This is a genomic window from Carboxydocella sporoproducens DSM 16521 (genome assembly GCF_900167165.1).
In the GTDB taxonomy this organism is placed as follows: domain Bacteria; phylum Bacillota.
Window position 1 is genome coordinate 1 of record NZ_FUXM01000007.1, and the last position, 56,080, is coordinate 56,080.

Consider the following 56,080-nt stretch of genomic DNA (forward strand, 5'->3'; position numbering starts at 1 on the left):
TGACCTGAAGTTATTGGCCCTGTCCGTACGGTGACCCCGTTTAGCCGGTGTCGGACAAACCGGTAGGCGTCCTAACAGGACGCGGGAGGCGGAGTTATACTCCCACCGGGAGGTCAGCATAAACCGGTGCAGTACTCCCGTCCGGGTGGAACTCCCGGGCCGAGGTCCCCTGTCGCCCTGCCCCGCGGGGGTAAATCAAGTATTCGGAAAGGAGGCGAAATCCTGGTCTGGGGGCCAACTTGGCTGGAGATAAAAACAGTCAAGTTTTTTGAACCAGGTTGGGCAAATGAAGTGGCAGGAAATTCAGGTGACTGTCCACCGGGATGGAGTGGAAGCGGTAGCCAATATTCTACATGAGACTGGAGCCAATGGAGTAATCATCGAAGACCCGCAGTTGAAATGGCAATACATTGAGGAGAAACGCTGGGATTATTATGAATTTCCCGAGGAAGAGGCGGGTGATCCCGATCTGGTGGTGGTCAAGGCTTACCTGCCCGAAGGAACAAAGCTGGCCGCCCAGGTGGAAGATGTGAAGCGGGCGGTCAATGACCTGAAACATTATCATTTGCCCGGACTCTATTGTGAACTGGCCTTTTCCCTGGTTGATGACCAGGACTGGGCGACCTCCTGGAAAAAATATTTTAAAACGGAAAAAATAGGAGAGAAGATAGTGATCAAACCCACCTGGGAGGATTATCAGGCTCAGGATGGGGAGATCGTGGTAGAACTGGATCCGGGGATGGCCTTTGGCACCGGAACCCATCCCACTACTGCCATGTGTATCCGGGCCCTGGAAAAACTTTTCCCCGGTCCCAGAGTTGTCTATGATGTGGGCACCGGTTCTGGCGTGCTGGCCATCGTGGCCGCTAAACTGGGGGCAGAAGATGTCCTGGCCATCGATCTGGATGAAACGGCGGTCAAGGTGGCCTGGGAAAATGCCGACCAGAATGATGTCACCCATATTGTCCGGGTGGAAGAAGGCAATTTGCTGGATACAGTGGCCGAGCCCGCGGATTTGATTATCGCCAACATTATCGCTGATATCATCATCATGGTTACACCGGCAGTAAAGGAACACCTGCTGCCTGGTGGCCGGTTCCTCTGTTCCGGCATTATCGAGGAAAGGGAACAGGAGGTCAGGGCTGCCCTGGAGGTCAGTGGCCTGACTATAGTGGAAACCTGGCGGGATAGCGGCTGGGTAGCTATGCTGGCCGAAAGGAGATAGGAGATGACCCGCTTTTTTGTCCAACCAGAGCAAATCGGTGAACAGTATATTACCATCACCGGGGACGATGCCTACCATTTGGCCCGGGTGCTGCGGGCCAAACCGGGAGAGCTGCTGGAGGCCGTCTGCGGTGATGGTTATGTATATTCCGGGGAAATTGTGGAAATTGCTAAAGATAGGGTGTTTGCCCGCAGGCAGGAGCGTCAGCCTGACCTATCCGAATCCCCTCTGGAAATCTGTCTGGTTCAGGGGCTACCCAAAGGGGAAAAAATGGAGCTGGTACTGCAGAAAGGTACAGAGCTGGGGGTCAAGCGCTTTATCCCCCTGGTTATGGCCAGGACGGTAGTAAGGCTGGAAGGCAATAAAGCCGCCGAACGGGTGGAACGCTGGCGCAAGATCGTACGGGAAGCGGCCAAACAATGCCGCCGTGGGCTGGTGCCGGAAGTGGACCCAGTTGCAACCTGGGAACAGCTCTGGCCGCAAATCCAGGCAGGGGACCTGCTACTTCTGCCCTGGGAAGAAGAGCAAAGCCGGGGGTTAAGGCAGCTGGCTGCTACTCTGCCGGTTCCTGGCCCCCGCCGCGTCTTTGTCATCATTGGCCCTGAAGGAGGGATAACCCCGGAGGAAGCAGCAGCGGCCCTGGAAAAGGGGGCCATCAGCATCAGCCTGGGGCCTCGGATTTTGCGCACAGAAACGGCGGCTATCACTGCAATCAGTCTGATCCAGTATCTCTGGGGCGACCTAGGAGGTGAGCCTAATGGCTGAACGAACAGTAGCTTTTGCTACTCTGGGCTGCAAGACCAATCAGTATGAAAGTGAAGCCATGGCCTCCCTCTTTCGTCAGGCCGGCTACCAGGTAGTGGATTTTGAACAACCGGCAGATGTCTATATCATCAATACCTGTTCTGTTACCCATCTCAGCAACCGCAAAAGCCGCCAGTTGATCCGGCGGGCTGCCCGCCGGGGTGGGCTGGTGGTGGTGACTGGCTGTTATGCCCAAACGGCTCCAGGGGAAGTGCTGGCCATCGAGGGTGTAGACCTGGTAGTGGGCACCCGCGACCGCCAGCAGCTGGTGCAGCTGGTGGAAGAAGCCCGCGCCGGTACGGAACCTCTGGCCCGGGTGGAGAATATCATGGAAGCAGCGGCTTTTGAGGAAATCGCTCCCGTTCTAGAGGAGGGGCGGGCCCGGGCTTTTGTCAAAATCCAGGAAGGCTGCAATAATTTCTGCAGTTATTGTATTATCCCCTATGCCCGGGGACCCCAGCGCAGCCGGGAGCCAGCCCGGGTGCTGGCGGAAATCCAGGCCCTGGTGGAACGGGGTTATCAGGAAGTGGTTCTGACCGGTATCTGTATCGGGGCCTATGGCCGGGAAGGCGGCGAGGGCGACCTGGCCTGGCTGGTGGAAAAAATCTGCCGGGAAACAGGCATACGCCGTTTACGCCTGGGCTCTATTGAGCCCACTAACCTGACACCGGCCTTGTTAGAGATAATGGCAGATTATCCACAGGTTTGTCCCCATCTACATATCCCCCTGCAAAGCGGCTGTGATGTAACCTTAAGGGAAATGAACCGCCATTACAGCACCTATGAGTATGCCCGCCTGCTGGGAGTGGTGCGGGAATTTTTGCCCCAGGCGGCTATAACTACCGATGTGATTGTGGGATTTCCCGGGGAATCAGGGGAACACTTTGCCGCAACTAAAGACTTTATCAGCCAGATGGGTTTTGCCCGCTTGCATGTTTTCCCTTACTCACCACGTCAGGGAACTCCTGCTGCAGAACGGACAGACCAGGTTCCGGCAGCGGTGAAGGAAAAGCGGGTGAAAGAGCTAAACCAGCTGGGACGACAGCTGGCCCGCAATTATGGACAGCGTTTTCTTGAAACAATCCAGGCAGTGCTGGTGGAACAGGAATATAAAGACGGTTTCTGGGAAGGCCTGACCGCCAATTATTTACGGGTTTTGTTACCAGCCCGGCCAGAGGAAAGAGGACAGCTAATTTCTGTTCGCCTCATCGGATGGCGTGGAGATTATCTGGTTGGGGAAAGATTGTAAATTTTTTGCGACAATAAGCAGGATTTGTTGTGGTAAATAGCGAATTATATAGTGTTGCAACCAGTATTCGGCGGAAGGAGGTGTACTATGCAGGACTGCATTTTTTGCAAGATCGTCAACAGGGAAATCCCGGCCAAAGTAGTATATGAAGATGAAAAAGTGCTGGTTTTCCACGATATTAACCCGGTGGCACCCATTCATCTTTTGCTTATTCCCAAGCAGCACATCCCTCATTTGCTGGCTGCGGATGAAGTTGACGAAGCACTGTTGGGACACCTTCAGCTTGTCGCCGGACGGGTTGCCAAGGACCTGGGTTTGGAGGAAAAGGGTTTTCGACTCGTAACCAATAATTTGAAGGATGCGGGTCAGGTTGTTTTCCACCTCCACTACCACCTGTTAGCCGGGCGTCCCTTTGGCTGGCCGCCGGGTTAAATGGGGTTATTGACACCCCTTTGTATTGTAGGATATAATAGGCAAGGCGCTTAATTAGCGCTAGGGTGCCAGTGGAGGGGAGGGAAACAGATGTCTGAAGTTCGCGTGGGTAAAAACGAATCCCTGGACAGCGCCCTGCGGCGGTTCAAGAAATCCTGCCAGCGGGCCGGGGTTCTTTCTGAAGTGAGAAAACGGGAACACTATGAAAAACCCAGTGTTAAACGGAAGAAGAAGTCCGAAGCTGCCAGAAAGCGTAAGTTCCGCTAATTAAGGGGGTTACCTTATGTCCCTGTTAGAGCGGTTGACAGCTGATATGAAAGAGGCCATGAAAGCCAAGGAAGCCGGGAAAGTCCGCCTCTCCACCATTCGCATGGCCAAATCAGCTATCAAGAACGCAGAAATTGAAAAAAAGCGGGAATTGACGGAAGAGGAAATCATCGAAGTCATTGCCCGTGAAGTCAAACAGCGGCGGGATGCCATGGAGGAGTACCGCAAGGCTGGCCGTGAGGATATCGTCCAGCAGCTGGAAGCAGAGGTGGCAGTCCTGCTGCCTTACCTGCCAGAACAGCTGGATGAAAACCAGTTACGGCAACTGATCCAGGAAGCCATCGCAGCTACCGGGGCCCAGGGGCCTAAGGAAATGGGCAAGGTCATGGGCTATCTGATGCCGAAAATTAAAGGCCGGGCCGATGGCAAACTGGTCAATCATCTGGTTAAGGAATATCTGGGATAAAAACAGGCCCGGGATCGAAGATCCCGGGCTTTTGATGTGCGCCCGGCATGGGCGTTGTCTATAGGGTGGAAGTCCCGAACGGCAAAGGTAGCAGTAGCCGTAGCTTAAGAAGCGGGGCTAAAGCTCATCCGCTGTTATCTTCAGGCCGGTGTAATGGTCAATGGGGTAGTAATGGACGGGCTAACCCCCTAATTTTGGATACATACTTTTAAATTCTCAAGTTTTCGTTGATTTTTCTCTCAATCTAATAAAATTTCATAAAATCACTTACTACTTTGTAGGCTTCGGCATATGTTTGGAACTCATACAAGCTTAAGCATTCTGCTTCTAGAATGTTTTTCCTGGAAAATACGAAATTTGATTTGTGGACCATTATCTGTTCTGATAACAGGTTTAATTTCTCCCTCAAGTAGTTTTCGCTTCCATAATGCCTGTTCCAGTGTTCGTAAGTCGAATTGTAGTAGATAAACAAGTTATTTGACGAAACTTTTTGGAAAATATTAGTTGACAATGTTTTTTTTTATTATTACTTACGGGGCCCCAAAAAACTTCAAAGAATTGGGGGAGATTATATTTGAAAGGTGGCATTTTAAGTAAATCCTATATTTGGGCTATTACTTTGGTCGTTTTAATTTTTATATTTACTTTAAGCCCTCATGTTCATGCATACAACAGTACAGGCGCTGTTTCATATGCTGAAAAGTGGGCAAAAAGTCGAAACTCTAACTATCCATCATTTGATAACGATTGTACAAACTTTGTTTCTCAGGCTATCCATGACCCTACGGGTGCTGGTAAACCCTTTGATGAGTCAGGATCATCCCAGTATTTTATGTGGTATATATATAAACGGTGGTGGGGATGGGATTATACCACAACCTGGTCAGTAGCAAGTCACTTTTATAATTACCTAAGAGAAAATCCAGCTGGCTCCTGGATTAACTCATGGAATCCTCCGCAACCTACCACACCTTCTGATATGAAGGAAGGTGACATACTTTTCTATGATTGGAATAACGATGGTTCTAAAGACCATGCAGCTATTGTGGTAGGATACGGGACTGATCCTACTTCCGGTTATGTTGGTAATTTACAAGACCAGCATACTACTGACAGATATCATGCCATTTGGCACTTACGCCCTTACAATTCCAAATGGACTACCACCGTAATTTATGATATGAGACCTTTTTGAAAAGGGGACAAATAGATAATGCAAGTTACAAAGAAAAGTTTATTTATCAGTACTCTTATTGTCTTATCCGCCTTAGTCATAATATGGGGAGGTCTGGGCTTTGTTGATAAAAATACAGCCGATGACCAGGCAGAGATTCGCCAGACAATTTTAAAATCTGTTGAATTAAGCCAGTCTCTTCCAGTACTCCCTGAACCTCAGGCATCAACCCCCCAGGAAAAAATTCCTGATCAAGTAAAAAGAATAATGTATGATAAGATTACATCCAGCTTGATGGAAATCTACAGCTCCAAATCTCCCTTACTTATACAACGTATTAGCGCCTTACAACAAGCTGTTGACAAACAAGAGCTGGAAAAGTTCAGAGCCAGGGGTGGCGGCTACTCTAAAGTCGAAAACGTTCAGATTACTATCAATGGAGATTCAGCCACTGCCCAGGCTGATATTACCACCTGGTCAGAATTTATCGAGGCAAATGGTAAAAAATTCAGGCCAGAAAATGGCGGACATTATGTATTTAGCCTGGTTAAAGAAAATGGTAAGTGGAAAATAACCGGTGAAGAATTTAGCTTTCTGCCTGGACAAGAACCTTAATCAATGTTAAAAAGGGGCTTTTTCAGCCCCTTTTCCTTTTTAATCTCTGAGCTTAAGCACCCTAAGCCACATGTTTTTCTTCCTGGCCTAAAAGGGCGACAGAGCGGGGAGCCCGCGTCACCAGAGACAGGCCGGCGGCCAGGACGCAGAGCAGGGCAGCGATATAATAGGCATAAGTATAAGTGCCGGTGGTATCGGCTACCCAGCCTGCCAGTAACGGTCCCACCATACCGCCTACTCCCCAGGCGGTGAAAACAATCCCGTAGTTCAGCCCCAGGTTTCTGGTGCCGAAATAGTCAGCGGTAGCAGAGGGGAAGAGGGAGAGACAGGCCCCGTAATTGAAGCCAACCAGGGCAGCGCCGGCGGCCAGCAGGGACAGAGTGTTCAGTTTGGCGAACAGGCTCATGACAATTGCCTGCAGCACGAAGACCAGCAGCATGGTGCGGGTACGGCCGATAATATCAGAGAGGATCCCGGCAATTATTCGCCCTCCGGCATTGAAAATGGCCAGCAGAGCCACCAGGGCAAAACCCCACTGGATATTGAGCTGAACCTTGGCGATTTTGGAAAGATGGCCGATAATCATTAACCCGGCAAGGGAGCCGCAGGCAAACATGAGCCAGAGCAAATAGAACTGCCGGGTTTTCAGCATTTCCTGCCAGCTGTAGTCATTAACAGCAGGAGCAGTATTCTGGGGTTTGCCCGCAGGGCTGGCCACGGGAGCTTTGTAATCAGCGGGCGGGTTAGTCAACAGCTGGGCCAGCAGGGTGGCGACCAGCAGAAAGGCGATGCCCAGGATCCGGAAAGAATCATTGATTCCATATACTTTTAACAGGTAGTTGGTCAATGGGGCGATATAGACGGAAGCAAGGCCAAAACCGCTGACCACAATCCCGGTGATCAAGCCTTTCTTTTCCGGGGGAAACCATTTGACGGCAGCGGGGGTGGCGGCGGCATAACCTAGGCCTATGCCGGCCCCGGCTAACAGGCCGAAAGAAATGGTGATCCCCATTACTGAATCGAAAAAGCTGGCCAGAATCAGGCCGCTACCAGTCAAGATGCCACCGACCGTAGCTACAATTCGGGGGCCGGCTTTATCCTGCCAGCGCCCGGCGGGAATCATCATCAGGGCAAAAACCAGAATGGCCAGGGTATAAGGTAAAGAGGATTGGGTTTTGCTCCAGTTCCACTGTTCAGTTAAAGCTTTGGCAAAGACGCTCCAGGCATATAGCACGCCCAGGGCCAGATTGATACCCGTCCCGGCCAGGGTCACAACCCAGCCGCGGGATGAATTAGCCATTTCACACACCTCCTGTTTTGAGGAAGGCGGGCCCCTGCCTTCCGGAGAGCTCTCCTGAATTTGTTATTTCCTGTTATCAATTGTAAGCCATAAAGAGAAAAAAAGCGGTACAATTTCCGGTAATAAAAAAAAATAAATCCTGAATGGAAGTTATGAGCATATAAATGGTATATAGTAGAATTGACAAACAATTTGAAAATTTGGGTGAACGGGCTTGAATGATTATTCAATGGAAAGTTTGAAAAAATGGCATTTTTCCCCTGTTTCAGGTATAATGGTAGCAAAGGCGGTGAGAAGGATGGAAGAACTGGCTTTATTACATCCATTGTGGAAAAAAAATAAAGTAGTGGCGGTCTGGCTGTTTGGGTCACGGGCGCGCGGTGAGGCCAGAGAGGATAGCGACTGGGACCTGGCTCTTTTATTTAAGCAACCATATCCAGGGTTGCAGGAAAAAATGAGCTTAATTGCTGATGTTACGGGTATCCTTAAAACTGATAAAGTTGACATTGTTTTTTTACATGATGCCCCTCTGGTTTTGCAGAAGGAAATAGTATATGATGGTAAAGTCATTTTTGAAACTGACTGGGACTTCCGGACTGATTTCGAGGAAATGGTGGTTCGTCGCTGGCTGGATTTTGAACCAGTCTGGCAACAAATGACCAGGGATTTACTGGAAAACCTGAAGGAAGAGTTCGGAGGTGGTGAAAGTGGTCTATAATTCAACGCGCCTGTTTGCCTATTTAGAAAATTTAAAGGAAAGATATTTTAATCTTGCTGAAATGGCAAAGCTGAGTAAAGAGGAATTTTTAGCAGACAAACGCAATAGCGATATCGTGTTTGCCAATCTATATATTGCTTTAAATATAATTCTGGATGCTGGCTCACATATTATTGTCAAAAATGGACAGAAAAGGCCGGGTACCTATCGGGAAATTATTGATGAACTGGGTAAGCTGGGGGTAATTCCGGCGGATTTTGCAGAAAGAGTTAAAGGGCTGGCCGGATATCGCAATCGTATGGCTCATGGTTACATTGATATAACACCGGAAGAGCTATATCAGATAATTACTGAAAATCTTGCTGATATTAAAAAATTCATTGGCTATTTCAGTCGATTGCTCACCTAGAGGGAGGGAGAGGGAATTGCCTTATCCTGCGTTTTATCTTAACGGCTGGGAAGCGCTATTGATCTTCATGATCGGGTTCCTGGCCTTACTGGTGGAAATCCTGGTTATCCCTGGTTTTGGGCTGGTAGGACTGGCGGGTATCCTGTTCATGCTCTTTGCCCTTTATCTGGCCCTGCATGCCCCGGGAGCGGTGCTGGCTGCTCTGGCTCTGGCTATTCTGGTTGCTGCCGTTGTTCTCTACTGGGCCTGGCGGCGGATGGAAGAAAAAAGATTGCTGAATCAGCTCATTCTCACCGATAACCAGGAAAGCAAAGCCGGTTATCTGGCCCCTGATCCTTCCTGGCAGAAACTAGTGGGAAAAAGCGGGCTGACGCTGACGCCTTTGCGTCCGGCGGGCAAGGTGGAAATAGCTGGCCAGGTGGTGGATGTAGTCTCAGAAGGGGAGTACCTCCCCGGAGGTGTAAAGGTGACAGTAATCAAGGTCGAGGGACAAAGGATTGTAGTGAGAAAAGAAAAACCCGGGCCATAAAGGCTCGGGTTTTCTCATAGCCTTTTTTATTTATGGTATTTCTGTTTCAGCATTATGCAGGCTGGGGTTAACAGTTTGATGGCGGCTTCCATATAGCTTGCAATCGCAGCTGTTGGGTCATAGATTTCTTCAATTCCCATGGCTTCAGCTACCAAATCGGTGATATCTTTTTGCTTGACGTTGGCGTTGAGCATATTGGAAGTAAAGTTCATTTGTGAGCCACAACCGGCACAGTTGGTTACAATGTACTCGGCTCCGGTGGCTGTGGCCTCATTAATCCGTTTTTGTCCGGAATAGCCGACAGTGGGAATGGATTGGAAGGAAGCGACCAGACCGCAACAAAGGCCTTTTTCGCGGTTATGCTCCATTTCAATCAGTTCAATCCCGGGAATGGCTTTCAAGATTGCCCGTGGTTCTTCATAAATATTAAACCAGCGCCCGCAGTGGCAGGAATCATGGTAAGTAACTTTAGCGTTGATGGGTTTGGTGAAGCGCAATTTTCCTTCCTGCAACAAGCGGTTAAGGAAAACCGTCACGTGTTCTGTTTCAATATCCCAGTCAATTCCCAGATGGTGAGCCATCTCCGGATAATTTTCCGTAAAGGTGGCAAAACAGCCGGGACAGGACAGGAGTAATTTTTTAACCCCTCGTTTTTTCAGATTTTCATAGTTGGCCTTAACTTTGGCCCCGAACTCTTCCATATACCCACCTAAAGCATGATAAAGTCCGCAACATCCTTCATCAGCACCAAGATAGACGAAAGGCACTCCTGCTTTGTTCATAATGCGCGCAATATTCTGCGGCATGTTTTTCATGATAATGGAAGCCCAGCAGCCTGGCCAGTAGGCTATTTCCCCTTCTTCCTCGTACTTGATTTCAGGGGTAATCCAGCTTTTGGTTTCTGCCGGCACGCCCCAGAAGTTACCGCTGTTAACTACATTATCTTTTACTAACTCAAGCCCGGTGTTGATAAAACCGGCCTGATTGACGGCAGGTCGCATTTCCAGCCACCGGTGGGCATTGGGTAACAGGGTCTGACAGACCAGATCGCATTTTTTACAGGTAGTACAGTTAAACAGGGCGGTCACTGCTGTCTCATCCAGATCGATATTGCCTTTGGCATATTCGTTCAGGATATACCACTTTCCTCTAGGTGAATTGGATTCCCAGGGGTCGGGCATAAATACGGTGCAGTTAGTACGGCAGAAACCGCATTGGGCGCAAATGTAACTTTCGGCCAACACAGCACCGGAAAAGGGACCTTTGGCTTTTTCCTCGATATGATCTTTAGCTGAATTTCCGCCGAGCAGGCTGGTTAACCCGCCTAATAGGGATTTACCCATGGTAGCACCTTTTATGGCGGTATTTAACATCTTAAGGGGTGAATTTTTATCCAGACCGGGGGGAAGAATTTTTCCAGGATTAAGGATGCCCTGGGGATCGGTTTCTTGCTTGAACTTCACTATCTGTTTTAACAGGTTATTTCCCAGTAGCTGTTCGGCGTAATCGGTAAAGTACATGCCCAGGGCGAAAATTTTACCCCCCAGTTTGGTGGCAATGTCATTGATGATCAGGGAATTGGCATAGAGCAGAGGGAAATTGAGTTTGCGTTCATCAGCCGGCATCAGACCTAAAAAGGTAATGGCATCTTGCCCGACGAAAGTACCCTCGAAAGCAAATTCTCCTTTGAATTTGTGTTCCACTTCACCAATAAATTCAGCGGCTTTTGCCAGGGGTACTATTACTTCTGACGCAATCAGGGAAGGCCCCAGTCTTTTCAGGCGCATGGTATAGAAACGGTTATTCCATTCATGGTGAGCAGCTTCGGAAGAAAGCAGCTGACCACCGGCCCGGGCAATCAGTGTTTGCGCTATATCGACCTGTTTTTCATCAGGAGAGGATAAAACAATATTGACCAGGTATTTATCCTCTGGTAACACCTTTTCCCGGGTAGCGCTTTGATGTAAGGCGATAAATTCTGGTGTCAGCACTGTTATGTTCCAGACAGGAAGATTATGGTTTTCCAGTTCTTTGACAAGCTCGGGTAAGGGCAAAAGATTGTTAAATACTGCGGCAAAGGGAAAATCATTTTTTTGCTTCATTACTTTCAAAGTAATTTCGTAAATAATTCCGGTGATACCTTCCAGGCCGTAAATCAAATCCAGGTCTTGCAGAGAGAATGTTCTTTCTGTGCCATCGCCAAGGATAGCTTTTACCTCCACCAGATTATCTTTAAAACTGCCGTAGCGATAGCTGCCCAGTCCTGTTCCTCCTTGAGCTGTCCAACCGCCAACAGTGGAACCGGGATAACTGGAGGGATATAGCCTGAGGGTATATCCGCGGGAGGCAAGAAAACTATCCAGCTCTTCCCAGACAATACCTGGCTCGACAGTAATAGTTTGTTGCTCCGGATCAAAAGCGATGATATTTTTCATGCGGATCAGGTCCACTATTACGCCGCCTTTGGTGGGAATGGCTCCGCCGAAGCCTGATGTAGCGGCACCGCGGGGGATTAACGGAGTTCTGGTTTCATTGGCCCACTTCATTAAATCGATTAATTCCTGTTTGTTTTCCGGCTGCACTACTGCAGAAGGCATGGAATTGAAGGTTTTTTTCACTGCTGCTGGCAGCACTCCGACGTCATGGCTGTACAAAAGCCGTTCCAGTTGATTGTCCCGAAAACGGTTACCAAAAAGGTCTTTTAGGGTTTGCATAATTCTACCTCCTCCGCTTATATTGATTGTGTATTTAATCACATATACAGAAAGAATAATCTTTCTGTATATGTGAAAAATATTTTAAGCTCTAAGGGCAGAGAAAATAAGTTCCGCTGTCTCATCTATCAGGTTGCTCAACGGTTCGGTAATGACACCGTCAGTTTTCAGTTCGATCATTCTCATAATGGGGCCGGAAACCATGGCGGCCAGCAATATGGGATTAACAGGTTTGAACTCACCGCAAGCCTGACCACAGCTGATAATTTCTTTGACCGCTTCCAAACCTTCAGCGGTACAGATAGTAAAATTACAGTTAAGCACTTCCGGGGGACGGGCGTGTAATAGATAATTTACGGTGATCAAATCCGTGTCCGCCCATTCAAACATCATTTTGACAAAATATCTCACCTTTTCGCGCCCTGATTGCCGGGGGCGGACATAGCAGTCATATTTGTTCAGAAACAGGTTTACCGCATCTTCATGGATGGTTCGGGCCAGTTCTTCCTTGGAGGGAAAGTGGTGGTAGATAGCTCCGATACTGACGCCGCTCGCCCTGACCAGATCGGGAATACTGGCACGATGATAGCCTTTTTCCACAAACAGTTTTCGCGCTACATTGTAAATTTTGTTTTTGATCTCCGTATCGGGAGTCGTTTTCTTCAAACTCGTAACCTCCACCGAATGATCTTTCTGTTTGATTTTATTATATACCAGTGCTGTTCTCTGCGCAAGACAAAAAATGGTTGTTATATGTATAACAAATCGGATATAATTGTAAAAGAACAGGGAAAGGAGAGGATGGAAATATGTATTTACCCCAAATAGCTGGTCTTGGGCTGGGATTGAGTTTTGTTTTGCTCTTTTTTATCATCATCGTTGTTTTTAGTTTTATTCCCCTGGGTTTGTGGATTAGTGCCCTGGCTTCTGGAGTGCCGGTGGGAATTGTTACCCTGATCGGGATGCGGCTGCGCCGGGTACCGCCGGCCCAGATTGTCAACCCTCTGATCAAGGCTCGTAAAGCCGGGCTGGACCTCAGTGTCAACCAGCTGGAGGCCCATTTTCTGGCCGGAGGCAATGTGGACCGGGTTGTGGATGCCCTGATTGCGGCGGAACGGGCCAATATTCCTCTGGCTTTTGAGCGAGCTGCGGCCATTGATCTGGCCGGTCGCAATGTTCTGCAGGCTGTACAGATGAGCGTGAACCCTAAAGTAATTGAAACCCCCCTGATTTCAGCGGTGGCCAAGGACGGCATCGAGGTAAAAGCCATCGCCCGGGTGACAGTAAGGGCCAATATCGACCGCCTGGTGGGCGGTGCGGGGGAAGAGACCATCATCGCCCGGGTGGGTGAAGGGGTAGTAACCACGGTGGGCAGCAGTGAATCCCACAAGGCGGTGCTGGAAAACCCTGATCTGATTTCCCGTACGGTACTGGCCAAAGGTTTGGATGCCGGGACAGCTTTTGAGATATTGTCCATCGACATTGCTGATGTGGATGTGGGGCGCAACGTAGGGGCACAGTTGCAGACAGACCAGGCTGAGGCGGATAAGCGGATTGCCCAGGCCAAGGCGGAAGAGAGACGGGCGATGGCGGTGGCCCGGGAACAGGAAATGAAGGCGATGGTGCAGGAGATGCGGGCCAAAGTGGTAGAAGCGGAAGCTGAGGTACCACGGGCCCTGGCCCAGGCTTTACGGGAAGGAAGGCTGGGGGCGATGGACTATTATGCCCTGCAGAACCTGCTGGCTGATACCCGCATGCGGGATAGTATCGCTGGACCCCGCCAGCCGGAAGCGGGAAAGGAGTAGGTCTGGATGGAGAAAAGGAAAAAAGAAAAGCAAAGCCAGCGGGAAACCAGGCGGGAGCAAGAGCTGGAGCCCCGGGAATGGCAACGGGAGGACTGGCGCCAGGCGATTCTGGCCCGGGAGATTCTGGGACCCTGTAAAGGCAGGAAATGGTTTTTTGGCAGGTAACAGGCAGGCATATAACCCCTCCTGTCCTCATAAATATGGATGAGGACAAAGGAGGGGATTTTTATGTCCTGGAAGAACTGGCGGCAGAATTTGAACCAGATTCTGGATTTACCCCGGGATGTGACTTTGAATTTGCCCAAAATCATTGTCTCTGGCCAGGTACAGGCCATTCTGGAAAACCATCGGGGGGTAGTGGAATACAGTCCGGAAAGAGTTCGCTTTCAGCTGGAGAAGGGACAATTGCTGCTGAAAGGCAAGGATCTGGTATTAAGGGGAATATTGCCGGAAGAAGCGGTAGTGGAAGGCTGGATTACCGGTATCGAGTTTCTGGAGTAGGGGGGAAAAGAGATGCTGGTACAGAGAATACTGGCCTGGTTAAGGGGATATGTGATTATTCGCATTCGCGGGCCTCGGCTGGAACGGCTGCTGAATATGGCTGTGAGCCGGGGTATTTATTTATGGGATATTGTCCGCTTAAAGGATGGGTCTGCCCTGGCCAAGGTCTCTCTCCCCGGGTTTTTGGCGCTGCGCCATTTGCGCCGAAGACTTAATCTGCAACTGGGCATAGCAGCTCGCCGGGGCCTGCCCTTCTGGTGGAGTGCCTTGAAAAAAAGACAAATGCTGCTCTATGGGGCGTTATTATTTGTTTTTGTCCTCTATCTGGGGGCGAGTTTTGTCTGGCAGGTTGATGTGGTGGGTAACAAAAACCTGAGTCGGGAACAATTATTGCGCGCGGCAGAGGCCCAGGGCTTAAAGCCCGGGGTGTGGAAGAAACAGCTGCCTTTGGAACGGCTGGAAAAACAGCTGTTACTGCAGTTTCCCCAGCTGGCCTGGCTGGAAATCGATTTTGAAGGAACCCGGGCCCTGATTCGGGTGGCCGAAAAAAAACTGCCACCGGAAAAGGAGGTAGCTATCGAGGGACCGGCTTCACTGGTGGCTAATAAAGAAGGGGTTATCTGTGAAATCCTGGTCTTCAGCGGGGAAGGCCGGGTGAAGGAAGGGGATACTGTCAAACCAGGAGATATCCTGATTGATGGGGTATTAACTCCCCCGGTGCCCACTACTCCCGATAGTCCCCCGCCGGAACCGAAAAAGGTACAGGCTCAGGGGATTGTGCGGGCCCGGGTCTGGTATGAGGCTATTGTGGAAACAGAACGGGAGCTGAGCTGGCAGGAACCGGGGGAAGTAATCGGACGGAAAGTGATTGTAAATCTGCGCGGGCACAGCTATACTTTATGGCAGTGGGAAAATAATCGCAGTTCTGGCCCCAGGGTTACCGCGGAAAAGAGAAGGAATCCGCTGCCCGGTGTCGAATTAATTACTGTTGAACAAAAACAGCTGCTGACCAGGCGCAAACAGCTGACAGCAGCAGAGGCAGAAACTCTGGTGCGGGAAAAAGCCTGGCAGCAAATTGCCAGCCAGCTGCCGGCCGGAGCCGAGGTGTTGCAGAAATCGTTTACCTTGCTGGATTCCGGCAATAATAGTACCGTAAAAGGCAGAATAATTGTGGAGACCAGAGAACCCATAGGAGAGTTGAGGAGGATTGAATAATTGGTCAGGACAGTAGAAGAAAAAGTGATATTCGGCGATAACGGTGAGGCAGCCCGGATTTTTGGCCAGCTGGATGGTCATCTGACCCTGATGGAGCGCGAATTTCCAGTCCAGCTGGCAGCCCGGGGCAATACTGTCACCATCCGCGGGGAAGAGGAGACAGTCAGCCAGGTACGGCAGGTTTTTGGCCAGTTAACCCAGCTGGCGCGACAACAGGAGGTTTTAACCAGCCAGGATGTGTTGCAGGTTATCGGCATGGTGAAAAAGGGCAGGGCGGAAGAGAGTGCCCTCTTGAGTCAAGAAGTAATCTTGCACAATGCCAGGGGCAAGGCGGTGCGGCCCAGAACCAATGGCCAGAAGGCCTATTTACAGGCGATCCAGCAGCATGATGTGGTTTTCGGTATCGGGCCTGCCGGCACGGGCAAGACTTACCTGGCGGTGGTGATGGCAGTCCTGGCTTTACGGCGGCGGGAGGTCAGCCGGCTTATCCTCACTCGCCCGGCGGTGGAAGCGGGGGAAAAACTGGGCTTTTTGCCCGGGGATTTACAGGAAAAAGTGGACCCGTATCTGCGGCCTCTCTATGATGCCCTTTATGATCTACTGGGGCAAGAAATTACCCAGCGTTATCTGGAGAAGGGCATTATTGAAGTGGCACCTCTGGCTTATATGCGGGGAAGAACCCTGGAAGACAGTTTTATCATACTCGATGAGGCGCAAAATACTACACCGGAACAGATGAAAATGTTTCTGACCCGATTGGGCTTAGGCTCCCGGGCAGTGATCACCGGGGATATCACCCAGATCGATTTGCCCCGGGGCCAGTTTTCCGGCCTGGTGGAGGTTCAGCAGATTTTGCGCGGAATCGAAGGGATAAGTTTTTGTTATCTCTCAGAAGCAGATGTAGTACGGCATCCGCTGGTGCAGCGAATTGTGGAGGCATATCGGCGGCGTAACGAACGGAGTGAATAGCAATGAACTGGCAAGAACAGTTACGCAACCTCTTGTTACGGGGATATGTCAGGAAGCTGTGGGAACAAAAAGAAGTGCGCCGGGCACTGCTGGCCGGATTTTTTTTCCTGGCCTATTTTGTCGTCCTCAGTGTTAATTTTCTGCCTGATAACATTAATTTGAAAGTAGGGCAGGTAGCACCAAAAAACATTTTTTCACCAAGCAGTGTGGTTTATGTGGATGAGAAAGCCACCGAAGCCAGGCGGCAGGCAGCGGCTGCCACTATCGTGCCGGTTTATGACCAGAATGTAACGGTAGCCAGTAAACTGGAGGAAGAAGTAACCGGGTTCTTTGACCAGATTCGCCAGGCCCGGCAACAGACCCAGCTGAATTTGACGGACAAGCGTCTGCTGGTGGAAAAAACCCTGACCATCCAGGTTCAGGACCAGGAAATCGAAATGCTGTTAACGGCCGATGACCGGACTATTGACAGTCTGGAGCAACAGGCTCTGCAGCTATTGCGCCAGGCCATGACCCAGGGCGTGCCAGAAGACAAGCTGGAAACGGAAAAAGAGCGGCTTCGCCGCCAAATAGGCGACCTGGGACTGAAAAAACCATACCGGGACTTACTGGTGCGGCTGACGGCCAATATCCTGCGGCCCAATCTGATTATCAACCAGGAGGAAACCAAACGGCGCATCAATGAGGCCCGACAGGCTGTGCCGCCGGTAACCAAGTCGGTATTGCAAAATGAGCTGATCATTTCCAAGGGGGAAAGAGTAACCCAGGAAACCCTGGAGAAACTACAGGCAGTGGGATTGATGCGGCCTAAGTCCACCTGGCCGGTTTTGCTGGGCATTGCCTTGATGCTGGCTCTCAATTTTGCCCTGACTCTGGCCTATTTGATTTATTTTCGCCCTGATCTGTATCACAATGAGAAACAGCTTTCCCTGCTGGCACTGATAGGGTTGATCAGCCTCCTGATTATTCGGGGCTTTTTGGCCCTCAATTTCAGTGACCGACCTGAAATCAATGTCCTGAGTGCCTATATGGTTCCAGTAGCTGCGGCTTCCATGCTGATAACAGTCCTTTTGGACAGCCAGCTGGCCCTGTTAATTACCCTTTTGCTGAACTGGTGGCTGGGAGTGCTGTCAGGATTTCAGCTGCGCTTTGCCCTGGTGGGATTGGTCAGTGGCATTTTTGCCATCTATGGCCTGCGGCGGGTGACCCAGCGTTCCGATCTGGTGAAAACAGGACTGATGCATGTGGCACTATCAGCGGTGGCGATGATTATCTCCGTCTGTCTGGTAACGGATGTCAGTCCTACCCTGACCGGAGTGGCCATTGCCTATGGAGTGGTGAACGGGGTGCTCAGTGCCGTACTGGCAGGAGGCTTTTTGCCTTTGCTGGAATCGGCTTTTGACCTGACTTCACCCATGCGATTGCTGGAAATTACCAATCCCAATGCCCCTTTGTTGAAGGAGCTCTTGATGGAAGCACCGGGCACCTATCATCATGCCATTATCGTCGGTAATCTGGCTGAAGCAGCGGCCGATGCTATTGGGGCTGATTCTCTGGTCTGCCGGGCCGGTGCCTATTATCACGATGTGGGGAAAATTCAGCGACCGGGCTTTTTTATCGAAAACCAGATGAGTGGAACTAACCCCCATGAACGGATTGCACCGTCTCTATCCACCCTGATCATTACTTCCCACGTTAAGGATGGGGTGGAACTAGGCCGGAAATATCGCCTGCCCCAGGCAGTACTGGATATAATCGCCCAGCACCACGGCACCTGTTTGGTCAGCTATTTCTACCACCGGGCCAAGGAGGCTGACCGCCTGGAAACGGTACAGGAAGAAGACTACCGCTATCCAGGGCCCAAACCCCAGACACGGGAGGCTGCCATAGTCATGCTGGCGGATTCCGTTGAAGCAGCGGTCAGAGCCAAAATGCAGGCTGGCCAGCTGGCAGGCCTGGGCCCTCTGGAAGGGTTTGTGCGCAAGATTATCAAGGAAAAACTGACTGATGGCCAGCTGGATGAGAGTGATTTAACCCTGCGGGATCTGGAAAAAATCGCTCAGGCCTTTATGAAGGTATTAAAAGGGATAGTCCATGCCCGCATTGAATATCCTGAAGAATTGAAAGGATTGGAAAGGGGCAGTGCCAATGCCGATTCAGATCGAGAATCTCCAGAGCCAGCGGGAAATAACAGCGGAAATGCTTGATACAATCCGCCAGGTGGCGGAATACACCTTGCAAATCCATGAAGGTACAGAAGGAGCAGAGGTCAGCCTGGTGCTGGTGGACGATGAGGAAATCCGCCGCCTCAACCGGGACTACCGCGGCAAGGATATGCCTACGGATGTGCTGTCTTTTGCCCAGCGCGAACGGCTGGAAGAAGAGCCGGAGTTTACCTCCCCTCTGGAAACAGAAGTGCTGGGCGATGTGATTATCTCGGTGGAAAGGGCCGAAGAACAGGCCCGGGATTATGGTCACAGCCTGAAGCGGGAACTGGCTTTTTTGACTGTGCATGGAGTCTTGCATCTCCTGGGCTATGACCACCAGACTGAAGCCGAGGAAGCGGAGATGCTGGAAACACAGAGGGAAGTACTGAATGCCCTGGGTATCCACCGTTAGGAGCATTGGGTATGAGAAACCGCAATCTTTTACAGAGTTTTGCCTGTGCCTGGCAGGGGCTGTTATATGCCCTTAAAACCCAGCGCAATATGCGCATTCATCTGCTGGCTTTCATTCTGGTGATTGCCTTTAGCTTTATCCTGCACCTGAGCCGGGGAGAATTTTTATGGATCTGGCTGGCAGCTACCATGGTAATTTGCCTGGAACTGGTCAATACCGCTTTAGAAGCGGTGGTAGACCTGGCAGCCGGGCAGGAATGGCACCGTCTGGCAGCTATTGCCAAAGACGTGGCCGCCGGGGCGGTGTTGCTGGCAGCTATTCACGCTATGTTTGTCGGCTTACTGGTATTTGGCCCCCGCCTACTGGCTTTATTCAGCAGATAGAGGAGGATTGACATGAAACTAACGGAACAGCAAATCCAGCAGCTGATCAGTGAAGCCATTAACGCCCAGCAAAAGGCCTATGCACCCTATTCCCACTTTCGGGTAGGGGCAGCGCTGCTGGGTAAATCTGGCCGCATATATCAGGGCTGCAATGTGGAAAATGCCTCTTATGGTTTGACCAATTGTGCTGAGCGGACTGCTATTTTCAGGGCTGTTGCGGAAGGAGAAAGGGATTTTGTGGCGCTGGCTTTGGTGGGAGATATAGCTGAACCCTGCTCCCCCTGTGGCGCTTGCCGCCAGGTGATGGTGGAATTTAACCCTGACCTGCAGGTGATAATGGCAGCACCGGACGGAAGTTACCGCCTAACCACGGCTGCCCAGTTATTGCCGGGATTTTTCAGCCCCCGGGCATTGCCCGCAGGAAAGGAGGAGTAAGATGGCTTTTCGTTCCGGTTTTGTAGCCATTGTCGGACGACCCAATGTAGGTAAATCCACTTTGATGAACAGTGTGGTTGGGGAAAAAGTGGCCATCATGTCCGATAAGCCTCAGACTACCCGCAATAAAATTCGCTGTATTTATACTACAGATAGCGCTCAGGTCATTTTTGTTGACACTCCCGGAATCCACAAGCCCAAACACCGGCTGGGGGAAGTATTGAACCAAGCTGCCCTCTCAACCTTAAAGGAAGTGGATGCCATTCTCTTTGTAGTGGAAGCTACTGCCCAGCCCGGACCAGGGGATAAATTCATTATCGAGCACCTGGTGAAAGTTAATACTCCGGTGTTGCTGGTAGTTAACAAAATCGATCAGTTGCCTGATAAGCAGGCGGTTTTGCCGATAATCGAAGCCTACCGTGATTTGCTGCCTTTTGCTGAAATCGTCCCTGTATCAGCTCTTTACCGGGATAATTTGGACCGGCTGGTAGAAGTCCTGTTCAACTATTTACCGGAAGGGCCGATGTATTATCCTCCGGATATGGTAACTGATCACCCGGAACGTTTTATTGTGGCAGAAATAATTCGGGAAAAAATCCTGCATCTGACCCGGGATGAAGTACCCCATTCCGTAGCTGTTGAAGTGGAGGAAATGAAGGAACGGTCCAGCAATCTGGTGTATGTGCGGGCCAATATCTATGTGGAACGGGAATCCCAGAAAGGCATTATTGTCGGCCATCAGGGCCGGATGTTAAAACAGGTAGGACAGCTGGCCCGTCAGGATCTGGAAAATTTGCTGGGTTCCAAACTTTATCTGGATTTATGGGTTAAAGTGAAAAAGGACTGGCGCAACCGGGAACAAATTTTACGGCAATTTGGCTACCGGGAGGAGGATTAGACAAGTTTTTGTCTAATTCTTTTATGGGTGTAAAAGTCAGACATCTGTCATCTTACAAAGGAGGAGTATCGAAATGAACACCAGAGAAATCGCTGCTATGATTGACCACACTTTATTGAAACCGGAAACCACACCGGAACAGATTATTAAGCTCTGTCAGGAGGCCCGGGAGCATGAGTTTGCCTCGGTTTGCGTCAACCCCGCCTATGTGGCTCTGGCAGCCAGAGAGCTGGCTGATAGTCCGGTCAAAGTCTGTACTGTGATTGGTTTTCCGTTAGGAGCCAACCGTCCTCAAATCAAGGCCCAGGAAACAGAACTGGCTATCCGGGAAGGGGCCAGGGAAGTGGATATGGTTATCAATATCGGGGCGGCTAAGGCCGGGGACTGGCAGCTGGTAGAGGAGGATATCCGGGCTGTGGTGGCTGCTGCCCGGAATCTGGAAAAGGAAGCGGGGCAGATTATCGTCAAGGTAATCATTGAAACCTGCCTGCTCACTGATGAGGAAAAAGTAAAAGCCTGCCAGGCGGCGGTAAACGCCGGGGCAGACTTTGTCAAAACTTCCACTGGATTTGCCGGTGGCGGGGCTACTGTGGCTGATGTGGAATTAATGCGCAAGACGGTAGGACCGACCATCGGAGTTAAGGCATCCGGCGGGGTGCGCAACTTAGAACAGGCCCGGGCCATGATCGCTGCTGGAGCCAATCGCATCGGTACCAGTAACGGAGTAGCCATTATGGCCGGATTGACTGTAAACGGTGGCTACTAATCACTGGGACGGGGCGGATAGCCGACACAGGTTCCGGCCAGTTCCCTGGCCACTGTTTCCAGGGCTTCTTCCTCGCTGCTGGCACCGCTGACCAGGTGAGTATTGATGACCAGCGGCAGAAAAGCTGCCAGCAGATTTTTCATGTTAATACAGCCTTCACTACCACTGAACAGCTGGTTAAGGGTGCGGTTCAGGCCGCGAGCTACCCGCACTCCCACCAGCTGTTTTAGTTTGGTTTCAATCAGGGGGCAGTAGGGGCTGGGGGTACGGTGGAAGCTGGCCTCTACCCTGGTGATTTCATAGTCCGGTAAGCCAATGAATAACAGTAATCTGATGTCATGGTAGCGGTCACAGATGCTCAGTTCAGCCTGGATAACCTCAGAGCTGATTTTTTTGAAATCTGCCTGCATGGTACGGGAAAATTCCGCCATTTCTCTCTCCTCCTCCCTTTTCTTTATCTTAAAGTTCAACACCGGGTTTTATAATCCTGCTCTCTTTGTTAAAATATAAAATAAGATAAGAAACGGAGAGAAGGATAATGGCACTGATTCAAACAGAAGGACTGGTACTGGCAGTCAAACCCCAGTCCGAGGCGGATTTACTGGTGACCCTGTTTAGCCGCGAGCTGGGAAAAGTGCAGGTAGCAGCCAAAGGGGTAAGGAAGGCAGCCAGCCGCCGCCGGGCCCTGGCTCAGCCTCTGATCCATGCCCGCTATTTACTTTATGAAGGCTCAAATTATCTGCATTTGAACCAGGGCGAGCTGATTTCTGCCTTTCCGGAGCTCAGACAGGATCTGGAAAAGCTCCTTTCCGCCCAGTATTTGCTGGGGTTATGGGAACGGGTCCTGCCCCTGCGGCAACCGGCCCCGCGTCTGTATCGATTGCTGGGGGCAGCTCTGCATTTGCTGGCTCCTTTAGATACCAGCCTGGTTTTAACCTATGTAGAAGCCCAGTTTTTGCAGGTGCTGGGACTAAGGCCAGAGGTTAACCACTGTGTCCAATGCCGGCGGCCACTAGGGGCGGGTAAATCCTGGTGGGCCCTGGCTGCGGGAGGACTGCGCGGGGAATGCTGTGGCCCACCCTATCCAGGAGCAGTTTTGCTTTCACCCCGGTTGAAAAGGCTTTTGCGGTGTTTCTTTTATCTGCAGCCAGCGGAATTGGCTGCTCTGGAGGTATCTGCCGCGGAACTGGAGGCTATTCATCAGCTGCTGGCCGAACATGCCAGCCAGCATTTGGAAGGTATAAAACTGCAGCGACCCCTGATAGACCTTTCGGCTCCGGTTATACTAGGGGATGAAAGGGGGAATCAGGATGGCAATGGAACTGTACGAAAAAATGGATATTCTGCGGCAGAAAACAGGGGTGACTTATCGGGAGGCCCGGCGGGCCCTGGAGGCGACTAAAGGGGACCTGGCAGAAGCCTTGATCTGGCTGGAAGAACGACGGCCCCAGCTGCGGAAAAAACCGGCTTTGAAGCGTTTGCGCAGTGTACTGCAGTGGTCTGCGGAAACCAAAATCCGGATTAGCAAAGAGGGCAAAGTGCTGGCTGAACTTCCGGCGGCAGCAGGAATAGCCGCTTTGGGTTTAACTTTAACCAGTGCCAGGGCGGCATTTATCGGGGCCCTGGGAATTTCTGCTTTACTGAATCGAGGTTATCGACTGGAAATGGAATTAAATAATGAAAGATAACAGCCTGGAATAACAGACGGAGCCGGTCTCCTCAAAAGGAGCGGCTCCGTTTTTGGCTGGTTAGCGATTGGACTCTTCTTCATTATATTCCTTTTGAGTCTCATCATTATTATTTTCACCGTTTTTTTCCTCTTTGTCATCTTTTTGGTTCGCCGTTTCTGTTAATATTTCTGTTTTCGTTTCTATGGTTGTATCTGTTTCAAGTTTATTCTCATCTTCATCATTATTAATACTATCATTTTCTTTTTTCTTTTCTTTTTCAGTTTCTTTTTTGGTTTTCTCTTTCATTTCTTCTTTTGCTTCTGCTTGTTTTTCAATAGCTTCATTCAGCTTGTCCTGAGTCTCTTGCAGGTTTTCTTGTGCTTTTTCTATAGCTTCAGGATTACTGGTGTTAATAGCTTCATTTAAAGCTTTTTCAGCTGCTTTAACTTCCTGTTTAGCTTGTTGTAATTCTTTGTGTGAACTGACAAATTCTTTAATTAATTCCAGACGGTCTTTAACATCTTCGAGATTATCCCTGGCTTCATCTGGGGCTTTTGCTAATACCTGGTTGAGAGTGTCTACACTCTGTTGTTTTACCTCTTGGATTTTGGGCGAAATTGTTGTTGCTACTTCTGCCGGCAGTTGAGTTTGCATATTTTCCAGGGTCTGTACAGTTGTTACAAGGTCAGCGGTTGCTTTTACTGCTAAATCATATTTCCCTGCTGCCTGCATCGTTTTAGCTTCAGCCATACGCTCCTGGGCCAGAGTGGCTAATAATTCTGCTTTAGCCTGTTCAGAAAAGGTAATTGCTAATTGCAGTTGTTCCAGGAATCTCTCGAGAGGGTAGAGCCAGCTGTCAGGAGTAACACCGGCCTCAGCAGATTGTTGAATTACCGGGGGACTGGACACAGTCTCGGCGGCCCAGGTCAATCCAGGGGTGGTAACTGCCAGGGCTGTCGATAAAGCGATACTGAGCAATTTTCCAGAGTTTTTCATATTTCATCCCTCCGCTTCTCTATTTGTCATCAAATAATACGGATAAAAAGAGGTATTTTAGGGGGCTACTTGACAAAAAAACAATTTTTTTGTTTAATAATCTTCAAGTACAACCATTCCATATTTGCGCAGCGAGGAACAGGAGGAGTAACCATTTTAAGCCTGCCAAGCGAACCGGGGAGGGTGGAAGCCCGGTCAGGGGGGATGGTGAAGGGCGCCTGGGAGCTGCAGTTAAAGAGGTGGACCGCATTAGCGGTCAACCAGGGTGGAACCGCGGGTAGCAAGCCCGTCCCTGGCCTGATGGGCCGGGGACGGGCTTTTTAGATTGACAAGGAGGTTGATGCTATGAATTTTCAGGACATGATCCTGGCCCTCAATAAGTTCTGGGCCGAACAGAACTGCATCATTCAGCAGCCCTATGATGTGGAAAAGGGTGCTGGTACTATGAATCCTGCTACTTTTTTGCGGGCATTAGGACCTGAACCCTGGAATGTGGCTTATGTGGAACCTTCCCGGCGGCCCACGGACGGTCGCTATGGGGAAAACCCCAATCGTCTGCAACATTATTATCAGTATCAGGTGATCCTCAAACCCAGCCCCGATAATGTGCTGGATATCTATCTGGACAGTTTGCGGGCTATTGGCATTGATCCAGCCCAGCATGATATCCGCTTTGTGGAGGACAACTGGGAAAGTCCCACCCTGGGAGCCTGGGGTCTGGGCTGGGAAGTCTGGCTGGATGGCATGGAAGTAACCCAGTTTACCTACTTCCAGCAGTGTGGCGGGATTGATTGCCGTCCAGTTTGCGCAGAGATTACTTATGGTTTGGAACGCCTGGCTATGTTTATTCAGAAAAAGGACAATGTCTTTGACATCGAATGGGTAAATGGCATCACCTACGGCGATGTCCATCATCAGGGCGAAGTGGAACATTCCCATTATAACTTTGAAATCGCAGATACCGACATGCTCTTCCGCCTTTTCGATATGTATGAACAGGAAGCCAAACGGGTGCTGGAGGCCGGGTTTGTCCTGCCTGCCTATGACTATGTCCTCAAGTGTTCTCATACCTTTAACCTGCTGGATGCCCGGGGGGCTATCAGTGTTACCGAGCGGACCGGTTACATCGCCCGGGTGCGCAACCTGGCCCGTCTCAGCGCTCAGGCCTATATTGAACAGAGAGAGCGGCTGGGCTATCCTTTGTTAAAACAGGCGAAACAGGAGGGATAAGGGAATGACCAGGGAGTTTTTGCTGGAAATAGGCACAGAAGAAATACCGGCTAAATTCTTGCCCGGAGCCATCAAACAGCTGGAAGAACTGGCCCAGAAGGCCCTGGATAAAGAGAAATTAACTTATGAGCAAATCCGGGTCTGGGCCACACCGCGTCGGCTGGTGTTGAATATCACCGGTCTGCCGGAAAAACAGGCCGATGTGACCGAAGAAGTGAAAGGGCCGGCAAAAAAAGCGGCTTTTGATGCTGAGGGCAAGCCCACGAAAGCAGTGGAAGGTTTTGCCCGCAGTCAGGGAGTAGCCCTGGCTGATCTGCTGATCAAAGAAGTGAACGGGGTGGAGTATGTTTTTGCCCGCAAGGAAATCAAAGGGCGCAGTACCGCTGAGGTGATGACTGAACTTGCCCCTACTTTCATCAGTGGCCTTTCTTTCCCCAAGCCCATGCGCTGGGCCCATTATGATTTTCGTTTTGCCCGGCCTATCCGCTGGCTGCTCTGTCTGCTGGATGACCAGGTGCTGGAATTTAAGCTGGAAAACCTGGTGAGTGGCCGCCTGACTTATGGCCACCGGGTGCTGGGTCCAGGCCCCTTCACTGTCAACCATGCTTCTGAATACCGGCAGCTATTGCTGGAGAAAGGCTATGTTATGGTGGATCAGGAGGAACGGCGGCGCCAGGTCTGGCAGCAGATTCAGGACCTGGCCGCCCGGGAAGGGGGGCAGGTGGAAGAGGATGCGGACTTGCTGGAAGAAATCATTTACCTGCTGGAATATCCCACTGCCCTGTGCGGCAGCTTTGAGGCGGAATTTTTGCAACTGCCTGATGAAGTCATCATCACTCCCATGAAAGAACACCAGCGCTACTTCCCGGTCCGGGACCAGCAGGGCAGATTGCTGAACAAATTCATCACCGTCCGCAATGGTACAGCCGATTACATCGAGATCGTGCGGGAGGGCAATGAAAAGGTGCTGCGGGCCCGGCTGGCTGATGCCCGGTTCTTCTATGAGGAGGACCAGAAGCAGCCCCTGGCTGCCTATCTGCCCCGGCTGGATAAAATCGTGTTCCAGGAAAACCTGGGGACACTGGGGGAAAAGGTGCAGCGCATTCAGAACCTGACCTCCTACCTGGCGGAGACCTTGCAGGTAGTGGCGGAGGAAAAGGAAATTGCCGCTCGCACTGCCCGGCTGGCCAAGGCAGACCTGGTCACCAGCATGGTTTATGAGTTCCCCGAACTGCAGGGGATTATGGGCCGCTATTATGCCCGCCTGTCAGGCGAACGGGAAGAAGTGGCGCAGGCCATTTTCGAGCACTATTTACCCCGTTTTGCCGGGGATATGCTGCCTGCCAGCGTAGCAGGGGCCATGGTCAGCATTGCTGACAAACTGGATACCATCGTAGGGTGCTTTGCAGTGGGCATTCAGCCTACCGGTTCTCAGGATCCCTACGCCCTGCGGCGGCAGGCTCTGGGTATCTGCCATATCCTGCTCCAGCGGGGCTGGCATCTGGATTTACCGGCAGCTATCAACAGGGCTTATGCTGCTATTGCTGACAAGCCTGGCCTCAAGCTGGACCGGGAAAAAACCGTTGTGGAAGTAATGGAGTTTTTCCGCCTTCGCCTCCGTTATATCTTGATGGAAGATGAAGGCCTGGCCTATGATACAGTGGATGCTGTCCTGGCGGCCGGTTATGCTGACCTGACCGCTGCGGCTGAACGGGCCCGCGCTCTGGCCAAAGTCCGGCAGGAGGCGGATTTTGCTGATGTGCAGACAGCTTTTACCCGGGTGGTCAATCTGGCTAAAAAGGATGAAGGCGGGCAAGTAGTAAAAGAGTTGTTGCAGGAACCGGCGGAGCAAGCGCTACTGGCTGCCTGGCAGGCTTTCCGGGAGGAAAGCGAGGAGCTCCTGCGGGCCGGACGCTATGAAGAGTGGTTCAAACGGGCTTCCCAGCTGCGGCCGGTGATTGACCGCTTCTTTACCGAGGTGATGGTCATGGCCAAAGAGGAGGATTTGCGCCGGGCCCGGCTGGCCCTGTTACGGGAACTGGCCGCTGATTTAAGTGCGGCTGCGGATTTGAGCAAACTGGCTTAAAAGACAATCCCTGTCCTATTGGGGCAGGGATTTTTTTGTGCAAGCATGGCATGGGCGAGAGCCGAAGGTGTTTACGATGCCAGTACACAGCGAGAGACAAAAATCTTTTTGTTTCTTGTTTTTTGTCAATACGCATCATATAATATGTATATACAATTGATGAAAGGACGGTTTTCAAATGGAAGTAAGAAAAATATATAAAGCAGGGAACAGCTATGTTATTTCAATTCCAAAACAAGTTATTAAGTTACTGAATCTTAAAGTAGGAGACCAAATTTTATTTAAATGGCAACAGGACCAGGTAATACTTACACCGATAGTCAAAAAAAACAAGATTGAGGTTATTCGTCGAATTGCTGGTTGTCTGGCAGACCAAGAAGAACTGGTTCAGGATTTATTAGAGATCAGGGAGCTGGAATCAGACCGGGAGGGAACGGTCCTTGAGTAAGTTTTTAATAGATACAAATATAATAATTTACTTAATGAAAGGCGAGAAGGAAGTTATAAATTTTTTTGAAACTATTTTACAGGATGAAAACAATGAGCTAATATTTTCGGTTATCACAGTTACTGAAATCTTTTCCAGACCAATTTCTGAAAAAATCAAAGCAGCTGTTAATGAATTTTTAGCTTTAGGTACGGTAATAGATTTGAATCAGGAGCTGGCGCTGCTGACCGGGGTTTTGCGTGCAGAAATGTATCAACAGGGTCGAAAGGTACCGAAATTACCTGATGCTGTTATTGCTATGACAGCAAAAGTTACGGGAGCGGTACTGATTACCCACAATGTTAAAGATTTTAATCAGATTCCAGATTTGCAAATTTGCGACCCGTTTCAAGCCGAATATGATGAGGCAGACTAGACATATAATTTACCTGCTGTGATGAAAAACACATTTCCTTTCGTCAGCGGCCACAGCCTAATTCCGACTAAAACGGTAAACTATAAACAGAATCAGGGACGAAAGGAGAGAGCAAGATGAGTGAACTGATCGATAATGGCAAAGAAAAACGCCAGCAGCTCAAGGAAATTATCCTGGCCCTGCATGCTGGCAAAGACCCGGATGTATTGAAAAGGGAGTTTAAACATCTCCTGGAGAAAGTAGGAGCCAGCGAAGTAGGGGCCCTGGAACAGGAACTGATCGCCTCCGGCGAATTGAGTGAACAGGAAGTGAAGCGGTTATGTGATGTCCATGCTGCCCTGTTCCAGGAGGGATTGGAGAAGCAAGGGCGGCCGGAGGAGGAACCGGGCCACCCGGTACACACCTTTAAGCTGGAAAACCGGGCCATTGAACAGGTTGTGGCTGAAGAGCGAAAAATTATTGACCGCATGGCTACAGCAGAGCCCGAAGAGCTGAAGGAACTGCTGGAAAAGTGGCGACAGGCCCACAGCAGGTTAATGGAGATCGAAAAGCATTACAGCCGCAAGGAAAACATAGTTTTCCCCTATTTGGAGCAACATGGAATTTCCGGGCCTTCCAAGGTAATGTGGGCTGTCCATGATGATATCCGGGCTCTGCTCAAACAAGTCCGTCAGTTTTTGGCCAGCCCACCGGCAGAAAGGGAAGAAATAGTAGCTTTTGCCCGGAAGGTAGCCTTACCCGCTCTGGAAGCAGTAACCAGCATGATTTTTAAAGAAGAAAATATCCTCTTCCCGATGTGTCTGGACAAATTTACTCCGGCTCAGTGGCAGGCCATTTATGACCAGAGCGATGAAATCGGTTATACTCTGATTGAGCCAGCACAAAAATGGCGGGCAGCGGGGCTTGATGTCGCGGCAACTCAGGCGGAAGGCCAGGTTGCGGCGACAGGGAAGTTAAAAGTCGGTGTGGGGGAGTTGACTTTAGAAGAAATTACCCTCATATTCAACCACCTGCCGGTGGATATTACCTTCGTAGATAGAGATGATGTAGTGCGTTACTTCTCCCAGGGCCCGGAACGCATTTTTGCCCGTACTCCCGCTATTATCGGGCGCAGGGTGCAGAACTGCCATCCGCCTGACAGTGTGCATATAGTGGAGAAAATCCTGGACGATTTCAAGCACGGTCGGCGCAATAAAGCCGAGTTCTGGTTGCCTTTCAATGGCATGTATGTTTACATTACCTATTTTGCAGTGCGCAATGAGAAGGGCGAATATGCTGGTACCCTGGAAGTAACCCAGAATATCAAGCCTTTGCAGGCCATTAGCGGTGAAAAGCGGATACTGGATGAAAATTAAATAAAGACTACAATTTAGCCCTCGTTCAACTGGAATGAGGGCTTGCTTTTTTACCACTATGTTGTCACTGAACAAAAGTTGTCGAAAAAACCATAAATTTGCAGGAAAAAGTTTAGCAGTGAAGAATATATAAAATAAGATTGCAACTTATTGAACAAATTTGGCTGGCGGAAAGGCAGCGGGTATGGAAATCCAGAGAGGAGAGAATGGAAGTGAGTTACTGGACAATCAAAAGAAAATTGCTTGTCACATTCTTTAGCTTATTAGCGGTAGCGATCATACTCAGTATAAGCAGCTTTATCAATATGCGTAAAATGCATGAGATCTATGGTGAAATAATTAGACAGGATATGCCAGCTGCGCTAACTGTCGCGGAACTTCGGGGGGATGAATTAAATTTGCGCGGACTGGTCAGAGCCTACATGCTCTATGGGAACGAGGATTATGCCAGTCAGTTTACGGAGATGCAAAAGGAATGGGATGTAACAGCTGGCAGATTGGAAAAAGCGCTTGTTTCTCAAGCGGAAATTCAGAAACTCGAGCAGTTGAGAGCTGAACATAAAGCCTATGTGACGATCTGTCAGGAAATCATCAGTGCTTTTCGCAATGGCAATAAACAGAAGGGTATGGAACTGGCCCAAAAGTCTTTACTCTACGCCAAAGCCTATGATCAGATTAGCAGTGAATTGATTGGGCTGATTGAGCAAGAAGTGAAGAGGGCAGTGGACTCAGCTCAGCAAACTTCAATTCAGGCCAATCTTATCAATATTTTTATTACCCTGGTCGGTCTGGTCCTGGGTCTGCTGACTGCCTGGCGCATGGCTAATAAACTCTCCCGGCCTGTGGTTGAACTGGCTGCCACTACCGAGCTGGTAGCTCAAGGGGACCTGGCAGTTAAAATTCCGGAAGTGCAAACTGAAGATGAAATCAAGATTCTGTCCGGCAGTTTCACCACAATGGTAGAAAACCTGCGGCGATTGCTGGGCAATTTGCAGGACTCAGCCCAGCAGGTAGCAGCAACTGCCCAGCAACTGAATGCAGCAGCAGAAGCGGGAGTGTCGGTTTCCACCCAGGTTGCCCGCTCCATAACGGAGCTGGCAGCAGCTAACAATCAGCAGTGTGCTACTGCCGGAAACGCAGCGGTAATGATGGAACAGCTGAACAATGCTATCGACCAGATTGCCCGGGGGGCTCAGGAACAGGCACTGAACGTTACGCAAATGGCGGAAATGATTAATCAGATGGTCAAGGGGGTAGAAGAGGCCAGTCAGAACACGGCCCAGGTGGCCCAGGTAGCTACCCGCACGACCGAAGTGGCAGAAGCCGGGGGAAGGGCGGTAGAAGAAACCATCCGGGGGATGCACCGGATTCGCAATGTGGTGCTGGAATCGGCAGAAAAAATCCGGGAGCTGGGGCATTACTCCGAGCAAATCGGCCAGATTATCCAGGTGATCGACGAGATTGCTGAACAGACCAACTTGCTGGCATTAAATGCAGCCATTGAGGCAGCGCGGGCCGGGGAACACGGCAAAGGCTTTGCTGTGGTGGCAGATGAGGTGCGGAAGCTGGCGGAACGCTCCAGCAAAGCTACCAAGGAAATCGCCAATCTGGTCAATACTATTCAGAGGGGCACTGCCCAGGCTGTAACAGCCATGGAAAGTGGAACCGAAGAGGTGGAAAATGGCGTGCAGCTGGCTGATGCCGCTGAGAAAGCCCTCAGGGAAATTATCACCATGATTGAGCAGGCCAATGAACAAATGCAAAATCTGTCTGCCGTAATTGAACAGATTTCGGCCGGGACAGGGGAAGTGTTGAAAGCGGTAGACAGCGTGGCCGCAATTACCGAAGAAAACAGTGCCGCTGCTGAGGAAATGGCGGCTTCCAGTGAACAGGTGCGGGATGCCATCGGTCAGGTGCTGGGCAGCTGTGAAATCAGCTCCAGCAATAGTGAAGAAATCAGCGCTTCTACAGAAGAGCTGAATGCTACTTCCGAACAGATCAGCAATGCAGCTCAAAATCTAGCTCAACTGGCCAGTCAGTTACAGAGCTTAACGACCAAATTTAAATTATAGAATAGTTTGACAACTCAGCAGGAAAAATTCCCTTCCCGTAGAATATATACGGTTGAAATCATCGGGAGGGGAGTGATTTGAGTGGCTGCCAATTTAATCGATGGCAAAGCCATTGCCGCTACCATCAGGGAGGAAGTGGCGGCGGAGGTCAGCAAATTGAAAGAAGAAGGGATTAGCCCCAAGCTGGCGGTAGTGCTGGTGGGAGATGATCCGGCATCAGTGGTCTATGCCAACTCCAAGAAAAATGCCGGGACCAAACTGGGATTTGAATTTGAACTTTTCCATCTGCCCGGCTCCACCCAGGAAGAAGAGGTTATCGCGCTGATTGAAAAACTCAACGGGGATGAAACGGTCCACGGTATCATGGTGGAACTGCCCTTGCCCAAACACATCAGCAAGGAGCGGGTGATGAAAACCGTTTCTCCTTTAAAGGATGTAGATGGGGTACATCCCATCAACCGGGGCTACATACTGAGCGGGGAGGAGGGCCTCTTTCCTGCCACTCCGGAAAGCTGTATTGAGGTGATTAAGCGCTCTGGCCTGCCGATTGCCGGTAAACATGCGGTAATCGTGGGTCGGGGTGAAACAGTGGGTAAACCCCTGGTGTTCATGATTCTGAAGGAAAATGCTACGGTTACTGTATGCCATAGCCGTACCCCTGATCTGGCCTATCACACCCGCCAGGCGGACATTCTCATCGCCGCTGTGGGTAAGGCCAAAATGATCAAGGCTGATATGATCAAGCCAGGAGCAGTGGTAGTAGATGCCGGGATCAATGAAATCGATGGTGGCATCTGCGGGGATGTGGACTTTGAAGCAGCAAAAGAAGTAGCTGGCTGGATTACACCCGTACCCGGTGGCGTGGGTAGCCTTACCACAGCTCTGATTTACCGGAATGTGCTGAAAGGCATTCGCCTGCAGCGCCAGCAACAATAAAGGGGGTACTGGTTGGATGAGTCACGTTTTTGACCTTTCTGTGCGCGAATTTTTGAAAGTAGCTGCTTCTGACAGCCCAACCCCAGGGGGTGGCAGTGTCTCAGCCCTGGTAGGCAGTCTGGCAGCATCCATGGTTTCAATGGTGGCCAATTTGACGGTAGGCAAGGAAAAATACAAGGATGTAGAGCCGGAAGTTAAAGAAATTCTGCAGGAAATTCAAGCAGTAATGGCTCGCCTGGAACAACTGACTGCTCAGGATATTAAGGAATTCGGCAACTTCATGGAAGTATTGAAAATGCCCAAAAACACTGAAGAAGAAAAAGCCCTGCGGGCAGCCAAAATGCAGGAAGCTCTCAAAAGCGCTACTGACACGCCGCTGGAAATCGCCCGGGTTTGCTTAAAGGCCCTGGAGCTGGCCGACCGTTTGAGTGGAATTGGCAACAAGGGAGCTATCAGCGATGTGGGAGTAGGGGCTTATGTGGCGGAAGCGGCTTTAAATGCTGTTTTACTCAGCGTGGACATCAATTTGCCCATGATCAAGGATGAGGCCTATGTTGCCCAGGCCAAAGCCGAACGGGATCAGCTGGTGGCCCGGGCCCGGGAACTGAAGGAAAAAGCGGTGGCAGTGGTACAGAGCCGTCTGGCCTAGGTCAATAGAGCTGGGACATTTCCTCCAGCAGCTGCTGGGCCCAGCGGGTAAAATAGCCGGTTTTCAGCACTTGCTGGCAGTGGAAAAGGCATTTTTCCACTGCCTTCTGTTTTGTCAAAACCTGGTCAGAATAGAGCTGGGCCAGATTGGCATGAATGTGGGCCAGATCTGCCTGTAAGCCCTGCTTTTCCGCCAGCTGCCAGGCAAAGTGCAGGATGAACTCACAGAAATCCCAGTGTCCATGGGGCAGAGCATTGGCTGCTGTAACCCAGAGAAACTGGCAGGGGCGGCGCAGGGTTTGGGTGTAGACAGGGTCGGCAAAGCCATAACTTAGCAGCAGTTGCTTGTGTTCGGGGAGCAGGGAAAAGTAAAAAGGCAGTAATCCCAGCCGTTTCAGGTGGCGTAAATACATGGTTTGGCCTCCTTATGCGGATAAGTCAGGGATATCCTGCCCTTTTTCCCGTTCTTTTATTCCTTTTCCCAGGCGGCACAGGGGCCAACGGAACATTTGCCACAGACATCACAGAGGCCAAGGTGAGTGAACCGGGCTGCTACCTCCAGTAGACGACTATAGCATTTTTGCTTGTCCAGCCCCGTTGCGGTCAAGGCACCGACTGGACAGACCCGCCAGCAATAGCCACAATCAAGACAGGGCTCTGGTGGCGGTGCCGGGGGCAGCTGGGTTGACAGCCAGTCGGGAGGGGCATCAGTCACCAGACTGCCAAAGCGCCCGGCACAGCCAGCTGCCGTGATGGCCTGCTGGTGGCGGCCAAAGACAGCCAGACCGGCGGCAACTGCCAGGCTTTTGTGGGACCAGGGAGCAGTCAAGGTCTTTTCATCAAAATTATGGGTAGCCGGTTGCCAGGCAGCATGATAACCTGCCTGTTCCAGCCAGTGAGCAATGGCCTGGTTAAATTGGCCGATTACCTGATTGGTCCGAACATAATATTCTGCCCAGAGGGGAGCGGTATCAGGTTGCTGGCGATTGGCAGCAATCACTTCTGGCGGGAAAGGTAGAAAATAAATGAGAATAGTCCGGGCTGAAGCCAGCAAATCTACGGGTTGAAGGTGATAGGGTAGATGATGATAAAGCTCTCCTAGCCCGGGATCGTCAACGGGCAGGAGGGCGAAAAGAGGAGGTCGGTAGAAACTGGCCCAGGGAGAAAAGAGGGTAGCTAAACTCATGTGAAAGCCTCCTTGCGTTGCTGTTTTTTACTATATTATAATTAAACAGAAGCAGGGTCAATTTTATTTGCCCGGAAAGGGGACAATAATTTATGAATGGACTGGAGATCAAAAGAGGAGATATCGTGCTGGCCCGGTATTTTTTTAACGACCGGGAGCGGACAGGGCCGGTACTGGTGATTCAGAATAACTGGGGCAACCGGGTCAGCCCGCTGGTAATTGTGGCTCCCATTGTACCCTGTAAACCGGGGGATTGTCTGGATGATCCCCTGCAAGTACCACTGGGGGCAGAGAATGCGGCAGAAACGGGTTTGAAAAACAGTTCGGTCTTGCTTAACGTTATTCTCACCATCGAACGCAAGCGTTTACTGGAGATAATCGGGAGACTGCCCGGGCGGCTGGTGCCCAAAATCGAGGCAGGTCTGAAATTTTCCCTGGGCCTGGAGCAAGGAGGAAACTGATGAAAAACAAAACCGTTGGTTTAATTATTAACCAACAAAAAATGGGAGCAGTGGAAACAGGAAACTATCTCCGCACTCGTCTCAAGGAGCTGGGCTGGCAAATCGACCAGGAGGAGGCCGATTTTGTCCTGGTGTTAGGAGGGGATGGTACCCTCCTGCAGGCCGCAAGGGACCTGGCACCCCGGGGTATCCCTGTTCTTGGTATCAATTTCGGCCAGCTCGGTTTTTTAACGGAAATCGAGGTACATGACCTGGACTGGGCCCTGGAGCGGCTGGCAGCGGCTGCCTACCGGATCGAGGAAAGGATGATGCTGGAGGCCCGGGTACAGCGACAGGGAAGGCTGCTGGAAACCGCTATTGCCTTAAATGACGTGGTAGTGACCAAGGGGGCTTTTGCCCGCCTGCTGCCACTGGATATTTTCGTCAACCGGGAACATGTCTCCACCATACCCGCTGATGGGATTATCGTGGCTTCTCCTACTGGTTCTACTGCCTATTCCCTGTCCGCAGGCGGGGCCATTGTCCCACCCCATCTGGAAGTGCTGCTGATTACCCCGATCTGTCCTCATTCTCTTACTTCCCGGCCCATGGTAGTGGGGCCTGAAGCCGAAGTCATGATCAGAGTGGGTCATTATGAGGGACAGGCTATGTTGACCGTGGATGGACAGCATGGAGTAGTGCTGGAACCGGATGATTTGATCTGTGTGCAACGGGCTGGGGTAAGAGCGCGGTTTATCAAGTTAACGGACCGCACTTTCTTCCAGGTCTTGCGCCAGAAACTGAAAGCGGGTGACCGGTGCAATGTCTAGTCCATTGGCAGGAGCGGTGGCTCTCAGCCACTTCTGGTTGGCTCAGGTAGTACGGCCAGGCGACCGGGCGGTGGACGCGACCTGTGGCAATGGCCATGATACGCAGTATCTGGCTGAACTGGTGGGGGAAAACGGCAAGGTCTGGGCCTTTGATGTTCAGGAGACAGCTATTAGCAATACCAAAGAGCGGCTAGAGGCAGCCGGACTGGCTGCCCGGGTAGAACTGATTCTGGATGGGCACCAGCATCTTAAGCGGTATGTTTCAGAGCCGGTCAAGGCAGTGGTTTTTAATCTGGGTTATTTGCCAGGCAGTGACAAAAGGGTGATTACCCTGGCCGAGACCACCCTTAACGCCCTGCAACAGGCAGTGGAACTGCTTTTACCGGGAGGAATAATTGCCATTGCTATCTATACAGGTCACGCTGGCGGTGAGGAGGAAGCCCGGGAGGTGGAGAGCTGGGCAGCGGCTTTACCCAGATGTTATAATGTTTGGTCACAGCGGCTGTTGAACCGCTCTCAGACAGCGCCCTATTTATTACTGGTGGAAAAAGGAGGATAATTGGCGATGAAGGCAATGCGCCAGCGCCTGATTTTAGATATCATTGAGGAGAAAGTTATTGAAACCCAGGAGGAACTAGCGGAGGAATTGCGGGCCCGTGGCATTGAAGTAACTCAGGCCACTGTGTCCCGGGATATCAAGGAATTGCGCCTGGTCAAGATCCCCACCGGAGATGGGACCTATCGCTATGGTTTGCCCCGGGATTCGGTAATTGAGCACAGTGAAGAGCGAATGCGCCGTATTTTTCTTGATTCCGTAGCTCATATAGACCACTGTGATAACCTGATTGTCATCAAAACCTTGCCGGGAACCGCCCAGGCGGTGGCCTCCACCATTGATGGGGCTCAGTGGGAGGAAATCATGGGGACGGTAGCCGGTGATGATACTATTCTGGTTATTGTTAAACCCAAAGAGGCAACTGAACAGGTGGTAACCCGTTTTAAAGAGATGATGCTGGGATAGGGGGTGCGATGATGCTCCTCACCTTGTGTATCGAAAATTTTGCCCTGATTGAGAGGCTGGAACTGGAGCTGGCAGAAGGCTTCACTGTTTTTACCGGGGAGACCGGGGCTGGTAAGTCCATTATCATGGATGCCCTTGCCCTTTTGACCGGGGCTAGAGGGGCTACTGAATTTATCCGCCATGGGGCCCAGGAAACCAGAGTAAGCGGGGTTTTTTTGCCAGCTGACCGGGAAGGCTGGGTGGTAAAACTGCAGCAACAGGGGATTGAACCGGAGGAAGACGGCACTATTTTTCTGGAGAGGGTATTGAACCTGAATGGCCGCAGCCAGTGCCGCATTAATGGCCGTTTATTGCCTTTGAACCAGTATCGGGAGCTGATAGGTGGCCTGGCCGAGATTCATGCTCAGCACCAGCAGCAGTTTTTGCTCAGACCGGAACGGCACTTAGAACTGCTGGACCGTTATGCCGGGCGGGACCATTGCCAGCAGGTCAGGCAGCTTGCCCAATTGGCCCGGCGTTATCGCCAGCTGCTGGCAACAAAGGAGGAACTGCAGGCCAGCGGCCGGCAGCGCTGGCGGGAAATAGATTTACTCCGTTACCAGCTGCAGGAAATCGATAAGGCCCAGTTACAACCCGGGGAAGAGGAAGAACTGCTGGAAAGGGTACAATTACTGGGTCAGGCGGAGAGGTTGGCCCAGTCCTGTGGCAGGGCCTATGAACTGCTGGCGGCAGGAAGTGGCCGTCAGCCGGCTGCTTTGGACCTGCTGGCCCAGGTGATGGAGGAAGTGAAACAGCTGGCTCGCCTGCATCAGGGAGCAACTCCGCTGGCTACTGAGGTGGAGGAGTGCTATTATCGCCTGGAAGAGCTGGCCCGGGAGCTGAGCCGTTATCAGGAAAAAATCGAGTTTGACCCGGAAGGGCTGGAACTGGCTCAGGAGCGACTGGATTTGATTAAACAGCTCTGTAAGAAATATGGCAGTACGGTGACGGATGTGCTGGCTTACCGGGAACAGATCAAACTGGAGCTGAACAAACTGGAACAGGCGGAAGAGAATCTGGAGGAAATCCAGCTACAACTGGAACAGCTGGAACAAGAGGGGAAAGAGCTGGCAGAGGTGGTCAATGGGCAAAGAAGACAGGCCGCTATTCTCCTGGCCAGAGCGATTGAAAATCAATTAGCGGATCTGGCCATGGCCGGTTCCCGTTTCTCTGTCCAGCTGTCTCCAACGGAACACTGGAGCCAGAACGGTGGCAGCGATGCGGAATTTTTCCTCAGCCCCAACCCGGGAGAACCTCTGAAGCCCCTGGCCAAAATCGCTTCTGGTGGGGAATTATCCCGGATTTTACTGGCTTTACGCACTGTTTTGCTAACTGAGGAACCGGGAATCACCCTGGTTTTTGATGAAGTGGATGCTGGCTTGAGCGGGGCAGCAGCCCGCAAGGTAGGAGAAAAGCTGGCCCAGCTGGGCCAGCAGTATCAGGTCCTGAGCATCACCCACTCTCCGGCGGTAGCAGGTCTGGCTGATCAACATTTCTACATTTATAAAGAAGTAGTTGGGGAAAGAACTTTTACCCGGGTCAAAACTCTGGCAGCGGAGGAAAGGCTGACAGAACTGGCCCGCATGGTAGGTGGCGAACATACGGGAGAACTTCTGAAAGCGCAGGGCTAAGGCTCTGCGCTTTTGCATATTTAAGTCCCTGAGCAGGCAAACTATGGTCGGAAAAGAATTGGCGGGAAAGGATGAAAAAAATGGAACGCAAAACCCTGCTAGGGATGCTGATGATCTTCCTCTTACTTCTGGGCTGGGGCTGGCACTGGGCAGAACAAAGTTTGCCAGCCATCTCCCGCACTCTGTTCTGGGGGAGCTCCGGGGCAGATGTAAGGTCTGTTCAAGCCAAACTCAAGGCCTGGGGGTATTACACGGGGCCAATTGACGGGATCTACGGGTCATCGACCTGGACGGCGGTGAGAAAATTCCAGCGGGCTAATGGATTGACTCCTGATGGAGTAGTCGGGCCTGCCACTCTGAAAGCTATGGGCCTCTGGACTTCTCCAGCCAGGGCAGTGCGGACCACCACAACAATCAGCCGGGGGCTGATGCGGCGCAATGACCTGACTTTACTGGCTCGCCTGGTACAGGCTGAAGCTGGTGGGGAACCCTATGAAGGACAGGTAGCTGTAGCGGCAGTGGTTTTAAACCGGGTGGCCAGCCCCCTGTTTCCCAACACTATAGCTGATGTGATTTTTCAGCCTCTGGCCTTTGAGAGTGTGTCCAATGGACTGATTAATAGGCCGCCTTCAGCTACAGCCCTGCAGGCAGCCCGGGATGCCTTGAATGGCTATGATCCTACCCAGGGAGCTCTCTTCTTCTGGAATCCCAGTAAACCGGTAAGCAGCTGGATCTGGTCCCGTCCGATTATTCGCCGGATTGGAGACCATGTGTTTGCGCGCTGAGAGGAGATGATGGTATGCGTGGACAGAGAATAGCGATTTTTTTGCTCAGTTTGGGCTTACTAGGAGTAGGCTGGTGGGGCTGGCAGCAAAAAATGATGAAAGAGGATCTGGAAAAACTGTTAAGTAATCACTATCAGCGTTCCTTTTATAATTTAGCCGACCATGTAGGCAATGCCGAGATGCTACTGGGCAAAAGCCTGGTGGCAATGGATCCTAAGGCCAATGCGGCTATACTGGCTGACCTCTGGTATGAGGCGATCACTGCCCAGGAAAATCTGGGTCAGCTGCCATTGAGCAATTCCACCACAGTTAAAACAGCCAAATTTCTAAACCAGCTAGGGGATTATGCCTATTTTCTCAATAAACGCAATGCTGAAGGCAAGTTACCGGGGAAGAAGGAAAGAGAGCAGCTGCAAAAACTCTATCGCCAGGCCCAGAAGCTGAATGCCGAATTGCAGGTGGCAGTCCAGGATGTGCAGGATGGGCGGGTTTATCTGGCCGAGGTGCGCCGGGAAAGCGGCAGTACCCTGGGGCGTCAGGCCCGTAAACCGCAGCCGCTGGATATGAAGCCAGTTGCCAAGGCAATGCAGGATACACCTGCATTAATCTACGATGGGCCTTTTTCCGAACATTTAGAACGGGCCTTGCCGCGGGGCTTAAGCGGGGAAAATATCACCCTGGCCCGCGCTATGGATATTGCTCGCAGTTTTATTGATGGTCAGGGCAAGGTCTGGGAAGTGCGGACTAAAGGGGATGTCAGGGGGAAAATCCCCGCCTTCAGTCTAGAACTGGTGCCGGCCGGGAAAACCTCAGAAGAACGGATAATTATGGACATTAGCAAAAAAGGCGGTAAAGTTATCTGGATGCTACACCGGCGCAAATTGGCTGAACCCGTACTCTCGGCTGAGGAGGCGGAAAAACGGGCAGTAGCTTTTGCCCGCTTGCGGGGTTATGATAACCTGGCACCCACTTATGTTTTACGGGAAGACGGAATTGCCACGGTGGCCCTGGTGGCGGTTCAGGACGGGGTGTTGCTTTATCCTGATCTGGTAAAGATCAAGGTAGCCCTGGACAATGGACAAATCCTCGGCTTTGAGGCTACTGGTTATCTGATGTCCCATATTCAGCGCCAGTTGCCCCCTGTCCTGGTTAAACCGGAAGCTATCAAGAAAAAACTGCCTCCGGAGCTGAAAGTGGAACATATTAAGCTGGCTTTGATTCCCACTCCCAGTCGCAATGAAATTCTCTGCTGGGAAGTGAAAGGCAAACTGGCAGGCGAATTGTATTATGAATATTTTAATGTAAAAAATGGTAGTGTCGAAAAGGTTTTAAAGGTGATTGAGACACAATTTGGTTCACTGACCATGTAAAAATTTGCTGCAGGCTTTTTAGCCTGCATTTGTTTTTCTTTCCCTGTTTTAAAGCGGCAGTATAAGAAAATAAGGAACAGGACAAGTTATGATTAGCCGCAAAAATCGCTTAAAGGAGGTGTCATTTAAAGCAATCAGGTCATAAAGGAGGGAAATAGGGTGAGGAAAGGTATTTTGCTGGTTTTCCTGCTGATTTCCGCCTTCATTCAGGCTCCAGTCCATTATTTTTCCGCTTTGCCTACCGCCCAGCAAGCAGTGGTGGGAGAAAAACTTACCCTCGCCATCAACTGGCCTAAAACCTGGCAGCGCTTTTTGCAAATCGTTAATGTTAATTACTCACCGGCTATTTCCTTGCAACAGGGTCAACCGGTTGCCAGAGAACCGGGAGAAGCCGAACTGGCGGTAAAATTGTTTGGGTTTTTACCGTTGCATCGCTTTACTGTCAGGGTTCTGCCGGAGATGCATTTGATACCCGGGGGACAGTCTATCGGAGTATTATTAAAATCCAGGGGTGTAATGGTAGTAGGTTATGCACCTATTACCAGTGAGGGGGAAGAAAAAATATATCCGGGCCGGGATGCCGGGGTGTTAATTGGAGATACCATTCTGGCTATCAATGGGAAAAATATTAACAATGAGAAGGAAATGGCAGAGATAATTACACAAATTGGGCAAAAAGGAGAAAAAGCTATCCTTACTATTGAACGGCGCGGTACCCGGTTACAGGTGGCCGTAACTCCGCGTTTTTGTCCCGAAACCCAGAGTTATCGGATTGGTTTATACATTCGGGATAGTGCTTCTGGAGTTGGCACTCTTACTTTTATTGAACCCAAAAAAGCTTATTTTGGTGCCCTGGGTCATATAATAGCCGATAGTGATACCAGTGAACCCATTGACATCCGGGAAGGCAAGATTGTACGAGCAGTAGTACAGGCCATTCATAAAGGCAAAGAAGGATTTCCTGGAGAAAAATTGGGAGTTTTTGTGGACGATGGCAGCTGGTGGGGTGAAATTACCCATAACACTCAGGTGGGTATTTTTGGCAGGATTTATGGCAAGTTTCCTGCCAGCCGGCCTCTGCCAGTAGTAAGCAATAACCAGGTAGAAACAGGACCGGCCCAAATTTTAACAGTTATAAATGGCGAAAAAGTAGAAGCCTTTACCATCAAAATAAAAAAATTGTTGCCCCCTGATCGACCGGATGGTAAGGGAATGGTGGTGGAAATTACCGATCCCAGGCTTTTAAAAGAAACAGGCGGAATCATTCAGGGTATGTCTGGTAGCCCCATAATCCAAAAAGGTCGAATTGTGGGAGCGGTTACTCATGTTTTAGTCAATAATCCCCGTCTGGGTTATGGATGTTATATCGAAAAAATGTTAGAAGAAGCGGGCCTTGTCGAAACCTGGAAAAAAGCCGCCAGTTAGGCGGTAAATTTTTTTGTAGAAATTGTTTATGCAATAAAAGCAGGAATAACCAGTCTAGCGTCGAATGGAATTATAGACAATAAAAAGAAAAAGAAGTGGTGTACAGGGGGCGAAAAGATGATGTACAAAGATGTGAAAATCCTCTTAGTTGATGATAACCGGGAATTTTGTGATATGTTGAGCAAACACCTGACCCGGGATGAGGATTTCATTCTGGTCGGAGTAGCTCATAATGGACTGGAAGCTCTGGAACTAATCCAATCGGAGCAACCAGATTTAATCATTCTGGATTTAATTATGCCTCATTTGGATGGGATTGGGGTACTGGAAAGAATGCAGACCCTGGATCTGCCGAAGCGGCCTAAAATTTTAATGCTTACCGCTTTTGGTCAGGAAACCGTGACCCAGAAGGCAATGCAGCTGGGGGCAGATTATTACCTGTTGAAACCCTTTGATTTCAATGTTTTAAGCCATCGCATCAGGCAAATGGTGGACACCGGCTATACCATTCCTGCCTATACTCATGTCGCCAAAACCAAAAACCTGGATGTGCTGGTGACCAACATCATCCATGAAATGGGAGTACCTGCCCATATCAAGGGATATCAATATTTACGGGAAGCTATTTTGATGGTGGTGGACCATGTCCATTTGTTAGGAGCGATTACCAAGGAACTCTATCCTGCCATTGCTGAGAAATACAATACCACTCCTAGCCGGGTGGAAAGAGCCATTCGCCATGCTATTGAACTGGCCTGGGACCGGGGCAATGTGGAGATGATGAACAAGTTCTTCGGTTACACAGTTAATAATGAAAGGGGCAAACCCACAAATAGTGAGTTTATCGCTATGATAGCCGATAAACTGCGTATAACTGCCAAAGTTAGCTAAGACAGCGAGGCTTGCCCTCGCTGCTCTTTTTTGCAAGGAGTTGCATAGAGGTAGTAAATAGGGTAAAATCTTTTTGAGGTGAAAAAACCATGGAAATCAAGGGCATTGCCCGTGTGGATAAAAAAACCAAGAACCTGGCCAAAAGAATCAAACCAGGAGAAATTGCGGTTATCAATCACCAGGATCTGGACGAAGTGGCAGCCATGAGCCTTGTTAAAGCCCGGGTAAAAGCGGTGGTCAATGCTGCAGCCAGTATCTCCGGCCGTTATCCCAACCTGGGGCCCAGGGCCCTTTTGCAAAACGGAATCCCCCTGATTGACCTGGCCGGGGAAAGTATCATGGAAACCCTGCGGGAAGGGCAACAGGTGCTGATAAAAGAGAACGGGGAAATCTGGGTGGGCGATAAATTGGCCGGTTTTGGGCAATGGCTGACTATTGATGAGGTGGAACGGCAACTGGCCAATGCCAAGGCCAATATCGCCGGGGTTCTCAAGGATTTCCTGGAAAATACCCTGCAGTATGCCGAGAAGGAACAGGGATTGATTCTGGGGGAAGTGGCTATTCCGGAAACCAGGACTCAGTTTGCTGGTCGGCATGCCCTGATCGTAGTGCGGGGGCAGAATTACCGGGAAGATTTGCTGGCTATTAAAAGCTATATCGATGAAGTTAAACCGGTGCTAATCGGTGTGGACGGTGGTGCTGATGCCCTGGTGGAGTTTGGTTATTGCCCTGATGTGATTGTAGGGGACATGGACTCCATTTCTGATGAAACCCTGGCCTGTGGGGCAGAGTTGATCGTTCATGCCTATCCTGACGGTCGGGCGCCTGGGCTGGCCCGAGTGCAGCGACTGGGTCTTGAGGCCAGAACTTTTCCCGCTCCTGGCACCAGTGAGGATATAGCCATGCTACTGGCCTATGAAAAAGGTGCTGAATTGCTGGTAGCGGTGGGTACCCATTCCAATTTCATCGATTTTCTGGAAAAAGGCAGAAAAGGGATGGCCAGCACTTTTCTGGTGCGTCTGAAAGTGGGGTCCATTCTGGTAGATGCGCGGGGTGTAAATCGGCTTTATCGGCACCGGCTCAAACCCAGGCATGTGGTGGAAATCGTGGTGGCGGCCCTTATTCCCATCTTTATTATTATCGTCACGGCACCCGCTACCCGCGAGCTGGCGCGCTTGATGTATTTGCAGCTTAAATTACTGCTGGGGATTTAACTGGAGAGGAGTCTTACGGCAATGTTTGATTTGCGCTACCATATAGTTTCCCTGGTAGCTGTCTTTTTGGCCCTGGGAATAGGGATTCTGATTGGCTCTGCCATGGAAACGGATAATACCCTGATCCAGCAACAAAAGGTATTGACCGATCGCCTGGCGGCTGATCTGGAAAAACTGCGGGGTGAAAACAAGGAGGCCATGGAAAAACTGGCCAAAGAGCAAAAGGAATCGGCACAACAAGAGGAATTTGTGAAAGAGGTTCTGCCGGTTTTGATTAAAAATCGCCTGACTGGCTACCGGGTGGCCATAATCGATACCGGTGATTATGGCTTTAATGATGACTTGCTGGATATTTTGAAAAAGGCAGGGGCGGTGGTAACCAGCACTTCGGTGCTAAGCCGGGATTTCGTGCTGGCTGATCCGCAATTACAAAAGGAAGTAGCGGCTTTTCTGGGAGTAGACCCCAACAGCCAGGCGGCCATAGTTAAGGAAATGACCTGGCAGGTAACCCGGGGTCTGGTAGTTGGAGATAATCTGGCGGTCATCAAGTTTCTGACCGATAAGAAACTGCTTAAAATTACAGGAGCCTACGGGCAGCCGCTGCAAGGGGTGATTATTATCGGAGGCAGTCAGCAACCCCAGACCGCTCAGTTCCGGGTAGAGAATATTGATTTGCCCCTGATTGAAGCCCTGCAGCAAAAAGGGATCGAAATTTTCGGAACCGAATATTCCAGGGTGGCAGTTTCCTACATGAAAAATTATCAGCGTTATAAGATTTCCACTATTGATAATATCGATACTCCCATGGGCCAGGTAGCACTGGTAGCAGCCATGGAAGGACGGCCCGGGGATTATGGTATCAAGGCAACTGCCGGCCGGCTGTTGCCGGATTTGAACAGGGAGGTTAAAAGGATTGTCTTGCCAGGATCGGTACCAGGTGCTGGTGTTAGTACCAGCCCACAATGAGGAAAAAAAGATAGCTGCTACGGTTAAAAGCGCTTTGACCATTCCGGGAGTGACCCGGGTAGTGGTGGTGGATGATGCTTCTACTGATCGCACAGCTGAACTGGCCGAGGCGGCTGGAGCAGAGGTGATTCGCCTCTCCCGCAATCTGGGAAAAGGAGGAGCTCTTAACCGCGGATTGAAAGAATTCCGGGAAGATTTGCTTTTGCTACTTGATGGCGATCTGGGGGAAACAGCGGCTGAAGGGGTTAAATTGCTGACTCCTTTACTGGAGGGACGGGCGGAGATGACCATTGCCCGTTTTCCCAGGGCCAGCAAAAAAGGGGGCTTTGGGCTGGTCAAAGGCCTGGCCCGCTGGGGGATCCAGCGTTTAAGTGGCTACCTGCCCCAGGCCCCATTATCCGGACAGCGCGGGCTAACCCGGAAGGCGATGGAGACGGCAGGCGGTTTCGCTGAAGGTTATGGTGTGGAGGTAGCTTTGACGGTGGCGGTAGCCCGGGCGGGACTGCCCATTCTGGAGGTAGAATGCGCCATGACCCATGATGAGACCGGTCGTGATTTGGCCGGTTTTTGGCACCGGGGACGGCAGTTCTATCACGTAGCGCGCACCCTCTGCTATTTGCACAGGAGGTATAGATAATGGTTTGGTGGATACTGGCTCTTGCTGGTGCAGGTCTGACCAGGTTGATCCTGCCGTCCCTGTTTGCCATCTGGCAGCAAGCGGGTTTTTTGCGTCCCAATTTTCGCGGTGAACAAATTCCGCTGGGGGTTGGGGTTTTTCTGCCTCTGGTCTGGCTGATACTATTGCCAGGGGTAGTTTGGCTGGTTCCTGAGCAGCGGGACCATGGCCTGCAACTACTTCTGGCGGTAACCTTTCTTACCTTGCTGGGTATGCTGGATGATGTGCTGGGGTCCCGCCGGGTAAGTGGGTTAAAAGGTCATCTGGGCAGTCTGTTCAGGGGCAGGATGACAACAGGAGCTTTAAAAGCAGTCATGGGAGGCTGGCTGGGTCTGGTACTGGCCTGGCTGGAATTCCAGCCCCGAACCGGGATTGGGTGGATTCAAACAGTGCTGGCCGGCCTGATGGTAGCCCTTTCTATCAACGCTATCAATCTGCTGGATTTGCGACCAGGCCGGGCGGGCAAGGGTTTTTTGCTTTTTGGCGGTTTACTGGTTTTGCTTTCCGGTCTGGCAGCGGCGGCGGGCTTTTGGCTGGTAACGGCCGGCATGCTGGTTGCCTATCTGCCTGCTGATTTAAAAGCCCGCTGTATGCTGGGGGATACAGGAGCCAATCCACTCGGGGTGATTCTGGGATTATCAGCCCTCTGGGCCTTGCCTGCCTGGGGACAGCTGGGCTGGCTTCTCTTTCTGATCGGCTTTCATTTTTTGACGGAAAAATATTCTTTGACTGAGCTTATTGCCCGCACGCCCTGGTTGGATTATATAGATAGATGGGGCCGGGAGTAACGGGAGGCAGCAAGAGGGGGAGGACTGGGCGATATGGAAATTAGCAGCAGGGAACTGGCAGTGATCCTGGATTCCACCCATGATGGCATGATCGCTGTAAACAGGGAGGGAGCTGTTACCCTCTTCAATGCAGCGGCAGAGCGTTTGACCGGACTGAAGCGGGAAGAGGTAATTGGCCGCAAAGCCCAGGAAGCTATTCCCAATACCAGACTGCATATTGTGCTGGAGACAGGCGTGCCGGAGCTCAATCAACAGCAGCATCTTGGTAAAACCACCATCATAACCAACCGGGTCCCTGTGAAAGATGAAGAGGGACGGGTAGTGGGGGCGGTGGCGGTTTTCCGCGATGTGGGGGATTTTGAAGCTCTGGCAGAAGAGTTGACCAATGTACGGCAAATCAAGACGATGCTGGAAGCCATTATCAATGCCACCAATGATGCGATTTCGGTAGTGGATGAGAACGGCATGCAAATTCTGATCAACCCGGCTTACACCCGTTTGACCGGTTTGACAGAGGCGGATGTCCTGTATAAACCGGCCACAGTGGATATTGTGGAAGGGGAAAGCATGCATTATAAAGTGCTGCGCACCCGGCAGCCGGTACGGGGCGTGCGCATGAAAATTGGACCCAACAAGAAGGAAGTTATGGTGAATGTGGCCCCGATTATCGTCAATAATGAATTAAAAGGCAGTGTTGGGGTTATTCACGATTTATCTGAAATCAAAAAACTGACAGAAGAACTGGAGCATGCCCGCCGTCTGATTCGCCATCTCGAAGCCAAATATACCTTTGATGATATTATCGGTCAGAGTGAGGAACTGAAACTGGCTGTGGAACAGGCGGAAAGGGCGGCAGCTACTCCTGCTACCGTTTTGCTCAGGGGGGAAAGCGGCACAGGCAAGGAGTTGTTTGCCCATGCCATTCATAATGCCAGTACCCGCAGCAGCCAGAAGTTTATCCGGGTCAATTGCGCCTCCCTTACTGATACCCTGCTGGAAAGCGAGCTTTTCGGATATGAGGAAGGGGCCTTTACCGGAGCGGTAAAAGGCGGAAAACGGGGGCTGTTTGAGGAAGCCAACGGGGGCACCATTTTCCTGGATGAAATCGGGGAGATTTCCTTGACCTTACAGGCCAAACTGCTCAGGGTCTTGCAGGAAAAGGAAGTGCGGCGGGTCGGGGGCACCAAGGCTGTTCCTGTGGATGTCCGTGTAATCGCTGCCACCAATGCCAATCTGGAGGAAAAAATCCGGGAAGGCAGTTTCCGGGAGGACCTTTATTACCGGCTTAATGTTTTTCCCATTTTCATTCCCCCGCTGCGGAGGCGGAAACAGGATTTACCCCTGCTGGTCCGTTTTCTGATCGGTAAGTTCAACCGGGAATTTGGACGGCAGGTGGAACGGATCGAACCGGAAGCCCTGAAAGTGCTGGAAAACTACGATTGGCCGGGAAATGTTCGGGAACTGGAAAATGTGATCGGCCGGGCCATTATCAATATGCGCCCGGGAGATACGGTAATTGCCGTCCGGCATTTGCCGTCCCTGGGCCTGGTCCGCCCTCAGGTTGAGGGAGAACACCGGCTACCGGATAGTGGCTGGCAGGGAGAAACCCTGGATGAAATTCTGGCCAGGGTGGAAAGACAGGTAATCTGTGATGTGCTGGCTCAATGCGGTGGCAACAAAACCCTGGCTGCCCGCAAACTGAATATCGCTGTGCGCAGCCTTTACTATAAAATGGATCGTTATGGCTTGCGTTAACCTGCAAAAAAATGCAGATGACCAGAAATCCTGCAATTTATTGCAGGATTTTTTTTGCAAAAGAAAAGACCTGGCCGAATTTGTGCTTGTGGGTATAAGTCCAATCCGGTCAAAACGGGAGTTATACAGCATAAAACTAAAATTTTCAGACAACACTTTTTTGGCATGGCTTTTGCTAAAACTAATAGCTGAAGGGGGAAGTATGATGGCAAAACAGGTAGTACTGGCGATTAACCCGGGTTCAACTTCAACAAAAGTGGCGGTTATTGCAGAAGACGGTACAGTGATCTGGCAGGAAACCTTGCGCTATTCGGTGGCTGAACTAGCATATAGAGAAAATGTTGTGGAACAGCTTCCCCTTCGTCTTTCTGACCTGGAGCGTCTGCTGGCGGAGAAAGGTCTGGGAGGCGGAAAACTGGTAGGTGTGGTTGGACGCGGTGGGTTACTGCGCCCCTTGCACAGTGGCACTTATCTGGTCAATGAGGCCATGCTTGCAGATTTAAGACAGGGCTGGGGAGGCCAGCATCCCTCCAATCTGGGCGGGATACTGGCCAGAATGCTGGCTGACCGTTATGGGGTGGAAGCATATATAGTCGATCCTGTTTCTGTAGATGAAATGATTCCGGAAGCTCGGAGAACTGGATTGCCGGAAATCAGGCGTTTTTCCCATTTACATGCCCTTAATATCCGACGGGCCCTGTTGCGCTGGCAAAAGGAACAATCCTGTTCCCCGCGGGAGTTAACCGGGGTAGCTGTTCACCTGGGTGGGGGCATCACCGTAGCGGCTGTACGGCAGGGTAGAATCATTGATGTCAGCAATGCCAACCAGGGCGGACCCATGAGTCCGGAACGGGCCGGGGCCCTGCCTTCAGCGGCACTGGCTTACTGGCCGGAAGAGACGGACTATCACTATCCACCCCTGGCCAAAAGGCTAGTCGGGGGTGGAGGACTGGTTTCCTACCTGGAAACCAACAGTTTGGTGGAAGCGGAAAAGCGGGCAGAGGCAGGAGATGAGAAAGCCCGCCTGGCTTTACAGGCCATGGTAAAGCAACTGATTAAGGAAATCGGGGCGATGGCCGCCATTTTAGATACATTACCGCGGTTTTTGCTGTTTACCGGAGGCATGGCTTTTTCCCACTGGTTAATGGAGCAATTGACTTCAGCTTTAAACTGGCTGGCGCCGATAACTGTCTACCCGGGAGAAGAGGAACTGCCAGCCCTGGCTGAGGGGGTTTTTCGTGTCCTGGCCGGGGAAGAATCTGTGCGAATTTATCCTGAAGGAGTGAGCGGTGAGTGATTACCAATTTTGACCAGCTGGTGGAAACTGCCCGCAGTTATCCCTCCCAGCGCCTGGCGGTAGCGGTGGCTCAGGACTGTGAAGTACTGGCAGCCGTCAGGGAAGCCATCGAAGAAAACCTGATTACCGCCCGCCTATTTGGGGATGAGGAGGAAATCAAGAAGGCTGCTGTCAAAGCAGGGCTGGACCTGAACAGGGCTGAGATTGAAGTTATCCATGAAAGGGATCCTGTCAAAGCCAGCCAGATGGCAGTGGTGGCAGTAAAAACCGGACAGGCGGATATGCTGATGAAAGGTCTGGTTCACAGTGCTGTAATTATGAAACAAATTCTGGACAAGGATACCGGGCTACGCAAAAGCAAGGTGCTGAGTCATGTGGCCTTGCTGGAGGGACCAGGACCTGACCGCATCACCTTCATGACTGATGGGGGCATGGTGATCAATCCCAATTTACAGCAGAAGGTTGAGATGATCAATAATGCCGTCGGGGTAGCCAGGGCGCTGGGCTACCAGCAGCCCAAAGTGGCAGTAATAGCCGGGCTGGAACTGGTTAATCCCGATATGCCTGCTACCCTGGATGCGGCTGTACTGGCCAAAATGGGTGAAAGAGGACAAATTCCTCATGCCATAGTGGATGGGCCACTGGCCTTAGATGTGGCTCTTTCCAGAGAAGCGGCTCTACACAAGGGGGTGAAAGGGGAAATTCAGGGGGATGCTCACATCCTGCTGGTACCCAATCTGGAAGTGGGAAATGTGTTGTACAAGACAGCGGTAGCTTTTGGTGGTGTTAAGACAGCTGGAACCATCACAGGGGCCAGTGCTCCTATTATTCTCACATCCCGGGCGGATAGCCACTATGCCAAGTTCTATTCCATTGCTCTCGCCCAGGTGCTGGCCTGGCAAAATCAAAGGAGGTAAGGAGAAATGAGTCTGGAAGTATTTGAGTACATGAAAAAATATGATTATGAACAAGTCGTTCTCTGTTACGACAAGGCTTCAGGGCTGAAAGCTATTATTGCCATCCATGATACTACCCTGGGCCCGGCTCTGGGTGGTACCCGGATGTGGACTTATGCCAGTGAAGATGATGCCATCCTTGATGCCCTGCGGCTGTCCCGGGGTATGACCTATAAGGCAGCTGCTGCCGGCCTCAACCTGGGCGGAGGCAAAACGGTTATTATCGGTGACCCCAGAAAAGATAAGAGTGAGGCGCTGTTCCGGGCTTTTGGTCGCTATGTGGAAAGCCTCAATGGCCGCTATATTACCGCTGAGGATGTAGGCACTTCGGTACAGGATATGGAATATGTACGCATGGAAACCCGCTGGGTAACCGGGGTAGCCAGTGGTTCGGGTGACCCGTCTCCCATGACCGCTTTTGGTGTCTGGAAAGGGATGAAAGCAGCGGCCAAAGAAAAATTTGGCACTGACTCCCTCTCCGGTATGACTGTAGCTGTTCAGGGCCTGGGCCACGTAGGTTATTACCTGTGTAAGTATCTTGCTGATGAAGGAGCCAAACTGGTTGTAACCGATATCTTCCCCGAACGGGTTGAAAAAGTGGTTCAGGAATTTGGTGCCCGGGCAGTAGAACCGGAAGCCATCTATGGCGTGGAAGCGGAGATATTTGCCCCCTGTGCGTTAGGGGCAGTAGTAAATGATGAGACTCTGCCCCAGTTCAAATTCCAGATTATCGCCGGTGCTGCCAACAATGTCCTGAAGGAAGAACGGCACGGGGATGAGCTGGAAGCAAAAGGCATCCTCTATGCCCCTGACTTTGTCATCAACGCCGGCGGTTTGATCAATGTGGCTGATGAGCTGGAAGGATACAATCGGGAACGGGCAATCCAGAAAATCGCAGGTATTTATGATAATATCTTGCGGGTATTTGCCATTGCTAAACGGGACAATATTCCCACCTATAAAGCAGCAGAAGTCATGGCTGAGGAACGGATCCGGACAATCGGGCAGGTGCGCAATAACTTTTTGCGCAAGTGAGGAGGATGTCTGTGAACGCCTACCTGTGGTACTGGCAAGAACGACGGGACTGGCAGAGAATAATCGTCAGAGCAGAACAAAAACAGGTGGGAGATCTCTGGCTGTCCAGAGCTGAAGCAAGGGCCCGGCTGCACGGGTCCTTGCTTAGCACTTATCCGCCTCAGCGCATCATCCTGCTGGCTACTGACACTGAACAGAATATACCGGAGATTTTACTGGAAACAGGGGTACCGGTAGAGATGCAGTATCTGCTGGGGACGATTCAGTTACCAGCAGAACTGGAACTGAGCGGGCATGCTTCCGTAAGACGCCAGCCCCTGTTTCCCCTGGCCCTCTGGCAAAAACAGATACCGGCTGCAGATGAGCCCTGGCTTTATCTCTATCTGGGACAGTATCCCTTTGTCTCTCTGGGGGTTGGCAAAAAGCTGGTAGATGTGTTAAGCTATTGGGAAGGAGAGGGGCCGCTGGGACCATTATCCACTGGACAACTGCCGACCCTGGCCTGGCTGGAATGGCTCTGTCAGCAAAAGCTATCCGGAGCGAAAGCGCAAGAACTGGTGCGGAGTAAGGGAGGAATAGCCGCCTATCTGGGGAGGGAATGGCAGCCCGGAGAAAAATTGCCCCCTGAGCTGGCCAGCACGGTGGTATATCAGAGTTTAAAAGGGCTGGGCAGTTTATGGACATTGAGCCAGGGGCAGGCCAGACGGCTGGTGCTGGCCGGGGAACTTCTGCTGGATCAGCAAGTACTTGAGCCCATTCAGAACTGGGCTCAAGCTCGACAGCTACTGGTCAGGGTGTTGCCTGCCGGGGAGGAATTTTAGTGAAAAACTATGTTTTTGTTGGCTATTATGGCAGTGGTAAAACCGAAATGGCGGTTAATTTCGCTTATGCCAGAAAACAAGCAGAACGACGGGTGGCTCTGGTGGATCTGGATATTGTCAATCTCTACTTCCGTTCGCGGGAACTGAAGGAAAAACTGGCAGAGGACGGAATTGATGTGATCGTATCAGAAGGCAAGCTGGCTCTGGCTGATTTACCGGCTCTCACACCGGCTATTTACGGGGTCCTGAGCCAACCACAACTGCCAGTGATTTGGGATGTAGGCGGTGATGAGGTGGGGGCTACGGCTCTGGGCCGTTTTGCCGCACAGATTGAGGCCAGCAGCTATCAGCTGTACCTGGTGGTTAACACCTTCCGTCCCTTTACCAGAAAGCCCGCCGAAATCCTGAAGGTAAAAGAGGAGATTGAAAGGGCTGCCAGGCTGAAGATTACCCATTTTGTCGCTAATCCCAATTTAGGGGAAGCTACTACAGTCCAGCAGGTCTTTGAAGGTACCCTCCTGGTGGAGGAGGCGGCGATACAGGCCGGTATACCTCTGGCCTGGGTAGGGGTATTACCAGGGTTACTGCCAGAAGTCAGTGAACTTTTGCCGGGCCGCAATTTCCTTACCCTGGAACGTTTCATGCTAACACCCTGGCAACGGGACCAGCAGACTTTCAACACTGATCCCCGCACTATGTTTAAGCCCGGTAACAGGTAAGTGAGGAGGTAAGAAGCAATGCCCAGAGTAACATTCAGGGAAGAACGCTGCAAAGGCTGTGAACTGTGTTTGCACGTTTGTCCCCAGCAAATTATCACCCTGGCGGAGCATTTTAATGCCATGGGCTTTCATCCGGCCACCGTTAAGGAGATGGAAAAGTGCATCGGATGTGCTATGTGTGCCCGCATGTGTCCGGATGTAGTTATAGAAGTAGAAAAGGAAAGCAAGGAGGGGGAGTAAGATGGCCAAACTGCTGATGAAAGGCAACGAAGCGATCGGGGAAGCGGCTGTCCTGGCCGGATGCAAATATTTTTTCGGCTATCCCATTACTCCCCAGAGCGAGTTGCCCCACTACATGGTCAAAAGGCTGCCGGAAGTGGGCGGAGTTTTTTTGCAGGCCGAAAGTGAAGTGGCTGCCATCAACATGGTTTTTGGGGCTGGGGGTGCCGGGGCCAGAGTCATGACTTCATCATCCAGTCCTGGTATCAGTTTGAAACAAGAGGGAATTTCCTACTTGATCGGTGCTGAGGTTCCAGCGGTGATTGTCAATATCATGCGGGGCGGACCGGGACTGGGCAATATCCAGCCTTCCCAGGCCGACTATTTCCAGGCTACCAAAGCGCCTGGCCATGGTGATGGCCGCATGATCGTCCTGGCGCCTTCCTCTGTGCAGGAGATCGTGGATCTGGTTATTCTGGCTTTCGACCTGGCTGACCAGTATCGTAACCCGGTGATGGTACTGGGTGATGGAGTGCTGGGCCAGATGATGGAACCGGTAGAAATAGATGATAATTACCAGCCCCGGCTGCCGGAAAAGCCCTGGGCAGCAACGGGCAAGCGGGGACGCGCCAGCAACAATATCATTAACTCCCTGCATATCGTGGATAAGGACAATGAGGAATTCAACCGGCATTTGCAGAAGAAGTATGCGGAAATCGCGGCCAGGGAAGTTCGCTATGAAGAATACTGCACGGATGACGCAGAGATTATCCTGGTAGCCTATGGCACCTCAGCCCGGATTTGCAAGGGTGCGGTGGACCTGGTCAGGGAAGAAGGCATCAAGGCTGGACTGATCAGACCGATTACCCTCTGGCCTTTCCCTGCTGAGATCATCAATCGTCGGGCTGAACAGGCTAAAGCTTTTCTGTCCGTAGAGATGAGTGCCGGCCAGATGGTAGAAGATGTCAAGCTGGCGGTTAACGGGAAAAAACCGGTATATTTCTACGGTCGAATGGGCGGTATTCTGCCAATGCTGGATGAGATTGTGGCTGGTATTAAGGGGCTGGCGGAAGGAGGGGCTCTCTGATGGCAGAAATGAAAAAAGTTTTTACCAGAACCAGGGGGTTAACGGAAAAGCCCTTCCATTATTGCCCTGGCTGTACCCATGGGGTTATTCACCGTCTGGTGGCGGAAGTGCTGGAAGAGATGAATTTGCTGGACCGGGCTATTGGTGTGGCCCCGGTAGGTTGTTCTGTTTTTGCCTATGAGTACTTTAACTGTGATATGTTTCAGGCTGCCCACGGCCGGGCTCCTGCTGTGGCTACTGGCATCAAACGGGTTCATCCTGATGCAGCGGTGTTTACCTATCAAGGGGATGGCGACCTGGCTGCGATTGGAACCGGGGAAATCGTTCATGCTGCTGCCCGTGGGGAAAAGATTACTGTAATTTTCGTTAATAATGCAATCTATGGCATGACTGGAGGCCAAATGGCCCCCACTACTCTACCGGGTATGGAGACTACCACCTCACCTTTTGGTCGTAACACTGAAACCCAGGGATTCCCGGTCCGGGTAGCGGAAATGCTTTCAACCTTAGATGGCGCAGCCTATATTGCCCGGACAACAGTCATCAATCCCAGATATATTATGCAGGCTAAAAAAGCTATTCGCAAAGCCTTTGAAACCCAGATGGCCGGGAAAGGCTTTACACTGGTAGAAGTGCTGTCCACCTGTCCTACCAACTGGGGTATGACTCCCATTGAAGCAACCAAATGGTTGGAAGAAAAGATGATTCCCTATTATCCCTTGGGGGAATTTAAAACCCCGGCGGAGGTGAAATAGGATGTTACATGAAATTATCATGGCCGGCTTCGGGGGCCAGGGAATTATGTCCATGGGCCAGCTTCTGACCTATGCCGGGATGTTTGAAGGTAAACATGTGGCCTGGATTCCTTCCTACGGTCCGGAAATGCGGGGAGGAACAGCCAACTGCGGTGTGACTGTCAGTGACCGTCCCATCAGTTCGCCGGTAGTTTTTAACCCTACCGCTGCCATTATCATGAATATCCCCTCCCTGGATAAGTTTGAACCAGCGGTCAAGCCAGGTGGGTTGATTCTGGTCAACAGCTCCCTTGTGGACCGCCAGGTAAAACGAACTGATATTAAAGCTTTCTATATTCCTGCCAATGAAATCGCTGAAGAGCTGGGCAATCCCCGGGTAGCAGGTATGGTCATTCTGGGTGCGCTGGTGGCATTAACCAGTATGGTCAGTTTCAAGTCCCTGGAAGAGGCCCTGAAAAAGGTGCTGCCCGAGTACCGGCACAAGTTAATTCCGCTTAACATGCAGGCTTTGGAGCGCGGGGCCACTTATGTGAGCCAGCAGCTGCAAACCGCTGTTAGTTAAATCTTTTCAATTTTAATTTAGGCCTGCTGGGCCTTTTTTCTTTTCTTCCCGCTTATGATAAAATAGATAAAAAAGCCGGAGGCACTACTATGGCAACTATTATTGGAAAGGACGGAGGTAGTTTCATGGTAAATACTTCACGCTTGGTACACGAATTTTTGACAATGGTGCAAATCGATTCCCCTTCCCGCCAGGAACGGGCCATGGCGGATTGGTATAAAGCTCGCCTGATTGAACTGGGCTTAACAGTGGAAGAAGATGAG

General features: G+C 51.0%; 63 protein-coding genes (1 of these 63 cut by a window edge). 56 read left to right on the top strand and 7 right to left on the bottom strand.

Annotation, left to right across the window (positions count from 1 at the left end):
* Positions 1-286 precede the first annotated feature (286 nt).
* From prmA to B5D20_RS04205, 8 genes are all read left to right on the top strand, one after another.
* Positions 287-1,225: a 50S ribosomal protein L11 methyltransferase gene (prmA, locus tag B5D20_RS04170; protein ID WP_078665068.1), complete on the top strand. Its 939-nt coding sequence runs from the start codon at positions 287-289 to the stop codon at positions 1,223-1,225.
* Between the two features lie 3 nt (positions 1,226-1,228).
* Positions 1,229-1,990: a 16S rRNA (uracil(1498)-N(3))-methyltransferase gene (locus tag B5D20_RS04175; RefSeq protein ID WP_078664972.1), complete on the top strand. Its 762-nt coding sequence runs from the start codon at positions 1,229-1,231 to the stop codon at positions 1,988-1,990.
* Positions 1,983-3,278 (top strand): tRNA (N(6)-L-threonylcarbamoyladenosine(37)-C(2))-methylthiotransferase MtaB, encoded by a 1,296-nt coding sequence (gene mtaB / locus B5D20_RS04180; protein ID WP_078664973.1) that lies wholly within the window; start codon positions 1,983-1,985, stop codon positions 3,276-3,278. The genes B5D20_RS04175 and mtaB overlap by 8 nt, the downstream gene beginning before the upstream one ends.
* A gap of 87 nt (positions 3,279-3,365) precedes the next feature.
* Positions 3,366-3,710 carry a histidine triad nucleotide-binding protein gene (locus B5D20_RS04185; RefSeq protein ID WP_078664974.1) on the top strand — a complete coding sequence of 115 codons (345 nt, stop codon included), beginning with the start codon at positions 3,366-3,368 and terminating at the stop codon, positions 3,708-3,710.
* 90 nt (positions 3,711-3,800) lie between these two features.
* Positions 3,801-3,977: a 30S ribosomal protein S21 gene (gene rpsU, locus B5D20_RS04190; protein WP_078664975.1), complete on the top strand. Its 177-nt coding sequence runs from the start codon at positions 3,801-3,803 to the stop codon at positions 3,975-3,977.
* Between the two features lie 16 nt (positions 3,978-3,993).
* Entirely contained in the window at positions 3,994-4,443 is a 450-nt protein-coding gene (locus B5D20_RS04195) for a GatB/YqeY domain-containing protein (protein WP_078664976.1), read from the top strand.
* A 574-nt stretch (positions 4,444-5,017) separates the two neighbouring features.
* Positions 5,018-5,638 (top strand): amidase domain-containing protein, encoded by a 621-nt coding sequence (locus B5D20_RS04200; RefSeq protein ID WP_200803463.1) that lies wholly within the window; start codon positions 5,018-5,020, stop codon positions 5,636-5,638.
* Between the two features lie 18 nt (positions 5,639-5,656).
* Positions 5,657-6,232 carry a nuclear transport factor 2 family protein gene (locus B5D20_RS04205; RefSeq protein ID WP_078664977.1) on the top strand — a complete coding sequence of 192 codons (576 nt, stop codon included), beginning with the start codon at positions 5,657-5,659 and terminating at the stop codon, positions 6,230-6,232.
* A 61-nt stretch (positions 6,233-6,293) separates the two neighbouring features.
* Here the strand turns inward: B5D20_RS04205 and B5D20_RS04210 are convergent, their stop codons facing one another.
* A complete protein-coding gene (locus B5D20_RS04210; RefSeq protein WP_078664978.1) occupies positions 6,294-7,532 on the bottom strand; it encodes an L-lactate MFS transporter in 1,239 nt (412 codons plus the stop codon).
* A 298-nt stretch (positions 7,533-7,830) separates the two neighbouring features.
* Between B5D20_RS04210 and mntA the strand changes: the two genes are divergently transcribed.
* The 3 genes from mntA to B5D20_RS04225 are packed head-to-tail and all read left to right on the top strand — an operon-like array spanning position 7,831 to position 9,188.
* Positions 7,831-8,250 carry a type VII toxin-antitoxin system MntA family adenylyltransferase antitoxin gene (mntA, locus tag B5D20_RS04215; protein ID WP_159071821.1) on the top strand — a complete coding sequence of 140 codons (420 nt, stop codon included), beginning with the start codon at positions 7,831-7,833 and terminating at the stop codon, positions 8,248-8,250.
* On the top strand, positions 8,231-8,659 hold the full coding sequence (hepT, locus tag B5D20_RS04220) for a type VII toxin-antitoxin system HepT family RNase toxin (RefSeq protein WP_143311794.1): 429 nt from the start codon (positions 8,231-8,233) through the stop codon (positions 8,657-8,659). Before mntA ends, hepT begins: the two co-directional genes overlap by 20 nt.
* Before the next feature lie 16 nt (positions 8,660-8,675).
* The gene (locus B5D20_RS04225) at positions 8,676-9,188 is read left to right on the top strand and encodes an NfeD family protein (RefSeq protein ID WP_078664981.1); all 513 of its coding nucleotides are present in this window, start codon (positions 8,676-8,678) and stop codon (positions 9,186-9,188) included.
* 26 nt (positions 9,189-9,214) lie between these two features.
* Here the strand turns inward: B5D20_RS04225 and B5D20_RS04230 are convergent, their stop codons facing one another.
* Positions 9,215-11,902: an FAD-binding and (Fe-S)-binding domain-containing protein gene (locus tag B5D20_RS04230; RefSeq protein WP_078664982.1), complete on the bottom strand. Its 2,688-nt coding sequence runs from the start codon at positions 11,900-11,902 to the stop codon at positions 9,215-9,217.
* An 84-nt stretch (positions 11,903-11,986) separates the two neighbouring features.
* Positions 11,987-12,568, bottom strand: coding sequence for a TetR/AcrR family transcriptional regulator (locus tag B5D20_RS04235; protein ID WP_078664983.1), 582 nt, complete (start codon positions 12,566-12,568; stop codon positions 11,987-11,989).
* A gap of 143 nt (positions 12,569-12,711) precedes the next feature.
* Between B5D20_RS04235 and floA the strand changes: the two genes are divergently transcribed.
* From floA to deoC, 11 genes are all read left to right on the top strand, one after another.
* Positions 12,712-13,707 carry a flotillin-like protein FloA gene (floA, locus tag B5D20_RS04240; RefSeq protein ID WP_078664984.1) on the top strand — a complete coding sequence of 332 codons (996 nt, stop codon included), beginning with the start codon at positions 12,712-12,714 and terminating at the stop codon, positions 13,705-13,707.
* 6 nt (positions 13,708-13,713) lie between these two features.
* Entirely contained in the window at positions 13,714-13,872 is a 159-nt protein-coding gene (locus tag B5D20_RS13820; RefSeq protein ID WP_159071822.1) for a hypothetical protein, read from the top strand.
* A 63-nt stretch (positions 13,873-13,935) separates the two neighbouring features.
* Positions 13,936-14,208: a sporulation protein YqfC gene (gene yqfC, locus B5D20_RS04245; RefSeq protein WP_078664985.1), complete on the top strand. Its 273-nt coding sequence runs from the start codon at positions 13,936-13,938 to the stop codon at positions 14,206-14,208.
* 12 nt (positions 14,209-14,220) lie between these two features.
* Positions 14,221-15,423: a sporulation protein YqfD gene (yqfD, locus tag B5D20_RS04250; protein ID WP_078664986.1), complete on the top strand. Its 1,203-nt coding sequence runs from the start codon at positions 14,221-14,223 to the stop codon at positions 15,421-15,423.
* Positions 15,424-16,392 carry a PhoH family protein gene (locus B5D20_RS04255; protein WP_242946657.1) on the top strand — a complete coding sequence of 323 codons (969 nt, stop codon included), beginning with the start codon at positions 15,424-15,426 and terminating at the stop codon, positions 16,390-16,392.
* A gap of 2 nt (positions 16,393-16,394) precedes the next feature.
* Positions 16,395-18,599, top strand: a complete 2,205-nt coding sequence (locus B5D20_RS04260) for an HD family phosphohydrolase (protein WP_078664987.1) — start codon at positions 16,395-16,397, stop codon at positions 18,597-18,599.
* Positions 18,541-19,011, top strand: a complete 471-nt coding sequence (gene ybeY, locus B5D20_RS04265; protein ID WP_078664988.1) for an rRNA maturation RNase YbeY — start codon at positions 18,541-18,543, stop codon at positions 19,009-19,011. Before B5D20_RS04260 ends, ybeY begins: the two co-directional genes overlap by 59 nt.
* Positions 19,012-19,022: 11 nt before the next feature.
* On the top strand, positions 19,023-19,394 hold the full coding sequence (locus tag B5D20_RS04270; RefSeq protein WP_078664989.1) for a diacylglycerol kinase family protein: 372 nt from the start codon (positions 19,023-19,025) through the stop codon (positions 19,392-19,394).
* A 12-nt stretch (positions 19,395-19,406) separates the two neighbouring features.
* Positions 19,407-19,829: a cytidine deaminase gene (locus B5D20_RS04275; RefSeq protein WP_078664990.1), complete on the top strand. Its 423-nt coding sequence runs from the start codon at positions 19,407-19,409 to the stop codon at positions 19,827-19,829.
* A 1-nt stretch (position 19,830) separates the two neighbouring features.
* Positions 19,831-20,727 (top strand): GTPase Era, encoded by an 897-nt coding sequence (gene era / locus B5D20_RS04280; protein WP_078664991.1) that lies wholly within the window; start codon positions 19,831-19,833, stop codon positions 20,725-20,727.
* Positions 20,728-20,800: 73 nt separating this feature from the next.
* Positions 20,801-21,493: a deoxyribose-phosphate aldolase gene (deoC, locus tag B5D20_RS04285; protein WP_078664992.1), complete on the top strand. Its 693-nt coding sequence runs from the start codon at positions 20,801-20,803 to the stop codon at positions 21,491-21,493.
* Here deoC and B5D20_RS04290 read toward each other — a convergent pair.
* A complete protein-coding gene (locus B5D20_RS04290) occupies positions 21,490-21,924 on the bottom strand; it encodes a DUF2889 domain-containing protein (protein ID WP_078664993.1) in 435 nt (144 codons plus the stop codon). The genes deoC and B5D20_RS04290 overlap by 4 nt on opposite strands.
* A gap of 107 nt (positions 21,925-22,031) precedes the next feature.
* Here B5D20_RS04290 and recO point away from each other — a divergent pair, with 107 nt between their 5' ends.
* Both recO and B5D20_RS04300 read left to right on the top strand, forming a co-directional pair.
* Complete coding sequence (recO, locus tag B5D20_RS04295) at positions 22,032-22,895, top strand: DNA repair protein RecO (RefSeq protein ID WP_078664994.1); 864 nt, start codon at positions 22,032-22,034, stop codon at positions 22,893-22,895.
* Positions 22,804-23,181 carry a DUF4342 domain-containing protein gene (locus B5D20_RS04300; protein ID WP_159071823.1) on the top strand — a complete coding sequence of 126 codons (378 nt, stop codon included), beginning with the start codon at positions 22,804-22,806 and terminating at the stop codon, positions 23,179-23,181. Before recO ends, B5D20_RS04300 begins: the two co-directional genes overlap by 92 nt.
* A 60-nt stretch (positions 23,182-23,241) precedes the next feature.
* Here the strand turns inward: B5D20_RS04300 and B5D20_RS13635 are convergent, their stop codons facing one another.
* Positions 23,242-24,159: a DUF5667 domain-containing protein gene (locus B5D20_RS13635; RefSeq protein WP_107758349.1), complete on the bottom strand. Its 918-nt coding sequence runs from the start codon at positions 24,157-24,159 to the stop codon at positions 23,242-23,244.
* Positions 24,160-24,504: 345 nt separating this feature from the next.
* On the opposite strand from B5D20_RS13635, the gene glyQ reads away from it, so the two are divergent.
* The 8 genes from glyQ to B5D20_RS04350 all read left to right on the top strand — a co-directional run bounded on the left by glyQ (position 24,505) and on the right by B5D20_RS04350 (position 33,350).
* Positions 24,505-25,389 carry a glycine--tRNA ligase subunit alpha gene (gene glyQ / locus B5D20_RS04315; protein ID WP_078664998.1) on the top strand — a complete coding sequence of 295 codons (885 nt, stop codon included), beginning with the start codon at positions 24,505-24,507 and terminating at the stop codon, positions 25,387-25,389.
* A 4-nt stretch (positions 25,390-25,393) separates the two neighbouring features.
* Positions 25,394-27,475, top strand: coding sequence for a glycine--tRNA ligase subunit beta (gene glyS, locus B5D20_RS04320; protein WP_078664999.1), 2,082 nt, complete (start codon positions 25,394-25,396; stop codon positions 27,473-27,475).
* Positions 27,476-27,653: 178 nt separating this feature from the next.
* Complete coding sequence (locus B5D20_RS04325; protein ID WP_078665000.1) at positions 27,654-27,923, top strand: AbrB/MazE/SpoVT family DNA-binding domain-containing protein; 270 nt, start codon at positions 27,654-27,656, stop codon at positions 27,921-27,923.
* Positions 27,916-28,338: a type II toxin-antitoxin system VapC family toxin gene (locus B5D20_RS04330; RefSeq protein ID WP_078665001.1), complete on the top strand. Its 423-nt coding sequence runs from the start codon at positions 27,916-27,918 to the stop codon at positions 28,336-28,338. The genes B5D20_RS04325 and B5D20_RS04330 overlap by 8 nt, the downstream gene beginning before the upstream one ends.
* Before the next feature lie 116 nt (positions 28,339-28,454).
* Positions 28,455-29,693 (top strand): DUF438 domain-containing protein, encoded by a 1,239-nt coding sequence (locus B5D20_RS04335; RefSeq protein WP_078665002.1) that lies wholly within the window; start codon positions 28,455-28,457, stop codon positions 29,691-29,693.
* A gap of 212 nt (positions 29,694-29,905) precedes the next feature.
* On the top strand, positions 29,906-31,765 hold the full coding sequence (locus B5D20_RS04340) for a methyl-accepting chemotaxis protein (RefSeq protein WP_159071824.1): 1,860 nt from the start codon (positions 29,906-29,908) through the stop codon (positions 31,763-31,765).
* 81 nt (positions 31,766-31,846) lie between these two features.
* A complete protein-coding gene (locus tag B5D20_RS04345) occupies positions 31,847-32,701 on the top strand; it encodes a bifunctional 5,10-methylenetetrahydrofolate dehydrogenase/5,10-methenyltetrahydrofolate cyclohydrolase (RefSeq protein WP_078665004.1) in 855 nt (284 codons plus the stop codon).
* Positions 32,702-32,717: 16 nt separating this feature from the next.
* Entirely contained in the window at positions 32,718-33,350 is a 633-nt protein-coding gene (locus B5D20_RS04350; protein ID WP_078665005.1) for a cyclodeaminase/cyclohydrolase family protein, read from the top strand.
* A gap of 1 nt (position 33,351) precedes the next feature.
* Here the strand turns inward: B5D20_RS04350 and B5D20_RS04355 are convergent, their stop codons facing one another.
* Positions 33,352-33,762, bottom strand: a complete 411-nt coding sequence (locus tag B5D20_RS04355; protein ID WP_078665006.1) for a hypothetical protein — start codon at positions 33,760-33,762, stop codon at positions 33,352-33,354.
* A 56-nt stretch (positions 33,763-33,818) separates the two neighbouring features.
* A complete protein-coding gene (locus tag B5D20_RS04360) occupies positions 33,819-34,535 on the bottom strand; it encodes a 4Fe-4S binding protein (RefSeq protein WP_078665007.1) in 717 nt (238 codons plus the stop codon).
* Between the two features lie 92 nt (positions 34,536-34,627).
* Here B5D20_RS04360 and B5D20_RS04365 point away from each other — a divergent pair, with 92 nt between their 5' ends.
* The 24 genes from B5D20_RS04365 to B5D20_RS04480 form a co-directional block, all read left to right on the top strand.
* Positions 34,628-34,996, top strand: coding sequence for a type II toxin-antitoxin system PemK/MazF family toxin (locus B5D20_RS04365; protein ID WP_078665008.1), 369 nt, complete (start codon positions 34,628-34,630; stop codon positions 34,994-34,996).
* On the top strand, positions 34,996-35,805 hold the full coding sequence (locus tag B5D20_RS04370; protein WP_078665009.1) for an NAD(+)/NADH kinase: 810 nt from the start codon (positions 34,996-34,998) through the stop codon (positions 35,803-35,805). The genes B5D20_RS04365 and B5D20_RS04370 overlap by 1 nt, the downstream gene beginning before the upstream one ends.
* Positions 35,798-36,364 carry a tRNA 5-(aminomethyl)-2-thiouridylate-methyltransferase MnmM gene (gene mnmM / locus B5D20_RS04375; protein WP_078665010.1) on the top strand — a complete coding sequence of 189 codons (567 nt, stop codon included), beginning with the start codon at positions 35,798-35,800 and terminating at the stop codon, positions 36,362-36,364. Before B5D20_RS04370 ends, mnmM begins: the two co-directional genes overlap by 8 nt.
* 6 nt (positions 36,365-36,370) lie before the next feature.
* Positions 36,371-36,826 (top strand): arginine repressor, encoded by a 456-nt coding sequence (gene argR, locus B5D20_RS04380; protein WP_078665011.1) that lies wholly within the window; start codon positions 36,371-36,373, stop codon positions 36,824-36,826.
* An 11-nt stretch (positions 36,827-36,837) separates the two neighbouring features.
* Positions 36,838-38,496 (top strand): DNA repair protein RecN, encoded by a 1,659-nt coding sequence (gene recN / locus B5D20_RS04385; protein ID WP_159071825.1) that lies wholly within the window; start codon positions 36,838-36,840, stop codon positions 38,494-38,496.
* An 80-nt stretch (positions 38,497-38,576) separates the two neighbouring features.
* The gene (gene sleB / locus B5D20_RS04390) at positions 38,577-39,281 is read left to right on the top strand and encodes a spore cortex-lytic enzyme (RefSeq protein WP_242952038.1); all 705 of its coding nucleotides are present in this window, start codon (positions 38,577-38,579) and stop codon (positions 39,279-39,281) included.
* A 14-nt stretch (positions 39,282-39,295) separates the two neighbouring features.
* Complete coding sequence (ypeB, locus tag B5D20_RS04395) at positions 39,296-40,651, top strand: germination protein YpeB (RefSeq protein ID WP_078665014.1); 1,356 nt, start codon at positions 39,296-39,298, stop codon at positions 40,649-40,651.
* A 159-nt stretch (positions 40,652-40,810) separates the two neighbouring features.
* Positions 40,811-42,076, top strand: coding sequence for a SpoIVB peptidase (spoIVB, locus tag B5D20_RS04400; protein ID WP_159071826.1), 1,266 nt, complete (start codon positions 40,811-40,813; stop codon positions 42,074-42,076).
* Between the two features lie 117 nt (positions 42,077-42,193).
* Positions 42,194-42,967 (top strand): sporulation transcription factor Spo0A, encoded by a 774-nt coding sequence (gene spo0A / locus B5D20_RS04405; RefSeq protein WP_078665016.1) that lies wholly within the window; start codon positions 42,194-42,196, stop codon positions 42,965-42,967.
* Between the two features lie 89 nt (positions 42,968-43,056).
* Positions 43,057-44,181, top strand: a complete 1,125-nt coding sequence (gene steA, locus B5D20_RS04410; RefSeq protein WP_078665017.1) for a putative cytokinetic ring protein SteA — start codon at positions 43,057-43,059, stop codon at positions 44,179-44,181.
* Positions 44,182-44,202: 21 nt separating this feature from the next.
* Entirely contained in the window at positions 44,203-45,147 is a 945-nt protein-coding gene (locus B5D20_RS04415; RefSeq protein ID WP_078665018.1) for a copper transporter, read from the top strand.
* The gene (locus B5D20_RS04420; RefSeq protein ID WP_078665019.1) at positions 45,095-45,784 is read left to right on the top strand and encodes a glycosyltransferase; all 690 of its coding nucleotides are present in this window, start codon (positions 45,095-45,097) and stop codon (positions 45,782-45,784) included. The genes B5D20_RS04415 and B5D20_RS04420 overlap by 53 nt, the downstream gene beginning before the upstream one ends.
* Positions 45,784-46,611: an MraY family glycosyltransferase gene (locus B5D20_RS04425; RefSeq protein ID WP_078665020.1), complete on the top strand. Its 828-nt coding sequence runs from the start codon at positions 45,784-45,786 to the stop codon at positions 46,609-46,611. Before B5D20_RS04420 ends, B5D20_RS04425 begins: the two co-directional genes overlap by 1 nt.
* Positions 46,612-46,644: 33 nt before the next feature.
* The gene (locus B5D20_RS04430) at positions 46,645-48,366 is read left to right on the top strand and encodes a sigma-54 interaction domain-containing protein (RefSeq protein WP_078665021.1); all 1,722 of its coding nucleotides are present in this window, start codon (positions 46,645-46,647) and stop codon (positions 48,364-48,366) included.
* A gap of 205 nt (positions 48,367-48,571) precedes the next feature.
* A complete protein-coding gene (gene buk, locus B5D20_RS04435) occupies positions 48,572-49,663 on the top strand; it encodes a butyrate kinase (RefSeq protein ID WP_159071827.1) in 1,092 nt (363 codons plus the stop codon).
* Positions 49,660-50,580 carry a bifunctional enoyl-CoA hydratase/phosphate acetyltransferase gene (locus B5D20_RS04440; RefSeq protein WP_078665023.1) on the top strand — a complete coding sequence of 307 codons (921 nt, stop codon included), beginning with the start codon at positions 49,660-49,662 and terminating at the stop codon, positions 50,578-50,580. The genes buk and B5D20_RS04440 overlap by 4 nt, the downstream gene beginning before the upstream one ends.
* 12 nt (positions 50,581-50,592) lie before the next feature.
* Entirely contained in the window at positions 50,593-51,654 is a 1,062-nt protein-coding gene (locus tag B5D20_RS04445; RefSeq protein ID WP_078665071.1) for a Leu/Phe/Val dehydrogenase, read from the top strand.
* Positions 51,655-51,665: 11 nt separating this feature from the next.
* The gene (locus tag B5D20_RS04450) at positions 51,666-52,475 is read left to right on the top strand and encodes an acetate and sugar kinases/Hsc70/actin family protein (RefSeq protein ID WP_078665024.1); all 810 of its coding nucleotides are present in this window, start codon (positions 51,666-51,668) and stop codon (positions 52,473-52,475) included.
* Positions 52,475-53,194, top strand: a complete 720-nt coding sequence (locus B5D20_RS04455) for a nucleotide-binding protein (RefSeq protein ID WP_078665025.1) — start codon at positions 52,475-52,477, stop codon at positions 53,192-53,194. Before B5D20_RS04450 ends, B5D20_RS04455 begins: the two co-directional genes overlap by 1 nt.
* Positions 53,195-53,212: 18 nt before the next feature.
* Positions 53,213-53,434, top strand: coding sequence for a 4Fe-4S dicluster domain-containing protein (locus tag B5D20_RS04460; protein ID WP_078665026.1), 222 nt, complete (start codon positions 53,213-53,215; stop codon positions 53,432-53,434).
* Between the two features lies 1 nt (position 53,435).
* The gene (locus B5D20_RS04465; RefSeq protein ID WP_078665027.1) at positions 53,436-54,500 is read left to right on the top strand and encodes a 3-methyl-2-oxobutanoate dehydrogenase subunit VorB; all 1,065 of its coding nucleotides are present in this window, start codon (positions 53,436-53,438) and stop codon (positions 54,498-54,500) included.
* Positions 54,501-54,508: 8 nt separating this feature from the next.
* Complete coding sequence (locus B5D20_RS04470; protein WP_078665072.1) at positions 54,509-55,255, top strand: thiamine pyrophosphate-dependent enzyme; 747 nt, start codon at positions 54,509-54,511, stop codon at positions 55,253-55,255.
* Position 55,256: 1 nt separating this feature from the next.
* The gene (locus B5D20_RS04475) at positions 55,257-55,817 is read left to right on the top strand and encodes a 2-oxoacid:acceptor oxidoreductase family protein (protein ID WP_078665028.1); all 561 of its coding nucleotides are present in this window, start codon (positions 55,257-55,259) and stop codon (positions 55,815-55,817) included.
* 89 nt (positions 55,818-55,906) lie between these two features.
* Positions 55,907-56,080: the beginning of a M20/M25/M40 family metallo-hydrolase gene (locus tag B5D20_RS04480; RefSeq protein WP_242952039.1), read on the top strand. The gene runs 984 nt beyond the window's last position; only the first 174 of its 1,158 coding nucleotides appear in the window; it begins with the start codon at positions 55,907-55,909; its stop codon lies beyond the right edge, outside the window.

Coding starts and splice junctions, on each gene's coding strand:
- B5D20_RS04275 (WP_078664990.1), top strand. CDS start 19,407: ATGAAACTAACGGAACAGCAAATCCAGCAGCTGATCAGTGAAGCCATT.
- B5D20_RS04430 (WP_078665021.1), top strand. CDS start 46,645: ATGGAAATTAGCAGCAGGGAACTGGCAGTGATCCTGGATTCCACCCAT.
- B5D20_RS04465 (WP_078665027.1), top strand. CDS start 53,436: ATGGCCAAACTGCTGATGAAAGGCAACGAAGCGATCGGGGAAGCGGCT.
- yqfD (WP_078664986.1), top strand. CDS start 14,221: ATGCTGGTACAGAGAATACTGGCCTGGTTAAGGGGATATGTGATTATT.
- B5D20_RS04360 (WP_078665007.1), bottom strand. CDS start 34,535: ATGAGTTTAGCTACCCTCTTTTCTCCCTGGGCCAGTTTCTACCGACCT.
- mntA (WP_159071821.1), top strand. CDS start 7,831: ATGGAAGAACTGGCTTTATTACATCCATTGTGGAAAAAAAATAAAGTA.
- B5D20_RS13635 (WP_107758349.1), bottom strand. CDS start 24,159: ATGAAAAACTCTGGAAAATTGCTCAGTATCGCTTTATCGACAGCCCTG.
- B5D20_RS04415 (WP_078665018.1), top strand. CDS start 44,203: ATGTTTGATTTGCGCTACCATATAGTTTCCCTGGTAGCTGTCTTTTTG.
- B5D20_RS04260 (WP_078664987.1), top strand. CDS start 16,395: ATGAACTGGCAAGAACAGTTACGCAACCTCTTGTTACGGGGATATGTC.
- rpsU (WP_078664975.1), top strand. CDS start 3,801: ATGTCTGAAGTTCGCGTGGGTAAAAACGAATCCCTGGACAGCGCCCTG.
- B5D20_RS04335 (WP_078665002.1), top strand. CDS start 28,455: ATGAGTGAACTGATCGATAATGGCAAAGAAAAACGCCAGCAGCTCAAG.
- B5D20_RS04270 (WP_078664989.1), top strand. CDS start 19,023: ATGAGAAACCGCAATCTTTTACAGAGTTTTGCCTGTGCCTGGCAGGGG.
- B5D20_RS04350 (WP_078665005.1), top strand. CDS start 32,718: ATGAGTCACGTTTTTGACCTTTCTGTGCGCGAATTTTTGAAAGTAGCT.
- argR (WP_078665011.1), top strand. CDS start 36,371: ATGAAGGCAATGCGCCAGCGCCTGATTTTAGATATCATTGAGGAGAAA.
- B5D20_RS04425 (WP_078665020.1), top strand. CDS start 45,784: ATGGTTTGGTGGATACTGGCTCTTGCTGGTGCAGGTCTGACCAGGTTG.
- B5D20_RS13820 (WP_159071822.1), top strand. CDS start 13,714: ATGGAGAAAAGGAAAAAAGAAAAGCAAAGCCAGCGGGAAACCAGGCGG.
- B5D20_RS04300 (WP_159071823.1), top strand. CDS start 22,804: ATGGCAATGGAACTGTACGAAAAAATGGATATTCTGCGGCAGAAAACA.
- prmA (WP_078665068.1), top strand. CDS start 287: ATGAAGTGGCAGGAAATTCAGGTGACTGTCCACCGGGATGGAGTGGAA.
- B5D20_RS04325 (WP_078665000.1), top strand. CDS start 27,654: ATGGAAGTAAGAAAAATATATAAAGCAGGGAACAGCTATGTTATTTCA.
- glyS (WP_078664999.1), top strand. CDS start 25,394: ATGACCAGGGAGTTTTTGCTGGAAATAGGCACAGAAGAAATACCGGCT.
- B5D20_RS04370 (WP_078665009.1), top strand. CDS start 34,996: ATGAAAAACAAAACCGTTGGTTTAATTATTAACCAACAAAAAATGGGA.
- steA (WP_078665017.1), top strand. CDS start 43,057: ATGGAAATCAAGGGCATTGCCCGTGTGGATAAAAAAACCAAGAACCTG.
- B5D20_RS04355 (WP_078665006.1), bottom strand. CDS start 33,762: ATGTATTTACGCCACCTGAAACGGCTGGGATTACTGCCTTTTTACTTT.
- B5D20_RS04205 (WP_078664977.1), top strand. CDS start 5,657: ATGCAAGTTACAAAGAAAAGTTTATTTATCAGTACTCTTATTGTCTTA.
- B5D20_RS04175 (WP_078664972.1), top strand. CDS start 1,229: ATGACCCGCTTTTTTGTCCAACCAGAGCAAATCGGTGAACAGTATATT.
- ypeB (WP_078665014.1), top strand. CDS start 39,296: ATGCGTGGACAGAGAATAGCGATTTTTTTGCTCAGTTTGGGCTTACTA.
- B5D20_RS04365 (WP_078665008.1), top strand. CDS start 34,628: ATGAATGGACTGGAGATCAAAAGAGGAGATATCGTGCTGGCCCGGTAT.
- B5D20_RS04230 (WP_078664982.1), bottom strand. CDS start 11,902: ATGCAAACCCTAAAAGACCTTTTTGGTAACCGTTTTCGGGACAATCAA.
- mtaB (WP_078664973.1), top strand. CDS start 1,983: ATGGCTGAACGAACAGTAGCTTTTGCTACTCTGGGCTGCAAGACCAAT.
- spo0A (WP_078665016.1), top strand. CDS start 42,194: ATGATGTACAAAGATGTGAAAATCCTCTTAGTTGATGATAACCGGGAA.
- B5D20_RS04185 (WP_078664974.1), top strand. CDS start 3,366: ATGCAGGACTGCATTTTTTGCAAGATCGTCAACAGGGAAATCCCGGCC.
- B5D20_RS04460 (WP_078665026.1), top strand. CDS start 53,213: ATGCCCAGAGTAACATTCAGGGAAGAACGCTGCAAAGGCTGTGAACTG.
- B5D20_RS04195 (WP_078664976.1), top strand. CDS start 3,994: ATGTCCCTGTTAGAGCGGTTGACAGCTGATATGAAAGAGGCCATGAAA.
- recN (WP_159071825.1), top strand. CDS start 36,838: ATGCTCCTCACCTTGTGTATCGAAAATTTTGCCCTGATTGAGAGGCTG.
- ybeY (WP_078664988.1), top strand. CDS start 18,541: ATGCCGATTCAGATCGAGAATCTCCAGAGCCAGCGGGAAATAACAGCG.
- deoC (WP_078664992.1), top strand. CDS start 20,801: ATGAACACCAGAGAAATCGCTGCTATGATTGACCACACTTTATTGAAA.
- yqfC (WP_078664985.1), top strand. CDS start 13,936: ATGTCCTGGAAGAACTGGCGGCAGAATTTGAACCAGATTCTGGATTTA.
- mnmM (WP_078665010.1), top strand. CDS start 35,798: ATGTCTAGTCCATTGGCAGGAGCGGTGGCTCTCAGCCACTTCTGGTTG.
- recO (WP_078664994.1), top strand. CDS start 22,032: ATGGCACTGATTCAAACAGAAGGACTGGTACTGGCAGTCAAACCCCAG.
- era (WP_078664991.1), top strand. CDS start 19,831: ATGGCTTTTCGTTCCGGTTTTGTAGCCATTGTCGGACGACCCAATGTA.
- buk (WP_159071827.1), top strand. CDS start 48,572: ATGGCAAAACAGGTAGTACTGGCGATTAACCCGGGTTCAACTTCAACA.
- sleB (WP_242952038.1), top strand. CDS start 38,577: ATGGAACGCAAAACCCTGCTAGGGATGCTGATGATCTTCCTCTTACTT.
- glyQ (WP_078664998.1), top strand. CDS start 24,505: ATGAATTTTCAGGACATGATCCTGGCCCTCAATAAGTTCTGGGCCGAA.
- B5D20_RS04470 (WP_078665072.1), top strand. CDS start 54,509: ATGAAAAAAGTTTTTACCAGAACCAGGGGGTTAACGGAAAAGCCCTTC.
- B5D20_RS04210 (WP_078664978.1), bottom strand. CDS start 7,532: ATGGCTAATTCATCCCGCGGCTGGGTTGTGACCCTGGCCGGGACGGGT.
- floA (WP_078664984.1), top strand. CDS start 12,712: ATGTATTTACCCCAAATAGCTGGTCTTGGGCTGGGATTGAGTTTTGTT.
- B5D20_RS04475 (WP_078665028.1), top strand. CDS start 55,257: ATGTTACATGAAATTATCATGGCCGGCTTCGGGGGCCAGGGAATTATG.
- B5D20_RS04290 (WP_078664993.1), bottom strand. CDS start 21,924: ATGGCGGAATTTTCCCGTACCATGCAGGCAGATTTCAAAAAAATCAGC.